The sequence below is a fragment of the Zhenhengia sp. genome, from assembly GCF_046966505.1.
Lineage (GTDB): Bacteria > Bacillota > Clostridia > Lachnospirales > Cellulosilyticaceae > Zhenhengia > Zhenhengia yiwuensis.
Genome location: NZ_JBKVCH010000001.1, coordinates 57,672 through 115,342, shown reverse-complemented (window position 1 = coordinate 115,342; position 57,671 = coordinate 57,672). Strand labels below are relative to the sequence as shown.

Below are 57,671 nucleotides of genomic sequence, written 5' to 3'. Positions count from 1 at the left end.
ATAACAGGAACAAATGGTAAAACAAGTATTACCTTTTTGTTAGGACAGATTTTAGAAGCGTATAAGCAAAAAATAGGAATTATTGGAACGATTGAGAATCGTATTGGCACAACTATTTTAAAATCTCAGCACACAACACCTGAATCAGCAGATTTACAAAAACTTCTTCATACTATGTGCGAAGAAGAGGTAAGCCATTGTCTTATGGAAGTTTCTTCACATGCACTTGAATTACACCGTGTAGATGGATGTGATTTTAAAATAGGTATTTTCACAAACTTAACACAAGATCATTTAGACTTTCACAAAACAATGGATAATTATGCAAAAGCAAAGGCTAAACTCTTTAAACTCTGCCAAATCGGTATTATCAATCATGATAGCCCTTATGCACATATTATGAAAGAAGATGCTACTTGCAAGGTCATGACTTATGGTATTGATACACCTTCAGATTATAGAGCTTCAGATATTCATATTACAGCTCAAGGTGTAACTTATATACTTACAACACCAGAAGAAAAGTATCAAGTGGAAGTACCTATTCCGGGCAAGTTTACAGTATACAATACGTTAGCAGTTATTTGTGCAGCTAAACAATTAGGCTTGCCTATGGACCATATCCTTCATGCTTTGAAAAATGTGAAGGGTGTACCTGGACGTGTACAGTCTTTTATTTCAACAAAAGGTTATAGCGTTTTAGTAGATTATGCACATACACCAGATGGGCTTGAAAATGTACTTGAAACAATCAAGCAGTTTGCTAAAGGACGTATTATCACAGTATTTGGTTGTGGTGGTGACAGAGATAATACTAAACGACCGATTATGGGTGAAGTAGCAGCAATGTATTCAGATGAAGTCATTATTACATCAGATAATCCTAGAAGTGAAGATCCTCTTGTTATCTTAGATCAAGTAGAAGTAGGAGTTAAAAGACATGTGGTGGATTATGTGAAGATGGAAGATCGTAAAGAGGCTATTATGCATGCACTTTCCCGTGCAAATAAAGATGATGTAGTACTTATTGCAGGAAAAGGTCATGAGAACTATCAAATTCTTAAAGATCGCATTATCCATTTCGATGATTCGGAGATTGTAAGAGATTTTATACAGGGGGAACAGTAATGAAACTTGTATTACAAGATATTATTGCAGCTATAGGGGGACGATGTTTAAATCCCCCTTCTAGTGGGCATAACTTAATTACATCTATTGAGATAGATTCTAGAAAAGTAGGGCCTAACACTTTATTTGTCCCTCTTATAGGAGAACGTTTTAACGCACATGATTTTATTCCGGATGTAGCAGCAAAAGGGGCACTTGCTACTTTGACAGAAGAAACAACCATTAGAGATGAAAATATTATTCATATTTTTGTAGCAAGTACACAAAAAGCTTTGTTAGATTTAGCAGCTTACTACCGTAGTCTTTTTCAGATTCCAGTTGTTGCAGTAACAGGCAGTGTAGGAAAAACTTCTACAAAAGATATGATTGCAGCAGTTTTAAGTGCCAAGTTTAATGTATTAAAGACGCAAGGAAATTTTAATAATGAAATAGGCTTACCACTTACTTTGTTTGGTCTTGATGAAGGGCATGAAGTAGCAGTTATTGAAATGGGTATGAATCATTTTAATGAAATTCATAGATTAAGTGTTACAGCAGCTCCGAACATGGGTGTTATTACGAATGTAGGAACATCTCATATTGAGAACTTAGGTAGCCAAGAAGGAATCTTAAAAGCTAAGTTAGAGATTTTAGATGGTCTTCAAAAAGGTGCACCTTTATTTGTTAATGGAGATGATAAGCTGTTAAAAGCAGTGACATCTAGCGAACACCCAATCATTACTTATGGTGAATTAGAAACAAATGATTATTATTGTACAAATGTCTATTCTGAAGGGCATATGACATATGCTACAATTATAACACCAAAAGATACTTATCCTATTGCAATTCCTGCATTAGGAATACACATGGTTTATAACAGTCTAGTTGCTATTGCCATTGCAGATCAACTAGGCTTATCAAAACAAGATATTTTAGATGGACTTATGGCATATATACCAAGTAAGATGCGTATGAATATAACACAAACAAAACAAGGACTAACCGTTATGGATGATACCTATAATGCAAGCCCTGACTCTATGAAGGCTGCATTAAAGGTCTTAGCAGACTATAAAGCACCAGGTAGAAAGGTAGCTATACTTGGAGATATGTTTGAAATGGGTGATTTTGCTCCAAGTCTACACGAAGAAGTAGGTAGATACGCAGCTATGCAAAAAATAGATGTATTGTATGCTGTAGGAGATCTTGCAGAGCATATCGCTAAAGGCGCAAAACAATGTGAAGATAAAAATTTAGAGGTAAGTTACTATAAAGATAAACAAACTTTTATCACTGATCTTGCACAGATTCTTCATGAAAATGATACAGTTTTGCTCAAAGCATCAAGGGGTATGCAATTTGAAGAAATTGTTAAGGCAATAGGAAAGGTGAATGATAATGAAAAATGAGGCATTTTATGCAGTACTTATTGCATTTTGTTTAAATATTGTAATGAGTCCAATCGTTATTCCATTTTTAAGACGACTTAAATTTGGTCAAAATGTAAGAGATGATGGACCAAGTTCACATCTTAAAAAATCAGGAACTCCTACAATGGGTGGTATTATTATTTTAGCAAGTATGACATTAACAAGCTTAATTTTTATGCCAGGAAATAAGTCTTTGCAGACTATTTTATTTGTTACTCTGGGATTTGGGTTAATTGGATTTTTAGATGATTATATTAAAATTGTTAAAAAACGTTCATTAGGACTTACACCGATGCAAAAGATTATCGGGCAACTTATTGTGACTTTAATTTTTGCTTACTTACTTTATGCTTATGTAGGCGTAGATACAAGTATTATTCTACCATTTACAGATGGGAAAGTATTTGATATTGGTCTATTCTATTGGCCATTATTAATCATTGGAGTCATTGCTACAGTAAATGCAGTAAATTTAACAGATGGATTAGATGGGCTAGCATCTAGTGTTACAGTACTTGTTGCAACTTTTTTTGCAGCAGTAGCTTTTATGGGAATGAGTGAAGTTGTACCTATTGCATCAGCAGCGGTAGGTAGTTTGCTAGGATTTTTACTCTTTAATACGTATCCAGCTAAAGTTTTTATGGGTGATACAGGTTCTTTAGCACTAGGTGGTTTTGTAGTTGCTACAGCATTTGTCATGAAGATGCCACTTTTTATTCCTATTGTGGGTCTGATTTATGTTATTGAAAACTTATCTGTTATTATTCAGGTTGCTTATTTTAAAAGAACGAAAAAACGTATCTTTAAAATGGCACCTATTCATCATCACTTTGAATTAAGTGGCTGGCCAGAAACAAAAGTTGTGACAGTGTTCTCAATTGTTACAGCTATGCTTTGTCTCATTGGTTTAATAGCATTATAGGGGGATATAAAAATGAAGCATAATGAAAACACAGCTATTATTATAGGATGTGCACGAAGTGGTTTAGCAGCAGCTAGACTTGCTACAAAAGATGGCTATCATGTAAGTGTTTATGATAAAAAAACATATAATCAATTTCACAAGGATGACCAAGAACGTATTGATATTTTACAAGGGGAGGGGGTTCAGTTTATTTTTGAACCTTCTATAAGCCTTGATTCATACGATCTTATTATTGTAAGTCCTGGTGTACCACTTGATTTACCCTTTATAGAAGAAGCTATAAAGAAGGGTAAAAAAGTAATAGGTGAACTTGAGTATGCAGCAACTTTCTGTAAGGCACCTATTGTAGCCATTACAGGAACTAATGGTAAAACAACAACCACATCTTTAGTAGGACAAATTATAAAAGCTTATAATCCTAACACATATGTAGTAGGGAATATTGGAAGAGCTTTTAGTGAAGATGTATTACATATTCCTGAAAGTGGTGTTGTTGTAGCTGAAGTAAGTAGTTTTCAACTAGAAACCATTGAAACTTTCCATCCTAAAGTATCTGCCATTTTAAATATTACGCCAGATCACCTTAATAGACATAAAACAATGGAAAATTACTGTAAAGCTAAATATCAAGTTTTTATAAATCAGTCTGATGTAGATTATGTGATTCTAAACGAACAAGATGAGTATTTTGAAGAAGCGAAAAAGCTTGCATCAGGTCAAGTCATAACTTTCAATAACCAAAAATCTACCTTACGAGGAGCTTTCTCAGATGGTACGAGCCTTTATGAAAATATAGGGGATAGGCAAGAGCTTGTCTGTGCTATTAAAGATTTAAAAATAGTAGGTGCACATAATATCGAAAATGCATTAGCTGCTATTGCCATCTGCAAGGCATTTGGTGTTCCAGAAGAGGTTATCAAAGAAGAAATCCAAAAGTTTGCTGGTGTTGAGCATCGCTTAGAATTTGTATGCACTAAAAAAGGTGTGGACTATTTCAATGACTCTAAAGCAACCAATGTTGGAGCTGCTATTCCAGGACTTATTTCTATGAATAAACCTATTCACTTAATTGGTGGTGGAATGGACAAAAAGATTTCCTTTACAGAATGGGTGAAATTATTTACTGGCAGAGTTAAGAAGCTTTATGTTATTGGTGAATGTAAGGATCAAATTCTAGAAGAATGTAAAATACAGCATTTTGATGCTGTAGAAACTTTTGAGACTTTTGAAGCAGCTATAAAAGCAGCTTATCAAAATGCACAGGCTAATGAATGTGTATTATTATCACCAGCTTGCGCAAGTTGGGATATGTTTGAAAGTTATGAACAAAGAGGTCAGATTTTTAAAGAAATTGTGAATCATTTGGAAGGGTGATGTAAATGGCAACATCAAAAACACTTACTAAAAAGAAAAAAGTTACGTTAAAACACGCCCCAGATTTTTTACTCATCACAATGATTATTTTAATTGTTGGATTTGGAGTTGTAATGGTTTATAGTGCTAGTCACTATCATGGTATGACTAACTTTGGAGACCCTTTTAGATTTGCAAAACGTCAATTATTAGTTGGTATTGCAGGTATTGGCGTGATGTTTTGTGTAACATACTTTTTTAATTACCGTATTTTGGCTAATATTAAGATAGCAGGACTTTTGTACGGTATATCGATTTTACTTGCACTAAGTTTATTTGTATTTGGTAAAAATGTTAATGGAGCTACAAGATGGATTGAAATTGGACCTATTCAATTTCAACCTTCAGAAGTAGTTAAAATAGGTGTTATTATCATGCTTTCTTCGTATATTTTAAAGTATAGGAAGAAGCTTGATAAAATACGCTATTTACTTATCGGTGGACTCATTGTATTAGTACCTACTGTTATTATTGCTGTAGAGAACCTTAGTTCTGCTATTGTTGTAGCTTTTGTAGGTTTACTTATTTTATTTGTGTCTACACCGAAGATATGGTACTACATATTAGGGATAGTTGTAGGGGGAGCAGCTATCATGTGGATTTATTATATTGCAGTAAATAATATAGAACTTGGAGGCTTTTTAGGAGAAATCTTTAAGCCTTATAGATTAGACCGTATTCGTATTTGGCAAGATCCCTGGATTGATCCTGTAGGTGGAGGTTATCAACCTATTCAGTCGCTCTATGCTATAGGTTCAGGAGGACTATTTGGTACAGGTTTAGGATTAGGTGTACAGAAACTAGGATTTTTACCAGAACCTCACAATGATATTATTTTTGCTGTTATTTGTGAAGAATTAGGACTTGTAGGAGCAGCCTTATTACTATTAGCATATGCCGTACTTGTTTTAAGAGGATTCTCCGTTGCAGCGCATGCAGATGATTTCTTTGGAGCTTTAGTAGCTACGGGTATATCGGGAATGATTGCTGTACAGGTGCTTATTAATGTAGCTGTTAATACCAATAGTATTCCAACTACAGGGATGCAGCTTCCTATGGTAAGTTATGGGGGAACGGCTCTGCTAATCTTATTAGGTTCTTTAGGAATATTAGTTAATATATCGCGAACAGCAGCTATAGGAAAACCAAAGGAGTAATACAGATAGGACATTTATAAGAAAGCTTATAAATGTCCTATTTAGTATGTGGCGTTAATGAAAGGAGTAAGATACATGAGAGGAAATGAGAAAATAGTACTCAAAAAGGGATTATATGTCTTAGCAATTATAGGTCTTATATTTGTGATACTTTTATTTTTACCTATTTGGCGTATTGAGCAGATTGATGTAACAAGTACTCATTACTATACAGAAGAGGAAATTTTAAAAGAGGGGGGCATAGTACTGAATATGCACCCTCTAAGTCTCAATAAAAAAATAGCTATTAAACATATTACAGAACTTCCATTTGTAGAAGAAGTACAAATAAATTATGAATTTCCCAATCGTTTGACTGTAAACGTAGTAGAAAATCAGCTATTAGGATACATACAGTTTCATGATAGCTTTCTATGCATTGATCAAAAGGGGAAAGTGCTTGAGCAAAGTAAAAGTAAAAGGTTTGAATTACCTTTATTAGAAGGTATGCAATTTGAATATTTCTCAATTGGCGAAAAAATAGGGATAGGAAATGAGGAAAAAGTAGATACAGTAAAAGAAATGGTTACTATCTTGTCAAAATATGATTTTTTAAAGGAAATAGATGTTATAGACGTCTCAAATCTAGAAGAAATCCACTTGTATGTTGGTAAGTTAAATGTTATAATTGGTAATATCAGAAATTTTGACGAAAAAATAAAATGGTTAATACAGGTAAATAATAATTATTCCATGGGAATATTAGATTTATCGTACATTCAAGACGGACAAGCTGTTTTGACGCCGCTAGATTAGTAATAGATTGTTTGATTAAGAGTGTTTTATATTATACCTTAAATATAGTCATATGCGAATGAATAAAGGGGGAGTAGTCTTGCTCGAATTTTGTATGGAACATGAATGCCAAGGAGCTCAAATTAAAGTAATAGGTGTTGGTGGCGGTGGTAACAACGCCGTAGATAGAATGATTGAAAAAGGCTTAGCAAGTGTCGATTTTATTACAATTAATACAGATCATCAAGCATTATCTCGTTCTCAAGCACCAACAAAAATACAAATTGGTGAAAAAATGACAAGAGGACTTGGTGCAGGTGCAAATCCTGAAATTGGAACAAAATCTGCTGAAGAAAGCCGTGAAGAAATTGTACAAGCTATTAAAGGTACAGATATGTTATTTATCACAGCTGGAATGGGCGGTGGTACTGGGACAGGTGCTGCACCAGTTATTGCAAGTATTGCAAAAGAACAAGGCATTTTAACAGTAGGAGTTGTAACAAAACCTTTTGGTTTTGAAGGAAGAAAACGTATGTTAAATGCTGAAAAAGGTATTGAAGAACTTAAGAAATCAGTAGATACACTTGTTATTATTCCAAATGATAAGATTTTACAAGTTATTGATAAGAAAACAACAATGCTTGAAGCTTTTAGTAAAGCAGATGATGTACTTCAACAAGGTGTACAAGGTATTGCAGACCTTATTTCTAATCCAGGGGTTATTAACCTAGACTTTGCGGATGTACGTACTATTATGAACAACAAAGGTGTTGCACATATGGGTATTGGACGTGCATCAGGTGAAAATCGTGCAGAAGAAGCAATCAAACAAGCAATCAGTAGCCCACTTCTTGATACAACCATTGATGGTGCAAGATGTGTTCTAATTAACATGGCTGGTGGTGAGTCATTAGGGCTTATGGAAGCTAATATGGGTGCTAATCTTATTTGTGAATGTGTTGACCCAGATGCAGAAATTATTTTTGGTACTTCTATTAATGAAGAACTTGGAGATGAAATTGTTATTACAGTTATTGCAACGGATTTCCATAATAAAGAGATTATTCCTCAACGTTTTGAACAGCCTAAACAAGTGGTAGCAGAAACGGCTCCTCAAGCAATGAAACATGAAGAAGTTTCAATAAAAAAAGAAGAAGTACATAAAGCGCCTGAGGTACAAGTAGAAATTCCACATTTTTTAAGACGTTCTAGATAACATAAAAAAAGATACGATAATTGTCGTATCTTTTTTTTTATATTTTCTTCAGTTTTACAAAATTTGTATAGAAGATGCTATAAAATATTTTTGTAGCCAAGAGGGGGGGAGGTATGGTGCAAGTCCTATATATAGATGTTTTATTTATACTCAATTTGATTATGGATTTTTATATTTTTGTCATTGCTGCTATTATATTTAATCATTCTATAAAAAAAAGCAATCTTATCATAGGTAGTATCTTAGCTGCAGGACTGTATTGCCTAGGGCTTATTGTGCCAGTATTACATAATCTACCTCTTTATTTATATTATTTTTTCATACCTATTATGCCTATCCTTATGATTTTTAAACCGAACACCTTAAAAATGTTTATAAAAGTATTTCTGATCAGCCATTTTGCAGCATTTTTAATAGGAGGAGCTGTATTTAACAGTTACTATATATGTTTAGCGCTAGGGATAGTTCATTCACTTTCTATGATAATCCCTATTTTAATAGGAGGGATGATCTGTTTAATTATTTATTTAAGTTCTAATTTTATAAGAAAGCGTTTTATCATGCCTCATTTTGAATATGATCTGAGTTTATGTAAGGATGGAGAACATATCCAGCTTAAAGGTTTTTTAGATTCGGGCAATTGTCTTTACACGCTTTCTTCTCATAAACCAGTAAGTGTCGTACCTTATGAGGACGTGAAACCCTTATTGTCAGAAGGTGAAAAAGGCGTTATGAGTGAGTGTTTTAAATATGGCATACAAGAGTCATTAAATAAAGTACATCAGGAAATGGCCAAGATTTATCTTATTCCTTATGAAAGTATAGGATGTAAGGAAGGTATTCTACTTGGTATAGTCGTAGATCATATGACCATAAGCAAGGGGGCCTACTGCCAAGTTTTTGATGAATGTGTAATAGGTGTTGTACAAAATCAAGTTTTTAATAGACAAAATTATAGTGCACTTATTCATCCAGATTATTTGTTAAGACCATAAGGAGGATGTGAAATGAAGTTAAGAGGTTATGTAGCATATTGTATTGCGTGGATTAAGAAGATGGCAGGGTGTTATTTATTAAGATATAAACAACCTGTTCACTATATTGGTGGAAGTGAAGTATTACCACCACCACTTACAAAACAAGAAGAAGAGTCTTTGGTAACTTGTATCAGTAAATATAAAGATGATAGACAAACTTTAGAACGTGTCAAAAATGTTCTTATAGAACGTAATTTAAGACTTGTAGTATATATTGCACGTAAGTTTGAAAATACAGGGATAGGTATGGAAGATTTGATTTCTATTGGTACGATTGGATTAATTAAAGCTATCAATACTTTTAATCCCGAAAAAAAAATTAAGCTTGCAACTTATGCATCAAGATGTATTGAAAATGAAATTTTAATGTATTTAAGACGTACGAATAAGCTTAAAATTGAAATTTCTATAGATGAGCCACTCAATGTAGACTGGGATGGTAATGAACTACTTCTTTCAGATATTTTAGGAACAGAATCGGATATTATTTATCGGAATATTGAGGATGAAGTGGATAAGACTTTACTTAAGCAGGCACTTGAAAAGTTATCTGAAAGAGAACGTGAAATTGTAGAATTAAGATTTGGGTTTAATACACAAGGTAAAGAAAAAACACAAAAAGAAGTAGCAGATTTATTAGGGATTTCTCAATCTTATATTTCTAGATTAGAAAAGAAGATTATATTGAGACTAAAAAAGGAAATTACTAGAATGAGTTAAGGCTGTGCATAAAATAACTAAGGATGGAGATGCTTATTTATATGCTTATGTAATACTTAATGGTATGACTAGGAGGAATCTGCATGGCAATAAATAAAGTAGAAATTTGTGGGGTAAACACTGCAAAACTACCCATTCTTTCAAATGAAAAAAAAGAAATCTTATTTAAGCTAATAGAACAGGGAGATTTACATGCTAGGGAAGAATATATATATGGTAATTTAAGACTTGTTCTTAGTGTTATTCAAAGGTTTAATAATAGAGGGGAGCATGTAGATGACCTATTCCAAGTAGGTTGTATAGGACTTATTAAGGCTATTGATAATTTTGATGTCACCCAAAATGTCAAGTTTTCCACTTATGCAGTCCCTATGATTATTGGAGAAATTAGACGTTACTTAAGAGACAATAATTCTATACGTGTAAGTAGATCGTTAAGGGATACTGCGTATAAAGCCTTACAAGCCAAGGAAAAGCTTACAAGACAAAATGCAAAGGAGCCTAATATACAGGAGATTGCAGCAGAGCTGGGCTTGCCTAAAGAAGATGTTGTTTTTGCATTAGATGCTATTCAAGATCCTATCTCTTTATTTGAACCTGTTTATCATGATGAAAGTGATGCGCTTTATATTATGGATCAAGTAAGTGATGAGAAGAGTCAAGATGATATATGGTTAGAAAATATTTCACTTAAAGAAGCAATGAAGAGACTAAATAGTAGAGAAAAACATATTTTAACATTACGATTTTTTGCAGGCAAAACACAAATGGAAGTAGCTGATGAGATTGGAATTTCTCAAGCTCAAGTTTCACGATTAGAAAAGACTGCACTTAAGCATATGAAAAAATATATTTAATTTTTATATAAAATAAGGGGGATTAGCGAATGCGTATAGGTGATATGAAACACAAAGAAATTATTAATACGCTAGATGGAGCAAGACTTGGTTACATCTGTGATGTAGAAATTGATTGGACAACAGGACAAGTTAAAAAATTAGTTGTACCTGGTCCCGGAAAGGTAATGGGGCTCTTTGGTAGAGAAACAGAGTATCTTATTCCTTGGGAGAACATAAAAAAAATAGGAGAAGATATTATTTTAGTAGAATTAAAAGATGGTATGTCTATGAAGATAGATGAATATTGACTTCCGGTATATACATATGTTATGTTAAAGTATAATACATGTGTAGGAGGATAACAAATGAAGTGTCCTTTTTGTGGATATGCCATGTCTAAAGTACTCAACTCTAGGCCAACAGAGGACAATAAGTCCATTAGAAGACGTAGACAATGTGAAAGATGTGAACGTAGGTTTACAACTTATGAAAAGATAGAGTGTATGCCTATTATGGTCATTAAAACTAATCAAACACGCGAACCTTTTGACAGAGATAAGCTCTTAAAAGGTATTTTACGTTCATGTAATAAACGTCCTATTCATTTAGAGCAGTTAGAGGCTATTGTAGGAGAAATTGAAAATCAAATTTATGCCTATGAACGTAAAGAAATTACATCTGCTGAAATTGGTGAGATTGCTATGGCTTACTTAAAACAACTTGACGAAGTGGCTTATATCCGTTTTGCGTCTGTGTATAAGAAATTTAATGATATTGATGAATTTATTGTAGAATTAGAGAATATTAAAAAACGTAAAAAATAGTCCTTATTAAAAGGACTATTTTTTACGCCCAAAATTTACGGTCAAGTAAACGATAGCTTAGAGCTTCACTCATACATTCTTCATCGATTATATCCTTATCATCTAAGTCTGCAATAGTACGTGCAAGTTTTAGAATGCTTGTATAACTTCTAGCACTCGAACCTATTGTATTAAACCAATGATCAAGTAAATCTTCTGCTTCATGGGTAAGTATACAATAAGTCTTTAGGAATTTAGTAGGTATTTCACTATTAGTATTTAGGCCTATGGAGTGGAAACGAGAAGCTTGAATTTGTCTAGCTGTTTGGACTTTATCTTTCATTTCCTGTGTGGATAGACAAGTACCTTTATGAAGATGATGGAAGGATACAGGTTGCATTTCTAATTGTAAATCTAATCGATCAAGAAGAGGACCAGAAAGTTTATTTAAATAACGTCTTATACTAGGGAGGTCACAGTGACATTTATGAGTATCAGGATAATAGCCACAGGGGCAAGGATTAGTAGCTGCAATGAACAGAAATTGTGCTGGAAAGGTAACCTGATTATTAAGCCTAGAAATAGTAATTTGCCCTTCTTCTAATGGTTGTCTCATAGTTTCTAAAACCTGACGATTAAATTCTAGTAGTTCATCTAAAAAGAGCACACCTTGATGTGCCAAGCTGATTTCACCAGGCTTAGGATGTATGCCTCCGCCAGTTAGTCCTTGTATAGTAGTTGTATGATGAGGCGCTCTAAAAGGTCTGTATTTAATAGGGAGTGATACAGAGATTTGTTTGGCTAGACTATAAATTTTGGTAAGTTCAACTTGTGCCTGGGGGGGGAGGGAAGGTAAAATACCAGGAAGACGTTTGGCAACCATAGTTTTACCACACCCTGGAGGACCAATAAGTAAGGTATGATGATGCCCAGCAGCGGCAATCATAAGTCCGCGTTTAATATGTTCTTGTCCTTTTACATCTTCAAAATCAGGATAGTTTATAGCAGAAGGTATTTCTTGAATTTCGGGTTGGAGAGGAAGCTCATTATTAATAAGGTAATGTATAACTTCAGTTAGCGTATGAAAGTACAAAAGAGCCTGGTGAGGTGCTTTAGATAGTTCTAGAGCATTAGTGTCTGGAAGAATATATGAAACACTTGAGGTAGGTGGACTATAGACAATAGGCAGTATACCATTTACATGTCGCAATGTGCCATCTAGAGCTAGTTCACCTAGAAAAATTTTATCCTGGAAAGCATCTGAGGGAATAATCCCCATACAGCCTAGCAAACCTAAAGCGATAGGAAGGTCATAAAGACTTCCTTCCTTTTTAATATCTGCAGGGGCCAGATTAACAGTGATACGTTTTACTGGAAAAGTAAATCCACTATTTTTTATAGCACTTTTAACACGTTCTTTAGATTCACGTACACTATTATCAGGTAAACCTACTATTTCAAAGGAAGGAAGGCCATCACATACATCTACTTCTACATGAACTTCAATTGATTTAAAACCATTTAGACATGAACTGATTAATTTACAAAACATACGGGTATCCTTTCAAAAAAATCATTAGTTAAAGCTTAACCAAGAATTAATTTTTTAAACATAATAACTAATTTGATTATTTAGAGAGGAAGGGCTTTGATATGCACAAATTTTATTGTCTTTGGTTCCATGTACTGAATTTACCTGAGGTTTTTAAATATACTCTATGGAAACAAGTTTTGAGTTGTCAAAAAATTTATGAAGCAGATGACGATTTTTATAAAAGCATAGGAATAGATCCTGAAAAAACGCAAAAAATACAAGCATCGAAGAAAAATTTAGAGGATTTACAAAATTACTATGAATCTTTAGAACATCAAGGTATTACTATGGTAACAATAGAAGATGAGGATTATCCAGACAGATTAAAGGTAATAGATGATCCGCCCATTGTCTTTTTTCTAAAGGGAGATAAAACACTTGTTAACTGGCCATCTATTGCCATTGTAGGTGCAAGAAAATGCACAGAATATGGATATAGTGTTGCTAATGAGCTTGGCAATGAATTAGGGAAAGCGGGCTTTAGTGTTGTAAGTGGGATGGCATTAGGAATAGATGAAGCAGCACATAAAGGAGCTTTAAGTAAAGGAAATCGTACATTAGCAGTACTTGGGTGTGGTGTAGATATATGTTATCCTAAGCAGAATAGGACTTTATATCAGGCACTTTTAGAAAGAGGGGGCCTGTTGTCAGAGTTTTTACCTGGTACAGAACCTAGAGCTTATCAATTTCCTATGCGTAATCGTATTATTAGTGGTTTATCTTTAGGAACTGTAGTAGTAGAAGCAGCACAAAGAAGTGGTTCACTTATTACAGCTCACTTGGCTTTAGCGCAGAATAGAGAAGTTTTTGCAGTGCCAGGCAATATGAATAATCCACTTAGTAAAGGAACAAATAAGCTTATTCAAGCAGGGGCTAAAATGGTAACTTGTGTAGAAGATATTATAGAAGAACTCGTGTATCAATTGCCTATTCAGTGTGACAATTTTGAAAATAATTACACCAACAATCCTATACTACTACTTGATAAAGTTGAAATAATGGTATATGATAACTTAAGTTGGCAACCGACACCATTATTAGATGTTGCACAAAAAAGCAATATGTCAGAACATCAGATTGAAAAAATACTATTAAAATTAGAGATAAAAGGATTCATCACACGGTTACCGGGTAGGCGGTACGTCCGTTTGAATTAGAGTGATTAGGAGGTTATTATGGCAAGTAACTTGGTCATTGTGGAGTCAGCAGCCAAAGTAAATACAATTAGCAAATTTCTAGGGAAAAATTATAAGGTGGAAGCTTCTATAGGACATGTACGTGATCTGCCTAAGAGTCAGTTAGGAATTGATGTAGAACATGATTATGACCCTAAATATATTACAATTCGTGGCAAGGGGGAACTTTTGCAGAAATTACGTAAAGAAGCTAAGAGTGCTAAATGTATTTATCTTGCAACTGACCCCGATAGAGAAGGGGAAGCTATTTCATGGCATTTATATCATGCCTTAAAGTTAGAAGATAAAAAGGTATATCGTATTACCTTTAATGAAATTACAGAACAAGCTGTTAAAGAAGCCATTAAACATCCTAGAGAAGTTAATATGGATTTAGTGGATGCACAGCAAGCAAGAAGGGTACTTGATCGTTTAGTAGGATATAAAATTAGTCCAATTTTATGGAAGAAAATCCGAAAAGGACTTAGTGCAGGACGCGTTCAATCTGTTACTTTAAGACTTATTAGCGATAGAGAAAAAGAAATTCAAGAATTTATTGAACAAGAATACTGGTCTATAGAGGCCTTATTTAAACAAGGTAAAACAAAAGGTTTTGAAGCAAAATTAGATAAGATAGATCAGCAAAAGGTTGATATTAGAAGTGAAAAAGAGGCGCAAGCTATTGTTACGGCGTGTGAAAATAGACCTTTTGAAGTGGTTTCTACTAAGGTATCCGAACGTGTCAAAAATCCCGTTCTTCCTTTTACAACAAGTACTATGCAACAAGAGGCTGCAAAGCACTTAGGATTCTCTACTCAAAAGACGATGAACATTGCTCAGCAGCTTTATGAAGGGGTTAAAATTGGGAAAAAAGAAGTGGGTATTGTAACTTATATCCGTACAGATTCCGTAAGAATTTCAGATACAGCTAAAGAACAAGCTGTAGAATATATTACAAATAAATTTGGCCCAGAATATATAAAATCTGATACAAAAGCTAAACAATCAAAGGCAGCTAAAATTCAAGATGCCCATGAGGCAATTAGACCAACCTATATTAATTATGAGCCAAGTGAAATTAAGGAATATTTAAGCCGTGACCAATATAGATTATATCAAATGATTTGGAGTAGATTTGTAGGAAGTCAAATGATGCCAGCTAAATATGAAGCACATGCAATTTCTATTCAAAATGGTCCATATACTTTTAAAGCAACTTATTCTGTGCAGTTATTTGATGGTTATTTAAAAGCTTATGCTTTAGATAATGCACAAATAGAAAAGCAGCCTGCCATTCGTGTAAGTGCAGGAGATGTATTAGAATGTATTACACTTACACCAAATCAGCATTTTACACAACCACCAGCGCGTTATTCAGAGGCAACGCTTGTTAAGACATTAGAAGAGAATGGTGTAGGTAGACCAAGTACATATGCACCTACTATTACAACATTACTTAGTAGAGGCTATGTGACAAAAGAGAATAAAGTACTTTATCCAACAGAACTTGGTGAAGTTGTAAACAATATTATGCTTTCTCATTTTGATGAAATTGTTGATGTAGAGTTTACTGCGCAGCTTGAGAAAGTACTTGATGAAATTGCATCAGGACATGTGTTTTGGAAAGAAATTATTAAAGCTTTTTATCCAAACTTTAATAAAACTGTTATCAAAGCAGAAGAAGAAGTGGAAAATGTTAATCTTGTAGAAGTAACAGATATCCCTTGTGATAAATGTGGAGCACATATGATTGTACGTTATGGTAAGTATGGTAAGTTTTTAGGTTGTCCAAACTTCCCAGAATGTAATTTTACTAAACCATGGTATGAAGAGATTGGTGTAAAATGTCCACTGTGTCAAGGTGAGGTTATTCTTAAGAAGACTAAAAAGGGCCGTACTTACTATGGTTGTGACAATAACGGAGAGGGATGTGACTTTATGTCATGGCAGCGTCCTACGGGTGAGAAGTGCCCTGTATGTGGAGATGTGCTTATCGAAAAGGGAACAAGTAAGAACAGGAAAACTGTATGTCGAAATTCTACATGTAACTATGGAAAAAAAGGATAAATTTCGACAGAAAGTGATAAAAATCAATAAAAAAAGTAAAAAATAGGGATTTCTTAGTAAATAAGGGTTGAGTTTTCTTTTTATTTATGATATTATGATTTATGTGTAAATGATAATTTTTTGGGGGGACAAAGTTGAGTACTCAACTTTGTCTTTTTAGTGGAGATAAATGTATAGAGTGTATAGTGTTTAAATTTTTCGAACATACTAATTGTATAAACTATTAAGGAGGAACAGATATGTCAATGGAACTATTACAAAGAATGCGAAAAGTGAACAGATTATTACAAAGAGTAGGATCTGATCGTGTTATTTTTTCAGATATTTGCGAAGTAATTAGTGATGTAGTACAATCAAATGTTTTAGTAATCAGTAATAAAAGTAAGGTGTTAGGTATTCATAACCTATTTGCAAATGACATTGTAAATGATGAGCAATACATTGGTTATGCAATCAATGATCAACTTATTTCTATGATGGACGTTAGAGATAATGTATCAATGGAAACTATTTTTGCAGATAGTGCAAATAGCGGAAATTACATTGGATGTATCGTACCTATCGTAGCAGGTGGTCAAAGACTTGGTACATTTGTACTTTATAAACAAAAAAATCAAGGAAGTTATACAACAGAAGATATGATTTTAGCAGAATATGGTGCAACAATTGTAGCTGTAGAAATGCTTACATCTCTTAAAGATGAGACAGATGAAGAAGCACGTAAAATTGCTATTGTTAAATCTGCAATTGGCACATTATCCTATTCAGAACTTGAAGCAATTTTCCATATCTTTGAGAAACTTGATGGTACAGAAGGTTTACTTATTGCAAGTAAAATTGCTGATAAAGTAGGTATTACACGTTCAGTAATCGTTAATGCATTACGTAAATTTGAAAGTGCAGGTGTTATTGAATCACGTTCTCTTGGTATGAAAGGAACATATATTAAAGTTTTAAATGATGCCCTTATTGATGAACTTAACAAACTTAGAAAATAATTTTTTCATTAAATATAAATAACATATATATATATAAATATAAGAAAGTACTCCCAAAGGAGTACTTTTTTATTTATGCAATTTTAAGTAAGGATACTTATAAGATTCAGAATAATTAGTAACATAAGATTTTAGGAATAACTTAATTTCTATATTAATACTATAAATTTTAGAAAGTTTATTTAATGTAGTATGTAATTAATACAAAAATTGAAATTTAGTAGACAAAAAAAATCATTTTGGTTATAATTAATTATAAATAATAGTTTAATTTTATGCTATAATAAATGAAATTATAGAAAAAGGGGCGTTACTTATGTACAATGAACTTATTTTATTCTTAGCCTATCTTAGAGATGCTAAGCACTCTTCTAAGAATACAATACAGTCTTATGAGCGTGACTTAAAGTATTTCTTTAAATTTTTAAACGATAATAATATTAATCAAATTAGGGCGATTAATAGTGAATGGATAGAGAAATACATAGAACATATGAAAGAAATTAGTAAATCTTCTTCTACTATTTCAAGAACGCTTGCTTCTATTAGAGCATTTTTCTTCTATTTAATTAAACAGGAAAAAGTTTACGAAAATCCTGCACTTATGATTGCTATGCCAAAAATACCTAAGAAAGTGCCTAAGATTTTATCAGAAAGTGAAATTGTACTCCTTCTAGAGCAGCCTCATACTACGGATATTAAGGGGATTCGTGATAAGGCTATGCTAGAACTTTTGTATGCAACGGGGATTAGGGTCTCTGAACTAATTACTTTAAAAGTAACAGATGTAAATGTGAATCAGGGATACATTCTTTGTCGTGATGAAAATAAAGAGCGTAGTATTCCAATAGGTAAACCTGCTATTACAGCACTTAAAAATTACTTAGGAGAAGTACGATATGCTATGATTCGCGATCAACAAGAGGCAGCACTTTTTGTGAATTGTAATGGGTTACCTTTAACAAGACAAGGTTTTTGGAAAATCTTAAAGAGCTATGCTAAAAGTGCTAATATCAGTACAGAAATTACGCCACATATGCTAAGACATTCTTTTGCAGCACATCTTATTCAACATGGTGCAAATTTAAAATCTGTACAGCAGATGCTAGGACATTCAGATATTTCTACAACACAAGTTTATACTCAAATTGCAAAATAAATAACATGAAAAGAATAACAGGACGAAAACCCTGTTATTTTTTTTTGTTTTGGTATACAATACAATTATAACCAAATACTTGAAAATGAATATAGAGGATGGTGAGCTTTTGAAAAGAGTAATTTGGATCGTATTAGATAGCGTTGGGATGGGTGAAATGCCTGATTCAGCATCATATGGAGATAAAGGTGTTAATACAATAGCACATGTTTATAAACATAATAATGGGCTTCAATTGCCAAACCTTACACAATTAGGTTTAGGTAATATAGAAGGTATGGAAGCTCTTGAAAAATGTGAAAGTCCAATAGGAACTTATGCAAGACTTGCAGAGTTATCTAGAGGTAAAGATACAACGACAGGACATTGGGAAATGATTGGTATTCATACAGAAGTGCCTTTCCCAACTTATCCAAATGGCTTCCCTAAAGAAATTATGGATGCCTTTGAAGAGAGAATTGGAACAAAAACTCTTGGAAACTGTACAGCATCTGGGACAGCTATTTTAGATGATCTAGGTGAAGAGCATATGAAAACAGGTTACCCAATTGTCTATACTTCAGCAGACAGTGTATTTCAAATTGCTGCTCATGAAGAGATTATTCCACTAGAAAGACTTTATGAAATGTGTGAGATTGCACGTGAACTCTTAAAAGGTGAACATGAAGTATCTCGAGTTATTGCAAGACCATTTGTAGGTCAGCCTGGTGCTTTTACGCGTACACCAAATAGACATGACTATGCGGTTATGCCTCCAAAAGAAAACCTATTAGTTTATGCAAAAGAAAAAGGATTAGATGTTATTGGAGTAGGTAAAATCTCTGATATTTTTGCAGGTGAAGGCATAACTTATGCAACTCATACAAAATCTAATGAAGATGGCATCAAAAAAACGATAGAACTTATTAAACAACCTAATCATGGTTTAATCTTTACAAACCTAGTAGATTTTGATATGAAATGGGGACATCGTAATGACCCTGTAAGCTATGGCAAAGGTTTAGAAGAATTTGATAGCTATCTACCACAAATTATAGAAGCTATGAACGAAGATGATCTACTTATTATTACAGCAGACCATGGCTGTGATCCAACAACACCTGGTACAGACCATACAAGAGAATATGTACCACTTATTGCTTATAGTAAAATGTTTAATGGTGCTAGAGATCTTGGCACTAGAAAGAGCTTTGCAGATATTGGACAAACAATCTGTGAGATTTTCGACTTACCAGCACTTAAAATAGGTGAAAGCTTTTACAAGCAAATGACTAAATAGTGGGGTGATGTAAGGTGAGAGTTTATGATATTATTGAAAAGAAAAAATTAGGTGAGGTTTTAACCGATAAGGAGATTGCCTTTGTGGTAGAAGGTTATACAGATGGTAGTATTCCTGATTATCAAATGTCAGCCCTTCTTATGGCAATTTACTTCCAAGGAATGAATGATAAAGAAACAGCACTCCTTACAGAATGTATGGCTAAAAGTGGTGAAATGTTGGATTTATCTGCTATTGAAGGTATTAAAGTAGATAAACATAGTACAGGTGGAGTAGGCGATACAACAACCATTGTACTTGCACCACTTGTAGCAGCAGCAGATGTACCAGTAGCTAAGATGTCAGGCAGAGGTCTTGGACATACAGGAGGTACCATTGATAAGCTAGAATCTTTCCCAGGTTTTAAGGTTGAATTACCACTTGAAGGATTTATTGAAAATGTCAATAAACATGGTGTAGCTGTTGTGGGTCAAACAGGTAATCTTGCTCCAGCAGATAAAAAGATTTATGCTTTACGTGATGTAACAGCCACTGTAGATAATGTATCCCTTATTGCAGCATCGATTATGTCTAAAAAAATTGCAGCAGGTTCAAATGCTATCGTACTAGATGTTAAATGTGGTAGTGGAGCTTTTATGAAGACTTTAGAAGATGCTAAAAAATTAGGTGATGCTATGGTGCGCATTGGTAAAGAAGTAGGCCGTAACACTATTGCTGTAGTAACAGATATGAACCAGCCTTTAGGAAATGCTATTGGAAATAGTCTTGAAATTATGGAAGCCATTGATACATTAAAGGGCAATGGACCAAGAGATCTAACAGAGCTTACACATACCTTAGCAGCTAATATGTTTGTGCTTGCAGGACGCGTGGCAACAGTTGAAGAAGGGTTAAACCTTGCAGATGAACTCATTGAATCTGGAAAAGCTATGGAAAAACTACGTGAATGGGTAGCTTCACAAGGTGGAGATGCACGCTCCGTAGATGACTATTCACTTCTACCAGCGGCAGCAAAACAAATGGATGTTGTACTTGAAGAAACAGGTTATGTAGCAGCCATTGATACAGAGATGATAGGGAAAGCGGCACTTGTGCTTGGAGCAGGTCGAGAAAACAAAGAAAGTATCATTGACTTAGGTGTAGGTCTTATAATGCATAAGAAAATAGGTGACAAAGTAACAAAAGGTGATGTTGTTGCAACACTTTATTATAGCGATAACTCTCATACAGAAGCAGCAATACGCTATATTAAAGACGCCTATACTTTTAGTACTGAATCTATTGAAAAACCACAACTTATCTATACAATCATTAGATAATATAAAAATAAGAGTCTTTATAAAAAGGCTCTTATTTTTATACTCTTATAAAGTTCTTATTTAATAAGTATATTTTGCTCAAAATAACAAATAATAGAAATAAATTTATAGGAGGTAGAACTATGTTGCGAAAAAAAATGATAGCAGTTATGCTCTTAATGATTGTATTAGTAACCAATGTTACAGTCTTCGCGGCTGAAGCTATGGCATCAGGTACAGGTATGGCAGAAACAGCTAGAAGCTATGTTCTTATGGAAGCGTCTAGCGGTAAAATTCTGCTTGAAAAAAATATGGATGAGGAAATTCCACCTGCAAGTATTACAAAGGTTATGACCCTTTTACTCATTCATGAAGCTATAGATGCAGGTAAAATCAACTGGGATGACAAAGTGACTGTAAGTAGTCATGCAGCCAGTATGGGAGGCTCTCAAATCTTTATGGAAGAGGGGGAAGAACAAACTGTTCGTGACCTTGTAAAGGCCATTGCTATTGCTTCTGCTAATGATGCAGCTGTTGCTATGGCTGAGTACATTGGCGGTAGTGAGAGTCAATTTGTAGATATGATGAATAAACGTGCTAGTGAGTTAGGCATGGAACATACTACATTTAAAAATGCATGTGGTCTTCATATAGATGGACATCTTTCCAGTGCACATGATGTGGCCCTTATGTCTAGAGCTCTTATTACAAAGTTCCCAGATATCTCAAAAACTCTTACCACATGGATGGATACCATTACACACCGTACACGTAAAGGAGAAACAGAGTTTGGCCTCACCAATACAAATAAAATGATTAAATGGTACAATGGTATTACAGGGCTTAAAACAGGTTATACACCACAGGCTAAGCACTGTGTAAGTGCTACAGCTACAAGGGATAATATGAACCTTATTGCAGTTGTTATGGGTTCTCAAGATGGTAAAATTCGTTTTAGAGAAGCGGCACAGCTTCTAGATTATGGTTTCGCTAATTATATGGTTAAAAAAGGGCCTGAAGTAGGCGAAATACTTGGAAATATGAAAATAAAAAAAGGTGATAAAGAGCTTGTAGAACTTACAATTGAAGAATCTATGGCTTTTGTTGTACCAAAAAGTAAGGATGAACAACAATTAACCTATGAAATAAAATATGACGAAGGTGTAAAAGCACCTGTCTATAAAAATCAAAAACTAGGTACTATTACCTATTATATGAATGGTGAACCTGTAGGCGAAGCCAATCTTGTAGCTGCTTATGATGTAGGTAAAGCTAAATTTAAAAATATGATTCCTTATATGTTTAGCAGATACTTTGATCTAGGAAAAGAATAAAGGATAGAAATAGGTTATAAGTTAAGGGTTTAACTTGTAACCTATTTTGTCTTTTTATGTTGCATTCTGGTAAGATAGTCGCTAAACTGTTAATAGACTTTAATAAATAAGGAGATTTAGCATGAGTGTAACATTTAAATTAGAAGATTTTGAAGGACCACTAGACTTACTACTCTATTTACTTGAAAAAAATAAGATGAGTATTTATGACATAGAGATTTCTTCTATTACAGATCAATACTTAGCCTATATAGAGACTTCAAATACGTTAGAACTTGAACAGATGAGTGAGTTTATTGTTATGGCAGCCACTTTGCTTTATATTAAGTCTAAAATGTTATTACCGAAGCCTCCTAAAAATGAAGAGTTAGTAGAAGACGATCCACGTGAAGAGCTGATTCGAAAATTATTAGAGTATAAGAAAATTAAGTACGTTTCTCATGAACTTAATGAAAGACAAAATCTATCTACGGATTATTGCTTTAGGAATGCAGAAAGTGCTGATGAGGTAGAATTACCACAGCCTTCTACAGAAGATGTGCTTATGGATGTTACACTTGAACAGCTTTATGAAACATTTCAGGCACTTCTTAAACAGAAACAGTTACTGGTACATCAAAAATCTAAAAAAATTGATTCATCTATCTTAAAGAAAGATTCTTTTACTATTGAGCAAAAGAGTTTATATATTTTAAATTTATTAGAGCTGAATGCACACATTTCATTCTTTAGTCTATGTACACCAGATATGCCTAAAGTGGAATGTATCGTAACCTTTATGTCTATTTTAGAGCTTATTCATAAGAAGCAAATACGTGTTGTGCAGGAGAAGCCTTTAGCAGATATTATGATTATGGGAGTGAAGGCGTATGCAAAAGACTGAACTTGAAAGCAAACTAGAATCTCTACTTTTTTTTGTAGGGGATAGTATTCCGAGTAGTAAATTATGTGAAGTATGTGAAACTGAAGAAATTACCATACATATGGCTATTTATAGATTAAATGAAATTTACAAAAAGTCTAATAGTGGTATAGAAATTATAGAAGTAGACAATGGTTATCAAATGTGTACGGTGCCTAAGAATATTGCTTATATTCAAAAGTATAAACAAAAACCAATTAAGAGGCTCTTAACGCAGGCACTTCTTGAAACATTGGCTATTGTAGCTTATTCACAGCCAATTACAAAAGCTCAAATTGAGGATATAAGAGGAGTAAGGTCTGAACATGCTGTCAGTAAACTTCTTGAATATGACCTTATTGAGGAAGTAGGTAGGCTTAATGTCATAGGACGACCTATTTTATTTGGAACGACTACAAGCTTTTTAAGACATTTTGGCTTCAAGACTATTGAAGAGCTTCCAAAGGTGAAAGAAGAGCTTATTGAACGTTTCAAAAAAGAGATTGAAGAAGAGATGAATTACATCTCAGAAGAGTAAAAGGACTCATTCACTTCTATGCATAAAATGATAAAGGATGAGGTATGCTGAATCATAGTATAGATGAAAGAATAAGGAGTGAATGCAATGAAGAAGAAATTTGGGATTAGCTTACTTATTACACTTTTATTAAGTAGCTCACTCTATGCAAGTGAAGTGCCTGGAACTATTTATTCTAAAGGGTCTGTTCTTATAGAAAAAGAGAGTAAGCGTGTGCTGTATGAAAAGAACGCTCATGAAAAAATGGCTATGGCCAGTACAACAAAAATTATGACATGTATCGTAGCTATTGAAGCTGGTAAATTGGATGAGATTGTAACGGTATCAGGAAAGGCTGCACGGGCGCCGAAAGTTAAGTTAAACTTAAAAACAGGTGAAAAACAGAAATTAGGTGATTTACTTTATTCCCTCATGCTTGAATCCCATAATGACACGGCTGTGGCTATAGCAGAGCATGTAGGTGGAAGTGTAGAAGAGTTCTGTGCTATGATGACTGAAAAAGCTAAAGCCATTGGGGCGGAAAATACTTGTTTTGAAACTCCTAATGGATTAGATGGACAGGCTCATTATTCCACGCCTTATGATATGGCACTTATTGCTGCCTATGCTTTAGATAACCCAGAGTTTGTAAAAATCATTAATACACCTCAAATTGAAATTCCAACTACCCAGGTAGAAGGAAGCAAAAAACATACACTGATTAATAAAAATCGTTTTCTATCACAGTATGAAGGTGCAGAAGGTGTGAAAACAGGCTATACCAGCAAGGCAGGACATTGCTTTGTAGGTGCTGTTAAAAAAGAGGATATGGAACTTATTGGTGTAGCATTAGGAGCTGGATGGGACTCAAAAGGTAAATCACGTAAATATACAGATGTGATTAAACTTATGAACTATGGCTATAATAACTATAAAAAGTATAAGGTGCTCGATAAGGGCGAAGAAAAAGGTAGTGTTAAAGTGACAAATGGTAAAGTGGAGGATGTTACACTTTATGTGGACGAAACCGTTATATTGCCACTTACCGAGCATGAAAAAGAAACAATTGAGCTTAAAAAGACTGTGACAGATGAGCTTCAGGCACCAATAGATGAGAATCAGGTTGTGGGAAAAGTAGAAGTTATCTGTGATGGAAAAGTGCTTAAGAAAGTGGATCTTCTTGCAGGTCAAAAAGTAGACAAAGCAAACTTACTAGACAAATTAAAAAGATTTTTTCAAAAGTGAAATAAAGAAAGGGTAGATTTATGCGATTACAAAAATATTTAGCTGGATGTGGTGTGGGATCAAGAAGAAAATGTGAGGCTTATATAGAAGAAGGGCGTGTCAAAGTTAATGGTATGGTCGTAACAGAGCAGGGTATACAAGTAGAAGAAGGTGATCAAGTAGAATTTGATGATAAACCTATTACAATGGAAGAAAAACTTGTTTACTATATTCTTAATAAACCAGTAGGCTATATTACATCTGTGTCTGATGAAAAGGATCGTGCAACTGTTCTTGATCTATTAAAGGATGTACCTTATCGTGTGTTTCCAGTAGGGAGATTAGATTATAATACAACAGGGCTCCTTCTTCTTACAAATGATGGGGAACTTACTTATAGTCTAACACATCCAAAACACCACGTAGATAAAACTTATGTTGTGAAAGTAAAAGGTGTTGTAAGGCCAGCAGCTATTCAAAAACTACAGCAAGGTGTGGTTATTGATGGGTATTTAACAGCACCGGCAAAAGCAAAGATTATAAGACAAACAGGTGCAACAACAACAATCAGTTTAACCATTCATGAAGGACGTAATAGACAAGTTAGAAAAATGTGTAGTGCTATAGGGTATGAAGTTTTAAGGCTGAATCGTGAATCTATAGGAAAGCTTACATTAGGTAATCTTGAAGTAGGTGCATACCGTGCATTAACAAAACAAGAAATTGAGTACTTAAAGGGGTTAGGACAATAAGATGCTTAGTAGAAATATGACAAAGAACGTGCACTTTTTTATTGAAAGTCATTTAAGTCAGTGGGGAAAAGAAAACTTAATAGCAATGGATGGAACTCTAGGGAATGGTTATGACCTAGAGTTTTTAAATAATCAAAAAGCAATTAGTACTATCTATGGATTTGATATACAGGCTCAGGCTTTAGAGAATAGTAAGACTAGAATTGGTGAAACTGAGAAGTGCATTTATTATATCCAAGATTCACATCATCATTTAGAGTGTTATATTGAAGGAGAAATAGACTTAGCACTCTTTAATTTAGGCTACTTGCCAGGAGCAGATAAGTCTATTGTCACAAGAGTAGATACGACCTTAGAAGCTATAGAAAAAACCATTGGGAAACTCTCAAATGGAGGTATGATGGTAGTAATGACCTATCCTGGACATGAAGAAGGAAGTAGAGAACACGAAGCAGTCAAAGATTATTTATCTGGTTTGCATAAGAAAAACCTTTCTATTCTGCAACTTAATGTGAATAACGTTATAAAGCCTTGTCCTAATTGTTTCTTAATTATCAACCAATTATATAAAATATAATAAAATTATGATGTTTTGTGTAAAAATATATTGTTTCTAACAATTTAATTTAGTATACTATAAATGGCAATTTTTACACTTTGTTTTAATCTATTTTTCTAATTGGAGGGTATCAGATGAGCACATTACAAAAATTATCTGAACTGGAAGCTCACAAAGTAGCTATTCTAAATGGCTATGATGAAGAAGCGAAAAAGGCAGCTTTAGATAAAGGTAAACTAACTGCCAGAGACAGGGTTACACATTTACTCGACGAGAATAGTTTCGTTGAAATTGGTACTTTCGTTACAAGTAAAACTTTTACTTGCAAAGGTCAGAAGGTTAACACCCCTGCTGACGGCGTAGTGTGTGGTTATGGAACCGTTGAGGGAAATCTTGTCTATGTTTATAGCCAAGATCCTACAGTGCTAGGCGGTGCTATTGGGGAAATGCATGCTAAGAAAATTGCAAAAACTTATGATGATGCAATTAAAATGGGAGCACCTGTTATTGGTTTTATTGATACAGTGGGTTTACGTTTGGAAGAAAGTATTGAAGCACTTAATGGCTATGGGATGATTTTTAACAAAATGAGTAAAGCATCAGGGGTAATTCCTCAAATTGCAGTTATATGTGGTGATTGTGCCGGAGGGGTATCCTTTGTTGCTGGGTTATCTGATTTTACATTCATGAGTACTAAAAATGGGAAAATGTATTTAAATAGTCCAAATACATTAGAAGATAAAAACGCATCTTTTGACCATGTAGCAACTGCAAATGTACACTTAAGAGAAAGTGGTCTAGCAGTATGGGGTGAAGAAAGTGAGCAAGTGCTGATAGGAAAGATAAGAGAACTTCTAACTTACTTACCACTTAATAGTGAACAAGAAACACCATGTTTAAATTGTATGGATGACCTTAATAGAGTAGATTCTAGTCTTAATGATTTTGATTTCGACGTAAGACAGATAAGCGAAATTATAGCTTCGATTGTAGATAATGGGATGTATTTTGAAGTAGGAGAGCATTATGGGGCAAAAGTGTTCACTGGTTTTGCAAGAATGAATGGTGCTACAGTAGGTTTTGTTGCTAATAAAGAAGAAGCTATGGATTTAGCAGCACTTCAGAAAACGACACAATTTGTAAGCTTCTGTGATGGTTTTAACATTCCAATTGTAACACTTACTAATATTAAATATATTGAGTCAACTGTAGAAACAGAAAGATTAGGTATTATCAAAGCTGCAAGTAAGCTTGCCTTTGCTTTTGCAAATGCCACAGTACCAAAAGTAAATGTTATTCTTAAAGAAGCTTATGGAACAGCTTATACGCTTATGAATAGTAAGCATATTGGTGCAGACTATGTCTATGCATGGCCAACAGCACAAGTTTCTACCATGAATAGTGAAAGTGCTGTAAAAATTATGTATGAAGAGGCACTACAAAATGCTGAAAATCCAGCTGATCTTATGCAAGAAAAGGTTAAAGCATATGAAGAAGAACATAGTAGTGTATATGCTGTAGCAGCACACGGTTATATTGATGATATTATTGAGCCGGCAGCAACAAGAAAACGTGTTATTGCTGCACTTGAAGTGCTCTATACCAAACAAGTTGCAAATCATTTAAAAAAGCACCCAACAGTATAAGGTAGGTGAATTTAATGAAAGTTAGTCTAAATTTTGGCGCGTTTGTAGATGGACTCAGTGTCTTTTTAATAGGAGTGGCCATGGTATTTGTGGTACTTTTTTTGCTAATCCTTTTAATCAAAGTTGTTGGATGGGCTGTAAGTACTATAGAAAATAAACAACATCCTGAAAAAGAAGTTAAAATCCCTATCAAGCAAGAAGAGATTAAACAAGAAGTGACTCCTATAATAGGAGATGATTTAGAGCTCGTAGCAGTTATTACAGCTACTATTGCAGCAAGCTTGGGGACAACATCAGATAGATTACAAGTACGTTCTTTAAGACAAGTAAATAGAAATAGAGCATAAATAAATTAAGGGAGGCAGTATGATGAGAAAATTTCAAGTAACAGTTAACGGTAATACATATGAGGTAGAAGTAGAAGAGTTAGGTGCTGTAGCATCAGCACCTTGCGTGGCACCAGTACAAGTGGCACAAGCTATGCCAAAGGTAGTAGCACCAGTGGCACCAGCACCAGTTGCTTCTACAGGAGCACATAAGGTAGTAGCACCTATGCCAGGTAAAATTGTAGATGTAAAAGTAAGTGTAGGGCAGACTATTAAAGAAGGAGATTTAGTAGCCATTTTAGAAGCTATGAAAATGGAAAATGAAATTTTCGCTTCTGCATCAGGTACAGTAGCATCTGTTAATACATCTGCAGGTAACATGGTAGAAGCAAATGATGTGATTATTTCTATCAACTAATCTTTTGGCCTAACTCTATAAAGGGGGAAACAAAAATGAATATAGGCAGTGTATTTTTAGATTCTGTCAAGGAGTTCTTTATGACTTCAGGACTTGCTCAACTCGATATTAAGTATGTTGCAATGATTCTGATTGCCTGTGGCTTACTTTACTTAGCTATTGCCAAAGGCTTTGAGCCACTTTTACTTATTCCTATTGCATTTGGGATGCTTCTTGTAAACTTACCAGGTGTAGGTATTACGAATCCGGGTATTATGAATGATGTTACAGGTAAAATTGAGCCAGGTGGACTTTTATACTATATAGGAATGGGAAAAGAATTAGGGATTTTCCCACCACTCATCTTTATTGGTGTAGGGGCAATGACAGATTTTGCACCTCTTATTGCTAATCCTAAAAGCTTACTTTTAGGAGCAGCAGCACAACTTGGTATTTTCGTAGCCTTCTTAGGAGCACTTCTTATTGGATTTAATGGTCCAGAAGCTGCATCTATCGGGATTATAGGAGGCGCAGATGGTCCAACATCTATCTTCCTTGCAACAAAATTGGCACCACATTTATTAGGAGCTATTGCAGTATCTGCTTACTCTTATATGGCACTTGTTCCGGTTATTCAGCCACCTATCATGAAGCTGCTTACAACAAAAGAACAACGCATGGTTAAAATGGAACAGTTAAGACCTGTATCCAAAACAGAAAAAATCATCTTTCCTATTGTTGTAACCATTGCAGTATCACTTATTTTACCATCAGCAGGCACACTTGTAGGAATGCTGATGTTTGGTAATCTTTTAAAAGAAGTTGCTTCTACAAATCGTCTTGCAGATGTAGCAAGTAATGCCATGATGTCCATTATTACTATTTTGCTTGGTATTTCAGTAGGAGCTTCAACAAGTGCAGAAAAATTCCTTAACTTTAAAACACTTGGTATTTTAGCACTTGGACTCTTCGCTTTTATAGTAGGAACAGCTGGTGGTGTACTCTTTGGTAAAGTGATGTACTATTTAAGTGGTAAGAAAATCAATCCACTTATTGGTGCAGCAGGTGTATCCGCTGTACCAATGGCAGCACGTGTTGTACAAAAAGTTGGTCAAGAGGAATGTCCAACAAACTTCTTACTCATGCATGCAATGGGACCAAATGTGGCAGGGGTTATTGGTTCAGCTATTGCAGCCGGTGTATTACTATCAATTTACGGTTAATAAGGGAGGCCTGTTTTTATGTCAGATCAAATTGTAAGACCTGTTAAAATAATGGATACAACACTTCGAGATGCACATCAGTCATTGATTGCAACAAGAATGACAACAGAAGAGATGCTACCTATTGCAGCTAAAATGGACCAAGCAGGTTTCTATGCAATGGAAGTATGGGGTGGTGCAACTTTTGATGCTTGCTTACGCTTTTTAAAAGAAGATCCATGGGAAAGACTTCGTAAAATTCGTAAAGAAGTTAAAAATACAAAACTACAGATGCTCTTTAGGGGACAAAATATTTTAGGGTATCGTCACTATGCTGATGACGTAGTAGAATACTTCGTTCAAAAAAGTATTGCAAATGGTATTGATATTATTCGTATTTTTGATGCGCTTAATGATATGCGTAACTTAGAGACAGCAGTACGTGCTTCACGTAAAGAAGGTGGGCATGCACAAGTAGCTATTTCTTATACACTTAGTGAAGTGCATACATTAGAGTATTACATAGAACTTGCAAAACGTATTGAAGACATGGGTGCCCATTCTATTTGTATTAAAGATATGGCGGGTCTTCTTGTACCTTATGAGGCAGAAAGGCTCGTTAAAGCATTAAAATCCCATACTAATCTTCCAATTCAGCTTCATACACATTATACAAGTGGCGTTGCTTCTATGACTTATCTTAAAGCTGTTGAAGCAGGATGTGATATTATTGATACAGCTATGAGCCCATTAGCTATGGGGACTTCTCAACCAGCAACGGAAGTACTTGTTGAAACATTCAAGGGTACGCCGTATGATACAGGTATTAACCAAGAGATTTTGAGCGAAATTACAGAGTATTTTAGACCAATGCGTGAAGAAGCTTTAGCAAGTGGGTTAATGAATACTAAAGTGCTTTCTGTAGATATTAATACACTTCGTTATCAAGTACCTGGTGGTATGCTTTCAAATCTTGTATCACAACTTAAAGGGCAAAATGCGGAAGACAAATACTATGATGTATTAAAAGAAATTCCTAGAGTAAGGGCTGACTTTGGTTATGTACCACTTGTTACACCAAGTAGTCAGATTGTAGGAACTCAAGCAGTACTTAATGTACTTGCAGGGGAAAGATACAAAATGGTATCTAAAGAATCAAAAGATATGGTAAGGGGGAAATATGGTAGTACGCCAGTACCAATCAAAGAAGAAATTGTTAAGAAAATTATAGGGGACGAAAAACCTATTACCTGCAGACCAGCAGATTTACTGCAGCCAGAGCTTAAAACACTTGAAAAAGAAATGGCTATGTATAAACAACAAGATGAAGATATTCTTTCTTATGCACTATTCCCACAAGTAGCTATGGACTTCTTTAAATATAGAGAGGCCAAGGAGAAAAAAGTGGATTTGGCAGTAGCAGACAAAAAAAATAAAGCTTACCCCGTATAATTTGTAAGTTATAGGTAGACTACAGAACGACATAAGCTGTTCTGTAGTCTTTTTATGTGATAAATAGTAAAATATCGTTGTCAAAATACAAATATATTATATAATGATACTAGATGTAATGATAAAGTTACGTGATTGAAAGGAAATGAGTAATGAATAACGATCTGATTCAGCGTATTAAAAAGAGTATGCCCAAGCTAAGTAAAGGGCAAAAATTAATCGCCAATTATATTTTAGAACATTATGAAAAGGCAGTATTCCTGACAGCAGCTAAACTTGGAACAATAGTGGGGGTAAGTGAATCAACCGTTGTAAGATTTGCAAATGAATTAGGTTACGATGGTTATCCTAAATTCCAAGAAGCTTTAGAAGAGCTTGTTAAGAGTAAACTAACAGCTATGCAACGTCTTGAAGTAACGACAGACCGTATTGATACAGAACATGTATTAAAGAGTGTGCTTCAAACAGACCAGGAAAAAATTGCTTATACAATTGAGCAAGTAGATGAACAAGTATTTGAACAAGCTATTGATAAAATCATTAATGCAGATACTATTTATATACTAGGGGTACGTAGTTGTGCGGGACTTGCAAGCTTTTTAGGATTTTACTTTAATATTATCTTCCCTAGAGTAAGAGTGATTAATACAAACAGTATTAGTGAAATTTTTGAGATTATTCATCATATTGGTAGCAATGATGTTATTATTGGGATCAGTTTTCCGCGCTATTCTAAGCGTATTTTAAAAGCCTTAGAATATGCACGTTCTAAAAAGGCCGGTGTTATTGCTATTACAGATAGCTATATTTCTCCTATTGCGCAGTATGCAGAGCAAACTTTAATAGGCCGTAGTGAGATGATTTCATTTGTAGACTCGCTAGTTGCACCTTTAAGTATTATTAATGCGATTATTGTAGCAGTAAGTTTACGTAAAAAAGATGAGATTTCCACAAATCTTGATAACCTAGAGACTGTTTGGATGGAATATGAAGTTTATGATGATACAAGAGAGATGAATAATTATAATCCTAATATGATGAACGGGATTAAGGAAAAATGTGATTAAAGAGAGGGATAAAATGAATATTGTTGCCATTCGTGGGGCTATTACAACAGAGAATACAAAAGAAGCTATGTTAGAAGCTTCTCAAGAGCTTTTAGAAGCTGTTTTAACAGCTAATCAAATAGATAAAAAAGATATTATACAAATTACCTTTACTTGTACAAAAGACTTGGATGCAGTTTATCCAGCAGTAGCAGCAAGAAATTTGGGGGTTACAGAAGCTGCTTTAATGTGCATGCAGGAAATGTATGTGAAAGGTTCACTTGAAAAATGTATCCGTATAGCTGTATTATGTCAGAGTGAGGCTTTAGTGCAACAGACAGTTTGTCATCAATATTTAAAAGGTGCTAAGAAGTTAAGACCAGACTTAGGTCGTTTTACGCTTGCAATTGATGGGCCGGCAGGTGCAGGGAAGAGTACTATTGCTAAGTGTTTAGCACAGAACCTACGTTGTACTTATATTGACACAGGAGCTATGTACCGTACGGTAGGGCTTTTCTGTATACAAAACAATATAGACTATACGAATGAAGATGCAGTAAATAGTGTACTTAGTCAAATAGGCATTGACATTATTTATGAAGACAATGCACAGAAGATTTACTTAAATGGAGTAGATGTAAGCACAGCTATTCGTACACAAGAAGTAGCAGCTGCAGCTTCTAAGGTAGCTACTTATAAAGAGGTAAGAGAAGCTTTAGTAGATATGCAAAGAAAACTCGCAGCAACGAAATCTGTTGTCATGGATGGGAGAGATATTGGAACAGTTGTACTGCCTCAGGCAACACTTAAAATCTTCTTGACTGCTTCTGCCGAAGAGCGTGCAAACAGACGACTTTTGGAATACGAGGCAAAAGGTATGGAAGTAGCTTATGATGTGCTTCTTAAAGAAATTCAAGAAAGAGATGATCAAGATGCTAATCGTGAGGTTTCACCACTTAAAAAAGCTGATGATGGTATCGAGATTGACACGACTTCACTTTCTATAGAGGAGATTATTGAGCGTATTGCACACCTTTTGCAAGAAAGACTATAGGAGTGTAACAAATGGAAATTATTTTAGCAAAAAGTGCAGGTTTTTGCTTTGGTGTACATCGTGCTGTAGATATGGCCTTTAAAACTGAAGAAGATAAGAAAACCTATACACTTGGACATATTATTCATAATGAAACGGTAACAAGAAAACTTAAACAAAAAGGTATAGAATCAGTAGAAGCCTTGGACAATACTCCAATGGAAAAAGTCATTATCAGGGCCCATGGTGTACCAGAAGCTGTTTATAAGGAAGCAGAATCAAAAAATATTGAAGTACTAGATGCAACTTGTCCTTATGTAACTAAAATTCATAGGCTAGTAAGTAGATATGAAAAAGAAGGTTATCGTATTATTGTAATCGGAGATGCTAAGCATCCTGAGATTATTGGGATTAATGGATGGACCAAAGAAGGTTGTATCATTTATAAAAATAAAGAAGATGTAGATTTTACAGAGCTTGACTTAAATAAGAAGTACTTAATTGTATCTCAGACAACTTATAAAAAAGAAGTTGTAGATGGAATTGTTAAGTTATTAGAAGAAGCAGGATATGATGTGAAGTTCATTAATACAATCTGTAATGCGACTTCTGAAAGGCAAGAAGAGGCCAAAGAGATTTCTAAAGAAGTAGATGCTATGATTGTAATTGGAAGTAGTTTTAGTTCTAATACACAAAAGCTCTTTGAAATATGTAAGTCTTATTGCCAAGATACTTATTGTATAGAAGAGGCTAAGGATCTTAATGCAGAATGGTTTAAATCCAAGAATAAAGTAGGTGTGACAGCAGGTGCATCTACACCTAAAGATGTAATTGAAGAAGTGTTAGAAGTACTTAAAGGTATGGATACCCAATAACCTATCTAGAAATTAAAATTAGCCCAAAGACTTTAAAGTCTTTGGGCTAATTTTTTTATAACTAATTTTAGAATTTCATCAAGAAATGGAGAGAGTGATTCTTGGTTATAGAGTGTATAAATTTGTTTTTGTTCATCTTCCCAATAAAGAGATTGATTAGACAGTTTAAGAGGTAAATAAAGAGCTTCTTGTTCAAGATAGCAGGTAGATTTAGTAGCTTTAGTACGCATAGAAGCAGGTAGAAGTTTAGCTAGAGATTTATGCATCAAGTTACCTTCTACAATATAGTAGTCACTAGGAGGAAGATAGGTTTTAAGTTTTAATGCTAAAGCATTAATAGATAAAGAGAAATGGTTAAGTGAAGCATCATACAGGCATTCATAATGATAGAGCTGATATTTGAAGGAATAAGGATAGATATAAGAAGGAGATAAATAGAAAGTTAAAGCTACTTCTTCAAAGGTATAATCTATAAGCTTGGCATGATTTAGTCTATCTAAAAATTTATAGAAGTGATAAATAGTCATCAGGCTTAAAAGTTCTTCCTTGTTATGTTCTGAAATCAGCGTACTATAGTTAATATGAGATGAAGTTAAGGTAAGTTTACAGAGTTTAGCAAGCTCTCGGCCTGAAGTTGTGAGGCTTCTGTTAAAACCTATGTCATTTTCTATAAGAGTTCTGGCACGTTTTGAAGATTTTAAATCTACTAGATGAAGAGTGGTAAGGGCTGAAGTATCTAGCCCATAGATCTCTGCTCTTTGTAGAATAAAAGGCCATTCGAAGTGCTTGCCACCATAAGTGTAAATTTTTTCAAAGCGGATTACTTCCTTTAAAAAGGTTTCAATAAGAAGTGACTCATCTTCTAGAGTTTCTGTAATCCAGTGACAAGACTGATAAGTGTCATCTTTTTTAAAGGCAATGCCTATACAAACAATGGTATCATGAATTTTAGAAAGACCAGTTGTTTCCAAATCTAAATAGCAATGTGCAGGAGATTCTATACCGAAGTCTAAAGAGTGTGAATGAGTTATGTAAATCATAAGAAAACATCCTTTCTGTGTAATGTTATTTTAACAAATGTATTTCTAAAGGTTCAAGCCCTAAAAGCTATTTTTGTTTTTTGATTATATGTTAACATAAAAATAAAAAATAAAATTAGAAAATAATATAAAATGAATTTTATTTATACGTATAATTCATAAATAACTTTTGGTGCATTATATAATCTAAATAAAACTCTATTTTTTAATAAAAATTGTATTGAAATTGCAATTTAAAATTAGTATAATGTCAAATATAAATTAAAAACAAGGCGGAGTGATACTATGAAAACAAGAAAATTATTAGCAATAGCATTAGTAGCTATGATGGGCACTTTATCTTTTGTAGGATGCCAAAAAGCAGATGCTTCTTCAGATACAATTAAAATAGGAGGAAGCTTTGACCTAACAGGTGAAGCTGCACAATATGGAATTGCAACAAGTAATGGGGTAAAGCTTGCTATAGATGAATACAATGCAAATGGTGGAGTACTTGGTAAACAAATTGAATTTATATTAGAAGACAATAAAGCAAGTCAAGTAGATGCTACAAATGCTTTCAAAAAGTTAGTAGATAATAATAAAGTTATTGGTTTTATTGGTTCTGATATTAGTAGTACAACTGAAACGATTGCTAACTTAGCAGCAGAAAAAAATATACCAATGATTACACCAACAGGAACAAAACTTGGCATTACAACAATTGGTCCAAATATTTTTAGAGCATGCTATGTAGACCCTGCTCAAGGGGAACTTTTAGCTAAATTTGCAACAGAAGATTTAAAGGCTCAAACAGCAGCAGTTATGATTAACTCAGAACAGGACTATTCAACAGGCATTGCTGAAGCTTTTGAAGCAGCTTTCACAGCAGCTGGTGGAACCGTAGTAGAAAAAGTAAACTATGGAAAAAATGACGTAGACTTTAAACCAATCTTAGCAAATATTAAGAATGCTAATGCAGATGTTGTTGTTATTCCAGATTACTATGAAACTATTGCAACTATTACAACACAAGCAAGAGAAATCGGTATTACATCTACCTTTATTGGTGGAGATGGTTGGGATGGTGTAACTGAGAAAACAGTTAATAATCCAGAAGTTGTAGAAGGCAGCTATTTTGTTAACCATTATACAGTAGAAGATGATGCAGTAATTGTACAAGATTTCATTAGTAATTATAAAGCTACATATGATGCAGAGCCAAATGCTTTTGCAGCACTTGGATATGACGCAGCAAAAATCTTAATTGAGGCAATTAAAACTTGTGAAAGTACAGAAGCTGATGCTATTACCGCTGCAATGCAAAATACTTCTTTAGATTGTGTAACAGGTCATATTACTTTTGATGAGAATAGAAATCCAGTTAAATCTGTATCTGTTATTGAAATTAAAGAAGGTCAAAATACACTTTATAAAAAACTTGATGCAGTAAAATAATAAATAGAGCAGAAAACATTTATTCTCGGAGGCCTTGCCTCCGAGTAATTTTAAAGCTTTTATAGGATTTATGTAAAATCAGAGATAGAGGGGGATGAAGTATGGATTATGGAACATTATTGATGCAGCAGATACTTAATGGTTTACATATTGGGAGTATTTATGCACTTATTGCTTTAGGGTATACAATGGTATACGGCATCGTTAAACTCATTAACTTTGCTCATGGAGATATTATGATGGTAGGCGCTTATATTGCGTTTATGATGATTACTGTTTTTAATTTACCACTGCCAATAGCTATTATTATTTCAATGGCTAGCTGTGCACTTATTGGTATGGGTATTGAAAAAGTGGCTTATAAACCACTTAGAAATGCACCACGTATGTGGGTACTTATTACAGCGATAGGGGTAAGCTTCTTCTTAGAAACATTATTTACTATTTTGTTTGGGGCGAGTTCAAAACCATTCCCTACACTTTCACTTGCACCTATCCAAATTGGGGCACTTCAAATCAGTCAGATTATGATGATTTCAATAGGTCTTTCTGTATTTCTTATGATTGCACTAGAGCTATTTATTAAAAAGACAAAGCTTGGGAAAGCTATGCGTGCCGCTTCAGAAGATGCTAAAGCAGCAGCTTTAATGGGTATTTCTGTTAATAAAACCATTTCTATTGCTTTTGCTATTGGTTCAGCACTTGGGGCAATAGGAGGGATCCTTTTTGCTATGGCCTATCCCCAAATCAAACCCTTAATGGGAGTTATGCCAGGACTTAAAGCCTTTATTGCAGCAGTGCTTGGAGGAATTGGGATTTTACCAGGTGCTATGCTAGGAGGATTTTTACTTGGTATTATTGAAAGTATTACAAAAGGCTTTCTATCAGCTTTCTGGCCAGATGCTTCTTTATGGGCAGATGCTATTTTATTTTTAATCTTAATTTTAGTACTCTTACTAAAGCCAGCAGGTATTCTAGGTAAGAATGTACGAGAGAAAGTGTAGGTGATCAAGATGAAAAATAAAAACAAATCTTTAATTATTTTAGGAAGCCTTCTCCTTACTTATCTCTTTCTTATGATAGGTTTATCATTAGGTATGATTAACTCTTATTTTAGTGGTGTTATTGTAGCGATTTTAATCAATGTGATTATGGCCTCTTCTCTAACTCTCGTAACAGGCTACTTAGGTGAGCTTGTTCTAGGGCATGCAGGTTTTATGGCAGTAGGAGCCTATACATCGGCACTTATTACTATGAATTTGGACCTTCCTGCAGCCTTAGAATTTCCTATTGCACTTTTATGTGGAGGAGCATTTGCTGCTTTTATAGGCATTTTAATTGGAATTCCTGCACTTCGTTTAAGAGGGGATTATTTAGGCATTATTACATTAGGCTTTGGAGAAATCATTCGTATTGTGCTCAATAACCTTAAAGTCACTAATGGAGCCAAAGGTTTATCAGGTATACCTAGCTATAGTAATTTCACTGTAACTTTTTTCGTTACCATTGTGATTGTCACTGCATTTTATTTACTCATTAAATCTAGACATGGACGTGCTATTATTGCTATTCGTGAAAATGAGATTGCTACAGATTGTGTAGGAATTTGTACTTTCTACTATAAGACCTTTGCCTTTGCTATTGCAGCTTTCTTTACAGGTATTGGTGGTGGACTTTATGCCCACTACTTACAAGTATTAAGCCCAAGTAGTTTTGGTTTCCTTAATTCTATTGAATACTTAATCATTGTTGTATTAGGGGGCATGGGGAGCTTAAGTGGAACGATTATTGCAGCTATTGTATTAGGCGTATTAAATGAGGTTTTGCGTGCCTTTTCAGAATATCGTATGCTTATTTATTCTTTAGTACTTATTAGTATGATGGTATGTAAGGCAAAAGGGATTACAGTAGGACTTATTTTAGATAAATTGGGATTGAAAAATAAATTAAAGTTTAGAGGAAAACAAAATATAAGTATAGGGAAGGAGGAGTAATATGGCTTTATTAGAAGTACATAAAATGAGTGTTAACTTTGGCGGAATTAAACCAGTTAGTGAACTAGATTTGCAAATAGAAGAAGGGGAACTTATAGGGCTTATAGGACCTAATGGAGCAGGAAAAACAACTGTATTTAACTTACTTACAGGTGTTTATACGCCCACAGAAGGTTCTATCACATTTAATGGTGAACGTATTGACCGTTTAAAAACACATCAAATTGTAAAAAAAGGAATTACGCGTACTTTCCAGAATATTAGACTGTTTAAACAAATGACTGTTATTGATAATGTAAAAGTGGCTTTTAATAATAGGCTAAAGTATTCTCCTCTAGAAGGTATTTTACATTTACCACGGTACAAGAAGGAGGAAGCATGGCTTGAAGAAGAAGCTATGAAACTCCTTAAAATTTTTGAACTAGATAAATATGCCTATGAGCTCAGTATGAATTTACCTTATGGGAAACAACGTAAGCTTGAGATTGCCCGTGCCTTAGCAGGAAGCCCAAAACTTCTTTTATTAGATGAGCCTGCAGCAGGGATGAATCCTAATGAAACCAATGAATTGATGCAGACTATTAAACTTATCCGAGATCAGTTTAATATGACCATTTTGCTTATTGAACATGATATGGATTTAGTGATGTCTATTTGTGAAAGATTGGTTGTAATTGACTATGGTATGGTTATTGCAAGGGGTACACCAAGTGAAATTCAAAATAATGAGAAAGTAATAGGGGCTTATTTAGGCCAGGCTTAAGGAGGAAGCATATGTTAAAAGTAGAAAAACTTAACGTTCATTATGGCAATATACATGCCCTTAAAGAGATTTCATTTGAAGTTCCAAAAGGAGAAATTGTTACTTTAATTGGTGCGAATGGGGCAGGCAAAACATCTACACTCCAAGCGATTAGTGGGATGATTAAGGCAAGTTCAGGTACTATTACCTTAAAAGGAAAGCCTATTACTCATGAAGAAGCTCATAAACTTGTACCTCTTGGTATGGCACATGTACCAGAGGGAAGACGCGTTTTTGCTCAAATGAGCGTAGAAGAGAATCTTGAACTTGGAGCCTATACGATTAAAGATAAAAAGCAAATTGCTTCAGATATTGAAAAAATGTACAATAGGTTCCCAAGACTTAAAGAAAGACGTAAGCAGTTAGCGGGAACTATGAGTGGTGGAGAGCAGCAGATGTTAGCGATGGCAAGGGCGCTTATGTCCAGACCTGAAATTATCTTAATGGACGAACCTTCTATGGGGCTTGCACCTATTCTAGTCCAGGAGATTTTTGAGATTATTAAAGAAATTAATGCAGATGGTACAACTGTACTACTTGTTGAGCAAAATGCTAATAGGGCACTTCAAATTGCTCATCGTGCTTATGTACTTGAAACAGGAGAGATTGTATTAAGTGGAGAAGGGAAAGATCTACTTAGTAATGAACAAGTGAAAAAAGCTTATTTAGGAGCTTAAAAAGGATAAAAAGAGAAAAAATAAAGCGTAAGATTTATCTTACGCTTTATTTTTATTGAGAAATTCTATCTTTAAGCATACGTGGAAGAGATAAATCAAGATGCATTCCTTCACTTAAGGCTTTATAAGTTTCTAATGCTGAAGGATTGGGGGTGCCTTGACGAATGGCTTTAATAAGAATGTTCTTAGGTGTATGCTGCATATCGATAAATTCCATAACGTTTACTTTATAGCCCACACTTTCTAAGTAGAGGGAGCGCATACCATCTGTAATAAAGGAAGCTATTTTCTCTTTGAGAATACCATGTTTTAGAATAGGATCAAGAAGTGGGTTATGAATTTGGGTGTAACATTCGTGATGGCAACAAGGTACCGCGAGAATAACCTTTGCATCCCAGCCTACAGCTTTAGCAAGTGCTGCATCTGTAGCTGTATTACAGGCATGAAGGGATACGACCATATCAATCGTTTTATCTGTTGTATACTGGCCAATATCACCTACTTGGAACTTCAGATTTGTGTAACCAAGACTGTGGGCTAAATCATTACAAAAAGCAATAACATCTTCTTTAAGGTCAAGCCCGACAATTTCTACTTGTTTGCCACGAATATGGGTTAAATAATGATACATAGCAAAAGTTAAGTAGGATTTACCACAACCGAAGTCAATAATACGAATAAAGTCTTGATTAAGCGTTGACATAACAGATTCTATGGTTTCGAGATATTTATTAATCTGTTTATATTTATCGTATTTAGAAGGTTTAATCTGACCATCATTAGACATGAGCCCAAGGTGAATTAAAAACTCTTTCGAGCTTGCTTCATCTAAAATATACTGTTTTTGTCGGTTATGGCTAAGAGAAGTATCTTGTTTCTTGGTTGCAGCTTTACGTTTAATGTTAGCTTCCCCTTTTTTATTAATAAGTGCTTGATAGTCATAAGTTGTTGTGTAGAGCTGAAGTTGTTTGAAGTTCTGAGCGTTGTTTCTTAAAAAAGCTGCTACTTCACTAAGCTTACAGTTTTCATGATAAGCTTTATTATTTTTATAGAGTGTAAATTGGAGTAAAACTTCCGATTTAAGGAGAATACGTTTGCAGGTGATCTTTTCATATTGGTCTAATTTGATACGTGGATTGCTCCAAACAGCATCTATAAAAGTATTTTGCTCAAGGGATTCTTCCCATAAGCGTATTAATTTTTCCATAGTCTAACCTCGCTTATTTCTTAAGTATTTTTATCATACTATGAAAACAAGCTATGTGCAACGCCTGGCCTATGCTATAATGCCTTTTAGGAGGTGGCGAGATGTTCGAAAGAGACTGGGAGACCCTTAATGAAGACCAAAGGCTGGTTGTTAAAAATATAAAAGATTCACTACTTGTATTAGCACCAGCAGGTACAGGTAAAACGAAAGTTATTGCGATGCGTACGGCATATTTATTAAACCAGCAGGTTCCCCCTACATCTATTTTATGTCTGACTTTCACCAATAAGGCAGCAAGAGAGATGGAGGAGCGTATTGGCCTGTATGACAAGCACAATGTAAGACATTTAACCATCAGAACCTTTCATTCTTTCTGCTACTATCTTATCAATCAGGAGAAGCAAAATACACGTCTTGCTTTCCCATGTACCATTATTGATGAAAGTGATACACAAGATATATTAAAACGTATTATCTTTGCGCTGACCAAACAGGAAGAAAAGTATATGGGTAACATGACAAGTTTTATAGAAAATGTGAAGAAGTATCGCCTTAATTTTAGCTTTGATACAGAGCTTAAAGAGGAGAGATTGGTTAAGGCTTATCTTAAAGAGTATCCAAGTAAAGATCCTATTATTTTGCAATATGGTGCTAGGATATTAAGACTTTATGAGAAGTATTTAAAAGAAAATAATTGTGTAGACTTTATAGATCTTATTATAGAAGCCACTTATTTATTAGAAGACCCTGAAATTAGAGCAAAATGGCAGAAACGGTATCACTATATTCAAGTGGATGAAATGCAAGATACAAGTACAAGGGAGTATCATATTATTAAAGTGTTGGCTAAGGAGAACCATATCGCTTTATATGGAGACTTTAATCAGACGATATATGAGTGGCGTGGTTCTGCCCCTCAAACAATGATAGGAGACTATAAAGAAATCTTTAATCCTGTAGAGATTACCCTTAAAACCAATTATAGAAGCACACAGCTACTTCTTAAGGCGGCTAATAGCTTTATCCGTAACAGTAACCTATATCCGAGTTTATCTATACCTTATGCGAAGGAAATTGGCGAGCCTATAGAAGTTTTTTGTGGAGGAAGTCAAGAAGCAGAAATTCTCATGATTGCTAAATCTATTAGTGAGCATTATACAGCTGAACATAAGCAAATTGCTATTTTAACGCGTACCAATAGTTTAGCTAAGTCTATCTATAAAATGCTTGAGAAAAAAGGTATTCCTTGTATACGCGTAGAAGATATTAGGTTAATGCGTACAACAGAGGTAAAAGACCTTCTAGCTGTGATGAGTTATGCGATTAATTTACGCAATAGTTATGCACTAGAGAAAATCATTAAGCATCCTGTTATTCATATGGAGCAGTGGCTTATACAAGAACTTAAGAAAACTAAGTCTGGGTATATGTATTTACATGATTGGTTTCTAGCAGAAAATAATGATCCTTATCAGCCTCTTATAGAGGGATACATGCAAAATAAAATTGTTGTACTCGATGTAGAGAGTACAGGACTCGATACAACAAGTGATGACATTATTCAAATTGCGGCTATCTGTTATGGGAAAGATGGCGTAAAAGATCAGCTTGATGTACTCGTTAAGCCTACTAAGTCTGTAGGAGATTCTTATTATGTACATGGTTTTACAGATGACCAGCTAGAAAGAGAAGGTTTAGAAATTCCTCATGCATTAGATTTATTAGGTGATTTTATTAAAGATAAAATTGTAGTAGGTCATAATATTAAGTATGATTTATCCATTATAGAAAGTATGCTCTATCGTCATCATAAACAGTCTTTTGCTTACCCAGGAGTTTATGATACTTTAGACTTGGCTCATAAAATTTATCCATACTTACCTAATCATAAGCTAGGTACTTTGTCAGAACTGATCAAAACTCAAGCTAAGCCTAATCATAATGCACTACAGGATATACTAGCCACAAGTGAAGTACTTACTCATTTTATTAAAAAGCTTAATGAGAAAAAAGATGAACGCTATAGTTATTTAGAAGCCTATTATCCTTATGTACAAGGGGTAAAAGAGCAGGTGCAAAGTATGACCAAGGAAATACTTAAAAAACCTACTTATGAAGCTATTAGTTATTTAATGAATAGTTGTAACTATAAAAGTGCTTACAGTAAAGAAGCACTACAAAATTTAAGAGACTTTTATAAAATGGCGCAGCAACTTTATGAAGAGCATCTTTCGTATGAGGATAACATTATGAAGTTACTGACCTTTTCTGCTCTTCATGCCAGTGAAGTGGAGCAAAGCGCTTTATTTAAAGGAAAAATTCCAGTTATGACTTTGCATCAAGCAAAAGGATTAGAATTTGATTATGTGTATATGGCAGGATGTAATGAAGATATCTTTCCATCTAGAAGAAGTGTAAAAGAAGGGTATTTAGAAGAGGAAAAAAGGCTATTCTATGTAGGGATGACAAGAGCTAAGAAAAAGCTGTATTTAAGTTATCATACAGGGAAAAAAATGAGTTTTCTTGTAGAAGAAATAGGAGAAGGTTTTAAAAATTATAGGCAAGTGGCTTTAGACAAGGTATAATACAAGTAATACACTTAAGAGGAGGCCTTTATGGAACAAAATAACACACAAAATGATTTTACTATTGTACGTATGGACAAACAAAAACGTATAGCATTAGTTGCCCATGATAGTCGTAAGCAAGATATTATCAATTGGGTTACAGTTAATAAAGAAAAGTTAACAAAACATTTTTTATGTGGTACAGGTACGACAGCTAAACTACTAGCAGCTGCAACAGAATTACCTATTACTGCCTTTAATAGTGGTCCTTTAGGTGGTGATCAGCAAATCGGTTCACGCATCGTAGAGGGTAATATTGATTTTATGATTTTCTTCTGGGATCCACTTGCATCTCAGCCACATGACCCAGATGTTAAAGCTTTGCTTAGAATTGCTGCACTTTATGATATACCTGTAGCTACTAACCAATCTACAGCAGATTTCTTACTGACATCACCACTGATGGATCAAGAATACAACCGTAAAATTATTGATTACACAAAACGTATTCATAATCGTACAAAAGCTTTTGACAATAACGAACCGATGGCATAGAAAAAAATATTTAAAAAAAATTTTTAGCTGAAGTAACCGTTGTAAAATGAGTTATTTCAGCTTTTTTTGTGGAGGATTCTGGTAAGAAAAGGTTAGACAAAAAGGATCAAAGATGATATATTTTTAAAGCGACTACAGATACAATAATTAGTATCTAAAAGTAATAGCTGTGCTAGATATAGTACATAGAAGTAAAGCTATTATGGGAGATATTGGAGGGGTAAAACATGGAAGTTATTAAACGTGACGGACAAGAAGTAACTTTTGATGAGATGAAGATTTATACTGCTATTATGAAAGCTATGAAATATGGTAGCGGTATTGTAGATGAACATATAGCAAGAAAAATAGCTAATGAAATTAAAGAGGATTTCTCCAAAGTAGAAACAAAAGCAACGATATTTCAGATTGAAACAAGCGTTTATCTCAAGCTTATTGAAAATGGACATGAGTTAACTGCGAAATCTTATGAAGGGTATCGAGCTATTCAATCTTTCAAGAGAGAAACGAACACAACAGACCATAGCATTTTAGGGTTAATTGAACTGACAAATGAAGAAGTAATGAATGAAAACTCTAACAAAAATGCCATGATGGCCTCTACACAAAGGGACCTCATAGCAGGAGAAGTTTCAAAAGATATTTCTAGGAGAAAAAAACTACCAGCACGTATTGTGCAAGCACACGATGAAGGTATCCTCCATTTCCACGATATGGACTACTTTATGCAATCTATTTTTAACTGCTGCCTTATTAACATTAAAGACATGTTAGATAATGGTACAGTTATTAATAAGCGTATGATTGAAAGCCCTAAGAGCTTCCAAGTAGCATGTACGGTTATGACACAAATTATTGCGCAAGTAGCAAGTAGCCAATATGGTGGGCAATCAGTGGATATTAGACATCTTGGTAAATACTTAAGAAGAAGTAGAGATAAATACTATAACTTACTAAAAGATTCTATGGATAATCAAGAAGAGTTAAATGCAGTAGTAGAGCGTTTAACACGCAAAGAGCTTGAGTCAGGTGTACAAACTATCCAATATCAAATTAATACACTTATGACTACCAATGGTCAGAGCCCATTCGTAACATTATTCTTAAACATTGAAGAAGATGATGAGTATGTAGAAGAAGTATCTCTTATTGTCAAAGAGATTTTAAAACAACGTATAGAAGGTATTAAAAATGAAAGTGGTATTTATACCACACCAGCTTTCCCTAAACTGATTTATGTCCTTCATGAGCATAACTGCCTTGAGGGTGGTCAATATGATGAAGTAACAGAGATGGCTGTACAATGTAGTGCGAAACGCCTTTATCCAGATTACATATCTGCTAAAGAGATGAAGAAGATTTATGAAGGCAATGTATTCTCATGTATGGGATGCAGAAGTTTCTTATCTCCATGGAAAGATGATAAAGGTGAGTATAAATTTGAAGGTAGATTCAATCAAGGAGTAGTTAGTCTAAATTTACCACAAATTGGTATTATTGCTAATGGAGATGAAGAGAAGTTTTGGAAGCTTCTTGATAATCGATTAGATTTATGTTTTGAAGCACTTATGTGTAGGCATAATGCTTTAAAAGGAACACTTTCTGATGAAGCACCAATTCATTGGCAGCATGGAGCTATTGCACGCCTTAAACAAGGTGAAGTCATTGATCCGCTTCTCATGGATGGTTACTCTACTATTTCACTTGGTTATATTGGGCTTTATGAGGTCACTAAGGCAATGAAAGGGGTCTCACATGTAGAACCTGAAGGTGAGGCGTTTGCATTAAAAGTAATGCACCGTTTAAATGATGCTACAAAGAAATGGAAAGCAGAAACAGGACTAGGGTTTGGCCTTTACGGTAGCCCAGCTGAATCACTTTGCTACCGTTTTGCTAAAATTGATAAAGCTAAGTTTGGTGAAATTAAAGATATTACAGACAAAGGTTACTATACAAATAGTTACCATGTGGATGTAAGAGAGCCTATTGATGCTTTCTCAAAACTAAAATTTGAGAGTCAGTTCCAGCCTATTTCAAGTGGCGGATGTATTTCTTACATTGAGATTCCAAACATGATGCATAACCTTGAAGCACTTAGACAAATGATTACGTATATTTATCATAACATTCAGTATGCGGAATTTAATACGAAATCAGACTGTTGTCATGTATGTGGCTTTGAAGGAGAAATTAGTATTAACGATGCTTTAGAATGGGAGTGCCCAAGCTGTCATAATAAGGATCAAAGTAGAATGAATGTTATTAGAAGGACATGTGGCTATTTAGGGGATAACTACTGGAATAAAGGAAAGACTCAAGAGATTAAAAGTAGAGTACTTCATTTATAAGGGAGGAAGGATTATGCATTATGCTCAGATGCGCAAATATGATGTAGCTAACGGAATAGGCATACGAAGTACACTGTTTGTTTCAGGTTGTACACATCAGTGTCCTGGTTGTTTTAATACAGATTATAGAGAATTTGATTATGGTATGCCGTGGACAAAGGAAGCAGAAGATACTTTTTTAAGCTATATTGAAGATGAGAATGTACATGGTGTCACTATTCTAGGCGGTGAGCCTATGCAACAGACAAAAGATGATGACCTCCTAAATCTTTTAAGAAGGATTAAACAAGAGACTAATGAGACAATTTGGATTTATTCTGGTTATACTTATGAAGAGATTCTAAAAGAGCCTAAAAGACGCCAAATACTTGAATTATGTGATGTCTTAGTGGATGGTAGATTTGTAGAGGCTTTAAAAGACTTAAAACTTAGATTTAGAGGAAGTAGCAATCAAAATATTATTGATGTACAAGCTTCTTTAACGTCAGGTGAAAAGGTTTTATTGACATTTTAATGTTCCAAGAGGAGAGACAAAAGATGGATAATCGTATAATATATTTTGCAAAAGTAAAAGAGGATGCTATTATTCCAAGCAAGAGAGAAGAAGATGGTGCATTTGATATCTATGCTTGCTTTGAAGAAGACTTCATGATCATTGCACCACATGAGACAAAACTTATTCCAACAGGAATTGCTTCAGCTTTCTCATCTGATTATGTAGCTATTTTAAAAGAACGTGGTTCTAATGGAAGTAAAGGGATTGGTCAAAGAGCAGGTGTTATTGATTCTGGTTACCGCGGCGAATGGTTTGTACCTTTAACAAATCATAACACAGTACCTGTAGTTCTTTTAAAAGAAAGTTACGCAGGAGAGCAATCAGCTTTTGGTGAGGCTATTATTTATCCTTATGAAAAAGCTATGAGCCAGTGTATTCTCGTAGAGGTACCAAAAGTTAAAACGGCAGAAATTAGCTATGAAGCATTAATGCAATTTGAATCTGAACGTGGAACAGGTATGTTAGGTTCTTCAGGTAAATAAATAGAGAAAGCTCTTTTTTCCTAGGCATTAGGAAAAGGGAGCTTTTTTTGTTTTTTCAGTGATAAAAATCTACTTTATTATTGATTCAAGATAAAATCTTCCTAATAGTACATTTTAAATAATGAAAAGAATAGAGTTGATAAAAATAATTTTGAATATTGTAGAAAAATATATCAACATAAGATAAAATATAATTGTTAAAATAAGTAAATTGTACTACATATATAAAATAATTTAGTTTATAAGAGAGATAAAGAGGAGAAGGCCATGTATCTATACAAAATTCTTATAGTAGATGATGAAGAAGAAGTAAGAAGCAGTATTATGAGAAAGATGCAGTGGGAACAATTAGGCTATCAATTAGTAGGGGATGCAGAAAATGGAGAAGATGCATTAGAAAAAGTTAGAGGGTTAGAGCCAGACTTAGTATTAACAGATATTAAAATGCCTTATATGGATGGACTCACATTAACAAAATATATTAAAGAAGAAAGAAATAGTACAGAAATTGTTATTTTTTCCGGATTTGATGATTTTGAATATGCGCAGAAGGCGATTAAACTGGGTGTTATTGAATATATTTTAAAACCTGTTAATGTAGTTGAGTTAACAGAGATACTAAAAAAACTCAAGCTAAAAATGGATGAGCGCATTGCAGAAAAACGTAATATACAGGCCTTAAGACTAGATTACCAAAGGATGCTTCCTGTTCTAAAAGAACATTTTTTAGGGGATTTGGTACAAGGAAGATTAAATCATATAGCTATTTTAGAAGGTTTTAATCGGTTTAATCTATGTGTAAAGGATGGGCCAAGTTGGATTGTTGCTACAACACATATTGAGCTTCCAATGATTGAGCAAGATGAACAGAGGCTTAACTTACATGATGAAGTTGATTTAATTCCGCTTTCTGTAGAACAGATCATTTGTGAAAAGTTAATGGGGGATTTTCAGTTCGAAACTTTTGGAACAGCGACAGGTACATGTATCTTGTGCGCTATTCATACAAAACAGGAAATGGAAAGATTCATGAATAAGTTAAATCAAGTGTGCTTAGATTGTAAAAAGATTCTGGAGCTTAATGTTACTATAGGACTTGGAAAAGCTTATACCAAACAAGAGCTGATTAAAGATTCTTATGATGAAGCTAAGAGTGCTATAGGCTATAGAGCGACTATAGGAAGTGGTATGGTTATTTACATTAGTGATGTAGAGGTTATGCATGTAGGGGTTTTAAGATTTGATGAACAAAGTGAAGGAAAATTGATTCATGCTATTAAGTTTGGAGAGCGAGAAGAGATTATAGAAGTTATAGAAAGTCTCATGCACAAAATGAAAGCAGCTAAGGTACATACTAGTCAACATCAAGTTTATGTCATGGCGATTATTCATTCTATGATGGAAATGGCGCAGAAATATGAGTTAGATACGAATCAGATTTGGGGTAAAGAAGATTATTTTAAAGTTATGGGAAGGTTACTTACTATACAGAGCATGCAAAACTTCATTATCAATAGTGCCCTTTCTATTCATGAAAACCTTCATAAGGAACGTTACGATACGATGAAGCAACTCATAGTAGAAGCGAAAAAGTATATTACAGAACACTTTACTAATCCAGATTTATCTGTAGAGATGGTATGTGAGCATCTACATATTAGTCAGGCTTATTTTTCTACACTCTTTAAAAAAGAGACAGGACAGACATATATTAGTTATTTAACGGAACTTCGTCTTAATAAAGCTATTGAACTCCTTAATAAAACAGAAGATAAGACCTACATTATTGCGAATAAGGTAGGTTATACAGAGCCGAATTACTTTAGTTATGTCTTTAAAAAGAACTTTGGAATAGCACCTAGTCGTTATCAGCGCAGAGCTAATTCGAATAGGGGATGAAGCTATGCTAAAAAGAATAAATGAATGGTGGATGGAGATTTATCATCAACTTAGTTTAAGAAATATTGTATGGGTATCCTTTTCTGCTACAGCAGCTTTAGCCACTATTTTCATGGGACTGTCCTTTTATAGTAGGTTTTCTATGCAGCTTAATAATGAAATGCAGATGGAAAATCAGGCTTTAATCAATCAAGTGAATAATGCTGTCAATACTTATGTAAGAAATATGATGAAGCTTTCTGATACTTTATATTTTAAGGTCATTAAAGATCAGGACATACAATTAGTAGACTTTGATGAGACTTTTAGGCTATTTTATGAAACCAATAAAGACTATATTAAAAACATTGCTTTATTTAGCAAAGAAGGAGATCCCATTGTTCTAGCGCCAGCAGCTTCATTAAAGGAAGGTATTCATCCAGCCGAGCAAAAATGGTTTAAACGTGCGCTTGAAAAAAGTGAGAATATGCATTTTTCTACTTTACATATTCAAAATTTATTTAATGAAAATGAGGGTGAGTATGAATGGGTCATTTCATTAAGTAGAGCAGTGCAAATGACTTATGGGAGTGAAGTTAAACAGGGTGTTTTATTAATAGATATGGCTTATGATGGGATTAAACAATTGTTTAGTAATATTTCACTTGGGCAAGAAGGTTATGTCTATATGATGGATCAAACAGGTGCCATCATCTATCATCCTAAGCAGCAGTTATTAGCATCAGGTATCTATAAGGAAAATACACAAGCTGCCATGCATTATAATGATGGCATTTATAATGAAGTATTTGAAGGCAAACAAAGACAAGTCATTATTAAAACAGTAGGATATACAGGCTGGACTATAGAAGGTGTTATTTTCCCCAATGCAGTGAGTTTAAACAATAAGAAAAGTAACATCTTCTTTATTTTTCTATTTTTGTTTTTCACTATGGGCCTTGTACTTATTAATTCTATTATTTCGACAAAGGTATCTAAACCCATTAGAAATCTAGAAAAAGCCGTGAAAGAAGTTGAAATGGGAAAACTAGATACGTGTATTAAGGCAGAAGGATTTTATGAAGTACACCACCTGGGGCAATCCGTACATAAAATGGCTGAGCAAATTAAAAAGTTAATGGAGGATATAGTAAAAGAACATGAATCTAAGAGAAAGAGTGAACTAGACGCACTGCAATCACAAATTAACCCACACTTTTTATACAATACGCTAGATATTATTGTTTGGATGATTGAGAATGAAAGACAGCAGGATGCAGCTAAAGTGGTTACAGCTTTAGCCAGATTCTTTAGAATTAGCTTAAGTAAAGGCAAGCATATTATTTCTATTGCAGACGAAATTGAGCATGTGAGAAATTACTTAACTATACAGCAGCTTCGGTATAAAAATAAGTTTGAGTATGATATTGAGATAACAGAAGAAGCTAAGTCATTCGCAACAATCAAACTGATTATTCAGCCTCTCGTAGAAAATGCCATTTACCACGGTATGGTCTATATGGATGGGGATGGTCTTATTCGTGTACAAGCTTATGTAGAAGAAAGTGAAGTGTACATTACAGTAAGTGATAATGGACTTGGTATGACAAAGGAACGTATTAATCAATTATTAAAAGGTGAGATCCAATCTTCTAAAAGAGGATCAGGAATAGGTGTAAGTAATGTAAATGAGCGTATTAAACTCTATTTTGGGGAGGCTTATGGCATACAGATTGAATCTGAGCCAGATGAGGGAACCAAAATGATTGTACACCTTCCAAAGGTTATCTATGAAAAAGAAGAAAAGGGCGTGTAAAGGATGAAACATAAAAATGATATCTTATATATTTTAGCCTTTATTCTATTAGTCATGCTTTATCTTATTTCTTCAACAGATTTGTTTTATAAAGAACAAGAAACGGATATATATCAAATCTCTGTTATTTTAAATGAAACAAGTGATGCTATTTTTGAAAATATTAAATTAGGTATGAAGCAAGTGGATAAGGAGTGGACTACAGAAGTCAATATAGTGACTTTATATGAGGCTAATCATGCAGAGCAGCAAATGAAACTGGTAGAAAGGGAAGTTGCCAATGGTGCAGAAGTTATTATTTTGTTTCCTGTAGATGCAGAGTTAACCAAGGAATATTTAATACAGGAAAACTGGAATATTCCTATTATTTGTGTAGGAACTTATTTGCCAGAACAGGTAGTAGATGTATGGATACATGGTGATGAACTAGCAAGGGTACAAGAACTTGGTAGAAAGATTATTGAAGATAACTTGCGATTTATTTATACCATTGCACCTAGAATTGAAAGAAGCAATGTAAATCAGAGGTTAAAGGGGCTAAAAGAGGTATTAGAAGAAAATAATGTAGGAGTTGAATGTCTTTACTATGAAACAGAAGAAGAGCTCGTTACCTTACTTAGAGAACTGAACGAGAAGGGGATCGAGACTGGACTAGTGACCTTAGATACTATGACTTTAAACTTGTTGATGACTCAGTATAGAACACTAGAGGAGCAGAATTTATACATTTATGGAATAGGTTATACGAGTAGCCTTTTAAGTGATTTAGAGAAAGGACTTATTCAAGCACTTTCTATACATAATGACTACGATTTAGGGTACTTAAGTTTAGCTTCAGCAGTGGCTTTATTACAACATGAAAAAGTAGCTTATGACCAAAAGGTTATAGGGGGGCTTATTACAAAAGATAATATCTATGGAACGTTCTATGAAAAAATATTATTTCCTATTCACTAATAAGGAGATGTGGGATGAATCAAAAGAAAAGATATTTATTGATTATTACTATAGTATTCGTTTGTTTTCTACTCTTTAAAAATTACATAAATACTGACTTAAAGCATGAAGAAAATAAAGTTGTTAAGATAGGGGTATGTACATATAAGGCTAGTGATACGTTTATTGCTTCTATTGTTACAGAACTTGAAAAAATTATAAAGGAAGAAGAGCAACTTAGAGAGACTACGATTAAATTAGATATTTCAGATGCTAAAGAAAGCCAGTTAACTCAGAATGAACAAGTGCAAAAATACATTGCATTAGATTATGACGTTATCTGTGTTAATATCGTAGATCGAACGAGTGCCGCTAGTCTAATTGATCAAGCAGCAAGCGCACAAATCCCACTTGTATTTTTTAATAGACAACCTGTAGAGGAAGATATGTATCGAAGTGATAGTGTCTACTATATTGGCTCTAATGCAAAAGAGTCAGCCATTATGCAAGGTGAACTTATTATAGAAGCTTATAAACAAAATCCAGAGCTTATAGATAAAAATCAAAATGGGATTATTGAGTATGCTATTTTAGAAGGTGAAGCAGGGCATCAGGATACTGTTATTCGTACAGAATATGCCATTAAGACACTGGAAGAAAAAGGGCTAGAATTAAAAAGAGTAGCAGGATGGTGTGCTAATTTTGATAGAAATCAAGCTGCTGCATTAGTCGAACAATGGTTAAGTCATGAACAAGAAGAAATAGAACTTATTTTGTCCAATAATGATGATATGGCATTAGGTGCAGCAGATGCCATTGAAAAGTTAGAAGGAGAAAGTATTGCTATTGTGGGAATTGATGGAACACCACAAGGTAGAGAGGCTGTAGATAAAGGCACTTTACTAGGTACTGTTGTGTCAGATCAAAAACTTTATGCAAGACAAATTTTTACACTATGTGATGCACTTATTAAAGGTGAGGAATTTGTAGACCAGCTCGAGTTAGAAGATAACAAGTATATGTGGATGCCGTGGGGAAAATATATCTAAGATTTTTATAGATAGATAAAAGAAAATCTCATGTAAAAGAAAATTTAATAAAGGTATAATAAACACATCAATAAGGTTATTAAAGATGTGTTTATTATTTTGGAGGGGATCATATGAAAAAGAAATGGATAGGAATGGTAGTAGGAGCAACGATGATGGCAATGTCATTAACAGGATGTAGCGAGGCACCTACGACACCAAGTGAACCAGAGACATCAACAAGTAGTGAAAAGCCAGCTGAAGAGACTAAGGAACCCGAAAAGGTTGAAACAGATACAGCCGAAGCACAGAAAGAAGAGATTACAATGGGTATCCTCATTTATAAATATGATGATACTTATATCTCTACAGTACGTTCTGCCATTGAAAAATATGCAAAAGAGGCAAATGTAGCTATTACATTAGATATGCAGGATGCACAAGGTGACCAAGCCAAACAAAATGACCAATTAGATGTTTTAATTGAAAAAGGTGTTGATGTATTAGCTATTAATGCAGTAGACACAGGATCTGCACAAGGACTTGCAGATAAAGCAAAAGCTGCAGGCATTCCAGCTGTATTCTTTAACAGGGAGCCAGATGCTTCTGTTATTCAATCTTGTGAAGGGATTTTTATTGGAACAACAGCCTCAGAAGCAGGTGTAATGCAAGGTGATATCTTATCACAAATGTGGAAAGAACACCCAGAGTATGACCTTAATGGAGATGGTAAAGTTCAATACCTAGTCTTTAAAGGAGAACCTGGTAACCCAGAAGCCGAAGCACGTACTTCTTATGCTGTTTCTCAAGCCGAAGCTAATGGCTTAATTATGGAAAATGTCAATGGTGATCCTATTGTAGCAAACTGGGCAACAGACCAAGCGCAAACAGCTATGGAAGCTGTCTTAGCAGCCCATGATGGAGAGATTGAAGCAGTATTTTGTAATAACGATGATATGGCACTTGGTGTTGTTGCAGCCCTTAATGGTTCTGATTATAACTTATCAGCAGATGGTGAAAAATGGATTCCTGTTTTAGGTGTTGATGCAACAGATGCAGGTGTTGAAGCTATTAATTCAGGTAAAATGGCAGCAACAGTTAAACAAGATGGTGATGCAATGGGTAAAGCTATTGTAGCTATTGCAACAAATGTAGCTTTAGATAAAGACTACTTAGAAGGTACAGACTATACATTAGCAGAAGATGGTATTTCTGTACGTATTCCTTATTCAACTGTTCAATAAATCGTAAAATACTAAAATAGGGGAGTATCTTTAAATAGATCAAGTTATTTAAGGATACTCCTTTTATGAAAAGAGAGGAAGAAAAGGGGGGAATGCTATGGGCACAGAGTATGTGTTAGAGATGGAAGGAATTGAGAAGAAGTTTCCTGGTGTTAAAGCATTAGATGGTGCACAGTTAATGCTACGTAAGGGCACAGTACATTCTTTAATGGGTGAGAATGGAGCCGGAAAAAGTACACTGATGAAGTGTTTGTTTGGGATTTATCAAGAGGATGCAGGAAGCATCAAAATAGAAGGAACAGAGATTAGGTTTGATAATCCCAAACAAGCCTTAGATCATGGTGTAGCTATGGTACATCAAGAACTGAACCAAGTACTAAGAAGAAGTGTTATGGAAAATATATGGCTAGGACGTTTTCCTAAAAAAATGGGGTTTATTGATCATGAAAAGATGTATGAAGATACTTTAGAAGTTTTTAAGGATCTGAATATAGAAGTAGATCCTAAAATGCTCATTGGTAAACTATCTGTTTCTCAAAGACAGATGGTAGAAATAGCGAAAGCCGTTTCATATAATGCCAAGATATTAGTATTAGATGAGCCTACATCTTCTTTAACTAAGCAAGAGGTAGAGCATTTATTTGGCATTATTAATAGACTACGTCAACGAGGTGTAGGCATGATTTACATTTCTCATAAAATGGAGGAAATTCTTCAAATATCAGATGATGTAACAGTCATGAGAGATGGTAAATGGATTGCCACCAAACAGGCAAAAGATTTGACAACAGATGAAATTATAAAGCTAATGGTAGGACGTAGTTTAACAAATCGTTTCCCACCTAAGACGAATGAAATAGGAGATGTGTTATTAGAGGTAAAAGGGTTAACAGGAAAGTACATGCCAACTTGTATGGATGTTTCATTTAACTTACATAAAGGTGAAATTCTAGGTATAGCAGGGCTGGTCGGCTCTAAACGTACAGAATTACTTGAAACACTTTTTGGAACAGCTCATAAGGAAAAAGGAGAAGCCATTCTGCATGGTAAGCCTATACAAAATAGAAATGCCAAAGAGGCCATTAAAAATGGTTTTGCTTTATTAACAGAGGAAAGACGTGCAACAGGGATTATTCCACTTCAAAGCATTACATTTAATTCTGTATTAGCTAATTTAGCAGCTTATAAAAAAAGAGGCTTTTTATCTGATAAGAAGATGGAAGAAGATACAACATGGGTTATTGATAGTATGAAAGTGAAGACACCTTCTTCTAAAACACATATTAAATCTTTATCAGGTGGTAATCAGCAAAAGGTTATTATAGGGAGATGGTTACTCACTAGCCCAGAAGTACTTCTTTTAGATGAGCCGACCCGAGGAATTGATGTAGGAGCAAAATATGAAATTTATCAGCTTATTATTGATTTAGCTAATAAAGGAAAAGGTATTGTAATGGTTTCTTCTGAAATGCCAGAGCTTATTGGAATCTGTGATCGTATTCTTGTTATGAGTAATGGAAAGGTGGCAGGTATTTTAGATATGAAAAAAGACTATGCGGGGAATGCGCAAGAAGAAATTATGCGATTAGCTGCAAAATATATTTAACTAGGAGGGGGATCAAATGGGAGAAACAAAAACACGTAAATGGGATAAAGAAAGAATCAATGAGTTTTTATTAAACTATGCACTCTATATTATTTTAGGGATTATGATTATTGTCGTTATTTGTATTAATCCTAAATTCTTATCTGTTTCTAACTTTATTAAGATTTTAACACAAGCATCTACGAGAGGTATTTTGGCTTTAGGTGTTGCCGGAATGATTGTACTTGCTGGAACAGACCTTTCAGCAGGACGTATTTTAGGATGCTGTGCAGCAGTATCTGCTTCATTAGTACAGTCTGTGACTTATGCGTCAAGGATGTATCCTGGTATTACAGAGGATTTACCACTTATTCTTCCCTTACTAGCAAGTATAACCATTGGTGTAATCTTCTGTATGATCAATGGATTTGGTGTAGCAAAGCTTAAACTACATGCTTTCATTGTTTCTTTAGGTACACAGCTTATTGCTTTTGGTTGTACCTGTATCTACATTGATAGTCAAGAAGGCGGGGCTCAGGCTATTTCTAGCTTTAACGAAAAATTTATTAATTTTGTAAATGGCTCTTTTCCTATTGGCAATTTTAAATTACCTTATTTAATTTGTTACTTTGCTATTGCTGCAGTTGTTGTATGGATTATTTGGAATAAGACAACACTCGGTAAAAATATGTTTGCTATCGGTGGGAATATGGAAGCAGCAGCTGTATCAGGTGTCAATATCTCTAGAAGTATTATGGGGGTTTATTTAGTAGCTGGTGTTTTGTATGGTATTGCAGCTTTTCTTGAAGCTGGACGTATCCAATCTGTTAATACAGGGACAGGACTTAACTATGACTTAGATGCCATTTCAGGGTGTGTTATCGGTGGTGTTTCTTTTGCAGGTGGTGTTGGAACTATTCCAGGGGTTATCATTGGCGTTATTATTCTTCAAGTAATCAACTACAGCTTAAACTTTTTAGGCGTTAACCCCTATCTACAGTATATTATTAAAGGCCTTATCATTATTTTAGCTGTTTCAATTGACGTAAGAAAATATATTGCTAAAAAATAAGTAGGAAATAGGAGTGCATAAAAGTATGGATGATGAACAAAAAGTAAAGGCAGAAGCAGAACAAGAAGAAAATCAAGAGCTGCCTAATACAACACTTATGTCTATGAAAGAAAATGTATATGATCATCTCAATGTTTCTTTAAAAACGATGAATAGGGTTATTGCTTTATTGGTTATTGCTATTATTGT

Annotated in this window: 53 protein-coding genes (2 of these 53 cut by a window edge); 50 read left to right on the top strand and 3 right to left on the bottom strand. The window is 34.3% G+C overall.

The genetic code is table 11. From position 1 onward, the window contains the following. From ACLTBU_RS00560 to nrdR, 12 genes are all read left to right on the top strand, one after another. A protein-coding gene (locus tag ACLTBU_RS00560) for a UDP-N-acetylmuramoyl-L-alanyl-D-glutamate--2,6-diaminopimelate ligase (protein WP_177669838.1) crosses the window boundary here: on the top strand, positions 1–1,128 show its 3' portion. Its footprint begins 324 nt before the window's first position; 1,128 of the gene's 1,452 nt are visible here — the last part of the coding sequence; its start codon lies off the left edge, out of view; it ends in the stop codon at positions 1,126–1,128. Next, positions 1,128–2,519 carry a UDP-N-acetylmuramoyl-tripeptide--D-alanyl-D-alanine ligase gene (locus tag ACLTBU_RS00555; RefSeq protein ID WP_412217072.1) on the top strand — a complete coding sequence of 464 codons (1,392 nt, stop codon included), beginning with the start codon at positions 1,128–1,130 and terminating at the stop codon, positions 2,517–2,519. The genes ACLTBU_RS00560 and ACLTBU_RS00555 overlap by 1 nt, the downstream gene beginning before the upstream one ends. After that, the gene (gene mraY / locus ACLTBU_RS00550) at positions 2,509–3,462 is read left to right on the top strand and encodes a phospho-N-acetylmuramoyl-pentapeptide-transferase (RefSeq protein ID WP_177669842.1); all 954 of its coding nucleotides are present in this window, start codon (positions 2,509–2,511) and stop codon (positions 3,460–3,462) included. The genes ACLTBU_RS00555 and mraY overlap by 11 nt, the downstream gene beginning before the upstream one ends. A gap of 12 nt (positions 3,463–3,474) precedes the next feature. Further along, a complete protein-coding gene (murD, locus tag ACLTBU_RS00545; RefSeq protein WP_177669844.1) occupies positions 3,475–4,839 on the top strand; it encodes a UDP-N-acetylmuramoyl-L-alanine--D-glutamate ligase in 1,365 nt (454 codons plus the stop codon). A 5-nt stretch (positions 4,840–4,844) separates the two neighbouring features. After that, complete coding sequence (locus ACLTBU_RS00540) at positions 4,845–6,035, top strand: FtsW/RodA/SpoVE family cell cycle protein (RefSeq protein ID WP_177669846.1); 1,191 nt, start codon at positions 4,845–4,847, stop codon at positions 6,033–6,035. Positions 6,036–6,110: 75 nt separating this feature from the next. After that, on the top strand, positions 6,111–6,830 hold the full coding sequence (locus tag ACLTBU_RS00535) for an FtsQ-type POTRA domain-containing protein (protein WP_177669848.1): 720 nt from the start codon (positions 6,111–6,113) through the stop codon (positions 6,828–6,830). A gap of 79 nt (positions 6,831–6,909) precedes the next feature. Then, a complete protein-coding gene (gene ftsZ, locus ACLTBU_RS00530) occupies positions 6,910–8,025 on the top strand; it encodes a cell division protein FtsZ (RefSeq protein ID WP_177669850.1) in 1,116 nt (371 codons plus the stop codon). A gap of 113 nt (positions 8,026–8,138) precedes the next feature. Further along, positions 8,139–9,020 (top strand): sigma-E processing peptidase SpoIIGA, encoded by an 882-nt coding sequence (locus ACLTBU_RS00525; protein WP_412217071.1) that lies wholly within the window; start codon positions 8,139–8,141, stop codon positions 9,018–9,020. 60 nt (positions 9,021–9,080) lie between these two features. Then, positions 9,081–9,782: an RNA polymerase sporulation sigma factor SigE gene (gene sigE, locus ACLTBU_RS00520; RefSeq protein WP_412217337.1), complete on the top strand. Its 702-nt coding sequence runs from the start codon at positions 9,081–9,083 to the stop codon at positions 9,780–9,782. Positions 9,783–9,865: 83 nt separating this feature from the next. Next, on the top strand, positions 9,866–10,639 hold the full coding sequence (gene sigG, locus ACLTBU_RS00515) for an RNA polymerase sporulation sigma factor SigG (RefSeq protein ID WP_177669855.1): 774 nt from the start codon (positions 9,866–9,868) through the stop codon (positions 10,637–10,639). Between the two features lie 29 nt (positions 10,640–10,668). Next, positions 10,669–10,929, top strand: coding sequence for a YlmC/YmxH family sporulation protein (locus ACLTBU_RS00510; RefSeq protein WP_177669857.1), 261 nt, complete (start codon positions 10,669–10,671; stop codon positions 10,927–10,929). Positions 10,930–10,986: 57 nt separating this feature from the next. Further along, positions 10,987–11,445, top strand: coding sequence for a transcriptional regulator NrdR (nrdR, locus tag ACLTBU_RS00505; RefSeq protein WP_249333150.1), 459 nt, complete (start codon positions 10,987–10,989; stop codon positions 11,443–11,445). 22 nt (positions 11,446–11,467) lie between these two features. Here nrdR and ACLTBU_RS00500 read toward each other — a convergent pair whose 3' ends face one another. After that, complete coding sequence (locus tag ACLTBU_RS00500) at positions 11,468–12,976, bottom strand: YifB family Mg chelatase-like AAA ATPase (protein ID WP_412217069.1); 1,509 nt, start codon at positions 12,974–12,976, stop codon at positions 11,468–11,470. 179 nt (positions 12,977–13,155) lie between these two features. Between ACLTBU_RS00500 and dprA the strand changes: the two genes are divergently transcribed. The 20 genes from dprA (at position 13,156) to ispH (ending at position 34,258) form a co-directional block, all read left to right on the top strand. Beyond that, complete coding sequence (gene dprA, locus ACLTBU_RS00495) at positions 13,156–14,175, top strand: DNA-processing protein DprA (protein ID WP_412217068.1); 1,020 nt, start codon at positions 13,156–13,158, stop codon at positions 14,173–14,175. 18 nt (positions 14,176–14,193) lie between these two features. Continuing rightward, positions 14,194–16,260: a type I DNA topoisomerase gene (gene topA, locus ACLTBU_RS00490; RefSeq protein ID WP_177669864.1), complete on the top strand. Its 2,067-nt coding sequence runs from the start codon at positions 14,194–14,196 to the stop codon at positions 16,258–16,260. A gap of 239 nt (positions 16,261–16,499) precedes the next feature. Further along, entirely contained in the window at positions 16,500–17,258 is a 759-nt protein-coding gene (codY, locus tag ACLTBU_RS00485; RefSeq protein ID WP_320650072.1) for a GTP-sensing pleiotropic transcriptional regulator CodY, read from the top strand. Between the two features lie 316 nt (positions 17,259–17,574). Continuing rightward, a complete protein-coding gene (gene xerD, locus ACLTBU_RS00480) occupies positions 17,575–18,417 on the top strand; it encodes a site-specific tyrosine recombinase XerD (RefSeq protein ID WP_412217067.1) in 843 nt (280 codons plus the stop codon). A gap of 109 nt (positions 18,418–18,526) precedes the next feature. Then, entirely contained in the window at positions 18,527–19,696 is a 1,170-nt protein-coding gene (locus ACLTBU_RS00475; RefSeq protein ID WP_412217065.1) for a phosphopentomutase, read from the top strand. Positions 19,697–19,710: 14 nt separating this feature from the next. Beyond that, the gene (locus ACLTBU_RS00470) at positions 19,711–21,015 is read left to right on the top strand and encodes a pyrimidine-nucleoside phosphorylase (protein ID WP_412217063.1); all 1,305 of its coding nucleotides are present in this window, start codon (positions 19,711–19,713) and stop codon (positions 21,013–21,015) included. Between the two features lie 122 nt (positions 21,016–21,137). Then, a complete protein-coding gene (locus tag ACLTBU_RS00465; RefSeq protein ID WP_337531579.1) occupies positions 21,138–22,328 on the top strand; it encodes a D-alanyl-D-alanine carboxypeptidase family protein in 1,191 nt (396 codons plus the stop codon). A 121-nt stretch (positions 22,329–22,449) separates the two neighbouring features. After that, complete coding sequence (locus ACLTBU_RS00460; protein ID WP_177669872.1) at positions 22,450–23,211, top strand: segregation and condensation protein A; 762 nt, start codon at positions 22,450–22,452, stop codon at positions 23,209–23,211. Then, positions 23,198–23,767, top strand: coding sequence for an SMC-Scp complex subunit ScpB (gene scpB / locus ACLTBU_RS00455; RefSeq protein WP_412183026.1), 570 nt, complete (start codon positions 23,198–23,200; stop codon positions 23,765–23,767). Before ACLTBU_RS00460 ends, scpB begins: the two co-directional genes overlap by 14 nt. A gap of 87 nt (positions 23,768–23,854) precedes the next feature. Beyond that, complete coding sequence (locus ACLTBU_RS00450; protein ID WP_412217061.1) at positions 23,855–24,991, top strand: D-alanyl-D-alanine carboxypeptidase family protein; 1,137 nt, start codon at positions 23,855–23,857, stop codon at positions 24,989–24,991. Positions 24,992–25,011: 20 nt separating this feature from the next. Next, positions 25,012–25,722, top strand: coding sequence for a pseudouridine synthase (locus ACLTBU_RS00445; RefSeq protein ID WP_412183024.1), 711 nt, complete (start codon positions 25,012–25,014; stop codon positions 25,720–25,722). Position 25,723: 1 nt separating this feature from the next. After that, on the top strand, positions 25,724–26,299 hold the full coding sequence (locus ACLTBU_RS00440; RefSeq protein ID WP_412217060.1) for a tRNA (mnm(5)s(2)U34)-methyltransferase: 576 nt from the start codon (positions 25,724–25,726) through the stop codon (positions 26,297–26,299). Between the two features lie 116 nt (positions 26,300–26,415). Continuing rightward, positions 26,416–27,927, top strand: a complete 1,512-nt coding sequence (locus ACLTBU_RS00435) for an acyl-CoA carboxylase subunit beta (protein ID WP_412217058.1) — start codon at positions 26,416–26,418, stop codon at positions 27,925–27,927. Positions 27,928–27,941: 14 nt separating this feature from the next. Further along, positions 27,942–28,274 (top strand): OadG family protein, encoded by a 333-nt coding sequence (locus ACLTBU_RS00430; protein ID WP_177669882.1) that lies wholly within the window; start codon positions 27,942–27,944, stop codon positions 28,272–28,274. A 22-nt stretch (positions 28,275–28,296) separates the two neighbouring features. Further along, on the top strand, positions 28,297–28,671 hold the full coding sequence (locus ACLTBU_RS00425; protein WP_177669884.1) for a biotin/lipoyl-containing protein: 375 nt from the start codon (positions 28,297–28,299) through the stop codon (positions 28,669–28,671). A gap of 80 nt (positions 28,672–28,751) precedes the next feature. Then, positions 28,752–29,873 carry a sodium ion-translocating decarboxylase subunit beta gene (locus ACLTBU_RS00420; RefSeq protein WP_320650349.1) on the top strand — a complete coding sequence of 374 codons (1,122 nt, stop codon included), beginning with the start codon at positions 28,752–28,754 and terminating at the stop codon, positions 29,871–29,873. Between the two features lie 18 nt (positions 29,874–29,891). Further along, positions 29,892–31,304, top strand: a complete 1,413-nt coding sequence (locus ACLTBU_RS00415; protein WP_412217057.1) for an oxaloacetate decarboxylase subunit alpha — start codon at positions 29,892–29,894, stop codon at positions 31,302–31,304. 152 nt (positions 31,305–31,456) lie between these two features. Next, on the top strand, positions 31,457–32,371 hold the full coding sequence (locus tag ACLTBU_RS00410) for a MurR/RpiR family transcriptional regulator (protein WP_177669888.1): 915 nt from the start codon (positions 31,457–31,459) through the stop codon (positions 32,369–32,371). 13 nt (positions 32,372–32,384) lie between these two features. After that, on the top strand, positions 32,385–33,404 hold the full coding sequence (cmk, locus tag ACLTBU_RS00405) for a (d)CMP kinase (protein ID WP_320650341.1): 1,020 nt from the start codon (positions 32,385–32,387) through the stop codon (positions 33,402–33,404). Positions 33,405–33,415: 11 nt separating this feature from the next. Then, positions 33,416–34,258, top strand: coding sequence for a 4-hydroxy-3-methylbut-2-enyl diphosphate reductase (gene ispH / locus ACLTBU_RS00400; RefSeq protein ID WP_412217055.1), 843 nt, complete (start codon positions 33,416–33,418; stop codon positions 34,256–34,258). Between the two features lie 32 nt (positions 34,259–34,290). Here the strand turns inward: ispH and ACLTBU_RS00395 are convergent, their stop codons facing one another. Continuing rightward, positions 34,291–35,298 carry a ribonuclease H-like domain-containing protein gene (locus tag ACLTBU_RS00395; RefSeq protein ID WP_412217054.1) on the bottom strand — a complete coding sequence of 336 codons (1,008 nt, stop codon included), beginning with the start codon at positions 35,296–35,298 and terminating at the stop codon, positions 34,291–34,293. 285 nt (positions 35,299–35,583) lie between these two features. Between ACLTBU_RS00395 and ACLTBU_RS00390 the strand changes: the two genes are divergently transcribed. The 5 genes from ACLTBU_RS00390 (at position 35,584) to ACLTBU_RS00370 (ending at position 40,208) form a co-directional block, all read left to right on the top strand. Beyond that, positions 35,584–36,735 (top strand): ABC transporter substrate-binding protein, encoded by a 1,152-nt coding sequence (locus ACLTBU_RS00390; RefSeq protein WP_412217052.1) that lies wholly within the window; start codon positions 35,584–35,586, stop codon positions 36,733–36,735. Between the two features lie 101 nt (positions 36,736–36,836). Further along, positions 36,837–37,739, top strand: coding sequence for a branched-chain amino acid ABC transporter permease (locus ACLTBU_RS00385; RefSeq protein ID WP_412217051.1), 903 nt, complete (start codon positions 36,837–36,839; stop codon positions 37,737–37,739). Positions 37,740–37,748: 9 nt separating this feature from the next. After that, on the top strand, positions 37,749–38,729 hold the full coding sequence (locus ACLTBU_RS00380; protein ID WP_412217050.1) for a branched-chain amino acid ABC transporter permease: 981 nt from the start codon (positions 37,749–37,751) through the stop codon (positions 38,727–38,729). 1 nt (position 38,730) lies between these two features. Next, a complete protein-coding gene (locus tag ACLTBU_RS00375; RefSeq protein WP_412217049.1) occupies positions 38,731–39,492 on the top strand; it encodes an ABC transporter ATP-binding protein in 762 nt (253 codons plus the stop codon). Between the two features lie 11 nt (positions 39,493–39,503). After that, a complete protein-coding gene (locus ACLTBU_RS00370; RefSeq protein ID WP_412217047.1) occupies positions 39,504–40,208 on the top strand; it encodes an ABC transporter ATP-binding protein in 705 nt (234 codons plus the stop codon). 52 nt (positions 40,209–40,260) lie between these two features. Here the strand turns inward: ACLTBU_RS00370 and ACLTBU_RS00365 are convergent, their stop codons facing one another. Further along, on the bottom strand, positions 40,261–41,415 hold the full coding sequence (locus ACLTBU_RS00365) for a class I SAM-dependent methyltransferase (protein ID WP_412217046.1): 1,155 nt from the start codon (positions 41,413–41,415) through the stop codon (positions 40,261–40,263). 101 nt (positions 41,416–41,516) lie between these two features. Here ACLTBU_RS00365 and ACLTBU_RS00360 point away from each other — a divergent pair, with 101 nt between their 5' ends. From ACLTBU_RS00360 to ACLTBU_RS00300, 13 genes are all read left to right on the top strand, one after another. After that, positions 41,517–44,000, top strand: coding sequence for an ATP-dependent helicase (locus ACLTBU_RS00360; RefSeq protein WP_412217045.1), 2,484 nt, complete (start codon positions 41,517–41,519; stop codon positions 43,998–44,000). 30 nt (positions 44,001–44,030) lie between these two features. Then, positions 44,031–44,537 (top strand): methylglyoxal synthase, encoded by a 507-nt coding sequence (locus ACLTBU_RS00355; protein ID WP_177669906.1) that lies wholly within the window; start codon positions 44,031–44,033, stop codon positions 44,535–44,537. A gap of 227 nt (positions 44,538–44,764) precedes the next feature. Then, entirely contained in the window at positions 44,765–46,885 is a 2,121-nt protein-coding gene (gene nrdD / locus ACLTBU_RS00350; protein ID WP_412217043.1) for an anaerobic ribonucleoside-triphosphate reductase, read from the top strand. A gap of 13 nt (positions 46,886–46,898) precedes the next feature. Then, positions 46,899–47,399 carry an anaerobic ribonucleoside-triphosphate reductase activating protein gene (nrdG, locus tag ACLTBU_RS00345; RefSeq protein ID WP_177669910.1) on the top strand — a complete coding sequence of 167 codons (501 nt, stop codon included), beginning with the start codon at positions 46,899–46,901 and terminating at the stop codon, positions 47,397–47,399. Positions 47,400–47,422: 23 nt separating this feature from the next. Next, entirely contained in the window at positions 47,423–47,923 is a 501-nt protein-coding gene (locus ACLTBU_RS00340) for a dCTP deaminase domain-containing protein (RefSeq protein ID WP_412217041.1), read from the top strand. 267 nt (positions 47,924–48,190) lie between these two features. Next, positions 48,191–49,822 carry a response regulator transcription factor gene (locus ACLTBU_RS00335; protein ID WP_412217039.1) on the top strand — a complete coding sequence of 544 codons (1,632 nt, stop codon included), beginning with the start codon at positions 48,191–48,193 and terminating at the stop codon, positions 49,820–49,822. A 4-nt stretch (positions 49,823–49,826) separates the two neighbouring features. Then, on the top strand, positions 49,827–51,617 hold the full coding sequence (locus ACLTBU_RS00330; protein ID WP_412217037.1) for a sensor histidine kinase: 1,791 nt from the start codon (positions 49,827–49,829) through the stop codon (positions 51,615–51,617). Positions 51,618–51,620: 3 nt separating this feature from the next. Beyond that, on the top strand, positions 51,621–52,574 hold the full coding sequence (locus ACLTBU_RS00325) for a sugar ABC transporter substrate-binding protein (RefSeq protein ID WP_412217035.1): 954 nt from the start codon (positions 51,621–51,623) through the stop codon (positions 52,572–52,574). 14 nt (positions 52,575–52,588) lie between these two features. Continuing rightward, the gene (locus ACLTBU_RS00320; protein WP_249333178.1) at positions 52,589–53,602 is read left to right on the top strand and encodes a galactose ABC transporter substrate-binding protein; all 1,014 of its coding nucleotides are present in this window, start codon (positions 52,589–52,591) and stop codon (positions 53,600–53,602) included. 113 nt (positions 53,603–53,715) lie between these two features. Beyond that, entirely contained in the window at positions 53,716–54,825 is a 1,110-nt protein-coding gene (locus tag ACLTBU_RS00315) for a substrate-binding domain-containing protein (protein WP_412217033.1), read from the top strand. A 97-nt stretch (positions 54,826–54,922) separates the two neighbouring features. After that, complete coding sequence (locus tag ACLTBU_RS00310) at positions 54,923–56,431, top strand: sugar ABC transporter ATP-binding protein (protein ID WP_412217031.1); 1,509 nt, start codon at positions 54,923–54,925, stop codon at positions 56,429–56,431. A gap of 16 nt (positions 56,432–56,447) precedes the next feature. Next, positions 56,448–57,482: a galactose/methyl galactoside ABC transporter permease MglC gene (gene mglC, locus ACLTBU_RS00305; RefSeq protein ID WP_177669924.1), complete on the top strand. Its 1,035-nt coding sequence runs from the start codon at positions 56,448–56,450 to the stop codon at positions 57,480–57,482. 25 nt (positions 57,483–57,507) lie between these two features. Then, positions 57,508–57,671 carry the 5' portion of a hypothetical protein gene (locus tag ACLTBU_RS00300; RefSeq protein ID WP_249333181.1) on the top strand. Its footprint extends 40 nt past the window's final position, so the window shows 164 of its 204 coding nt (coding positions 1–164); it begins with the start codon at positions 57,508–57,510; its stop codon lies beyond the right edge, outside the window.

Bases quoted from the DNA above. Each gene is read 5' to 3' on its own strand.
- ACLTBU_RS00555 (WP_412217072.1), top strand. From the start codon at position 1,128: ATGAAACTTGTATTACAAGATATTATTGCAGCTATAGGGGGACGATGT.
- mraY (WP_177669842.1), top strand. From the start codon at position 2,509: ATGAAAAATGAGGCATTTTATGCAGTACTTATTGCATTTTGTTTAAAT.
- murD (WP_177669844.1), top strand. From the start codon at position 3,475: ATGAAGCATAATGAAAACACAGCTATTATTATAGGATGTGCACGAAGT.
- ACLTBU_RS00540 (WP_177669846.1), top strand. From the start codon at position 4,845: ATGGCAACATCAAAAACACTTACTAAAAAGAAAAAAGTTACGTTAAAA.
- ACLTBU_RS00535 (WP_177669848.1), top strand. From the start codon at position 6,111: ATGAGAGGAAATGAGAAAATAGTACTCAAAAAGGGATTATATGTCTTA.
- ACLTBU_RS00525 (WP_412217071.1), top strand. From the start codon at position 8,139: ATGGTGCAAGTCCTATATATAGATGTTTTATTTATACTCAATTTGATT.
- sigE (WP_412217337.1), top strand. From the start codon at position 9,081: ATGGCAGGGTGTTATTTATTAAGATATAAACAACCTGTTCACTATATT.
- sigG (WP_177669855.1), top strand. From the start codon at position 9,866: ATGGCAATAAATAAAGTAGAAATTTGTGGGGTAAACACTGCAAAACTA.
- ACLTBU_RS00510 (WP_177669857.1), top strand. From the start codon at position 10,669: ATGCGTATAGGTGATATGAAACACAAAGAAATTATTAATACGCTAGAT.
- nrdR (WP_249333150.1), top strand. From the start codon at position 10,987: ATGAAGTGTCCTTTTTGTGGATATGCCATGTCTAAAGTACTCAACTCT.
- ACLTBU_RS00500 (WP_412217069.1), bottom strand. From the start codon at position 12,976: ATGTTTTGTAAATTAATCAGTTCATGTCTAAATGGTTTTAAATCAATT.
- topA (WP_177669864.1), top strand. From the start codon at position 14,194: ATGGCAAGTAACTTGGTCATTGTGGAGTCAGCAGCCAAAGTAAATACA.
- codY (WP_320650072.1), top strand. From the start codon at position 16,500: ATGTCAATGGAACTATTACAAAGAATGCGAAAAGTGAACAGATTATTA.
- xerD (WP_412217067.1), top strand. From the start codon at position 17,575: ATGTACAATGAACTTATTTTATTCTTAGCCTATCTTAGAGATGCTAAG.
- ACLTBU_RS00465 (WP_337531579.1), top strand. From the start codon at position 21,138: ATGTTGCGAAAAAAAATGATAGCAGTTATGCTCTTAATGATTGTATTA.
- ACLTBU_RS00460 (WP_177669872.1), top strand. From the start codon at position 22,450: ATGAGTGTAACATTTAAATTAGAAGATTTTGAAGGACCACTAGACTTA.
- scpB (WP_412183026.1), top strand. From the start codon at position 23,198: ATGCAAAAGACTGAACTTGAAAGCAAACTAGAATCTCTACTTTTTTTT.
- ACLTBU_RS00450 (WP_412217061.1), top strand. From the start codon at position 23,855: ATGAAGAAGAAATTTGGGATTAGCTTACTTATTACACTTTTATTAAGT.
- ACLTBU_RS00445 (WP_412183024.1), top strand. From the start codon at position 25,012: ATGCGATTACAAAAATATTTAGCTGGATGTGGTGTGGGATCAAGAAGA.
- ACLTBU_RS00440 (WP_412217060.1), top strand. From the start codon at position 25,724: ATGCTTAGTAGAAATATGACAAAGAACGTGCACTTTTTTATTGAAAGT.
- ACLTBU_RS00435 (WP_412217058.1), top strand. From the start codon at position 26,416: ATGAGCACATTACAAAAATTATCTGAACTGGAAGCTCACAAAGTAGCT.
- ACLTBU_RS00430 (WP_177669882.1), top strand. From the start codon at position 27,942: ATGAAAGTTAGTCTAAATTTTGGCGCGTTTGTAGATGGACTCAGTGTC.
- ACLTBU_RS00425 (WP_177669884.1), top strand. From the start codon at position 28,297: ATGAGAAAATTTCAAGTAACAGTTAACGGTAATACATATGAGGTAGAA.
- ACLTBU_RS00420 (WP_320650349.1), top strand. From the start codon at position 28,752: ATGACTTCAGGACTTGCTCAACTCGATATTAAGTATGTTGCAATGATT.
- ACLTBU_RS00415 (WP_412217057.1), top strand. From the start codon at position 29,892: ATGTCAGATCAAATTGTAAGACCTGTTAAAATAATGGATACAACACTT.
- ACLTBU_RS00410 (WP_177669888.1), top strand. From the start codon at position 31,457: ATGAATAACGATCTGATTCAGCGTATTAAAAAGAGTATGCCCAAGCTA.
- cmk (WP_320650341.1), top strand. From the start codon at position 32,385: ATGAATATTGTTGCCATTCGTGGGGCTATTACAACAGAGAATACAAAA.
- ispH (WP_412217055.1), top strand. From the start codon at position 33,416: ATGGAAATTATTTTAGCAAAAAGTGCAGGTTTTTGCTTTGGTGTACAT.
- ACLTBU_RS00395 (WP_412217054.1), bottom strand. From the start codon at position 35,298: ATGATTTACATAACTCATTCACACTCTTTAGACTTCGGTATAGAATCT.
- ACLTBU_RS00390 (WP_412217052.1), top strand. From the start codon at position 35,584: ATGAAAACAAGAAAATTATTAGCAATAGCATTAGTAGCTATGATGGGC.
- ACLTBU_RS00385 (WP_412217051.1), top strand. From the start codon at position 36,837: ATGGATTATGGAACATTATTGATGCAGCAGATACTTAATGGTTTACAT.
- ACLTBU_RS00380 (WP_412217050.1), top strand. From the start codon at position 37,749: ATGAAAAATAAAAACAAATCTTTAATTATTTTAGGAAGCCTTCTCCTT.
- ACLTBU_RS00375 (WP_412217049.1), top strand. From the start codon at position 38,731: ATGGCTTTATTAGAAGTACATAAAATGAGTGTTAACTTTGGCGGAATT.
- ACLTBU_RS00370 (WP_412217047.1), top strand. From the start codon at position 39,504: ATGTTAAAAGTAGAAAAACTTAACGTTCATTATGGCAATATACATGCC.
- ACLTBU_RS00365 (WP_412217046.1), bottom strand. From the start codon at position 41,415: ATGGAAAAATTAATACGCTTATGGGAAGAATCCCTTGAGCAAAATACT.
- ACLTBU_RS00360 (WP_412217045.1), top strand. From the start codon at position 41,517: ATGTTCGAAAGAGACTGGGAGACCCTTAATGAAGACCAAAGGCTGGTT.
- ACLTBU_RS00355 (WP_177669906.1), top strand. From the start codon at position 44,031: ATGGAACAAAATAACACACAAAATGATTTTACTATTGTACGTATGGAC.
- nrdD (WP_412217043.1), top strand. From the start codon at position 44,765: ATGGAAGTTATTAAACGTGACGGACAAGAAGTAACTTTTGATGAGATG.
- nrdG (WP_177669910.1), top strand. From the start codon at position 46,899: ATGCATTATGCTCAGATGCGCAAATATGATGTAGCTAACGGAATAGGC.
- ACLTBU_RS00340 (WP_412217041.1), top strand. From the start codon at position 47,423: ATGGATAATCGTATAATATATTTTGCAAAAGTAAAAGAGGATGCTATT.
- ACLTBU_RS00335 (WP_412217039.1), top strand. From the start codon at position 48,191: ATGTATCTATACAAAATTCTTATAGTAGATGATGAAGAAGAAGTAAGA.
- ACLTBU_RS00330 (WP_412217037.1), top strand. From the start codon at position 49,827: ATGCTAAAAAGAATAAATGAATGGTGGATGGAGATTTATCATCAACTT.
- ACLTBU_RS00325 (WP_412217035.1), top strand. From the start codon at position 51,621: ATGAAACATAAAAATGATATCTTATATATTTTAGCCTTTATTCTATTA.
- ACLTBU_RS00320 (WP_249333178.1), top strand. From the start codon at position 52,589: ATGAATCAAAAGAAAAGATATTTATTGATTATTACTATAGTATTCGTT.
- ACLTBU_RS00315 (WP_412217033.1), top strand. From the start codon at position 53,716: ATGAAAAAGAAATGGATAGGAATGGTAGTAGGAGCAACGATGATGGCA.
- ACLTBU_RS00310 (WP_412217031.1), top strand. From the start codon at position 54,923: ATGGGCACAGAGTATGTGTTAGAGATGGAAGGAATTGAGAAGAAGTTT.
- mglC (WP_177669924.1), top strand. From the start codon at position 56,448: ATGGGAGAAACAAAAACACGTAAATGGGATAAAGAAAGAATCAATGAG.